This window comes from Streptomyces sp. NBRC 109706, assembly GCF_000974485.1.
Classification (GTDB): Bacteria; Actinomycetota; Actinomycetes; order Streptomycetales; family Streptomycetaceae; genus Streptomyces.
Genome location: NZ_BBOM01000005.1, coordinates 657,632 through 713,695, shown reverse-complemented (window position 1 = coordinate 713,695; position 56,064 = coordinate 657,632). Strand labels below are relative to the sequence as shown.

Genomic DNA, 56,064 nt, shown 5'->3' with positions numbered 1-56,064 from the left:
CACCCGATCCTGGTGGAGCCGCCGGAAGGCATCGTCTTCAAGGTCGAGAACGCGACGCGGTTCAGCGTCGAGGGCATCGACAAGCAGAAGGTCGGCGAGGTCGCGGCGAAGATCCGCAAGCTGCGGAAGCCCGACCCGTACAAGGCCAAGGGCGTCAAGTACGAGGGCGAAGTCATCCGCCGCAAGGTCGGAAAGGCTGGTAAGTAGCCATGGCATACGGTGTCAAGATCGCCAAGGGCGACGCCCGGAAGCGGGCCGCTCACAAGCGGCGTCACATCCGTATCCGGAAGAAGATCTCGGGTACGGCCGAGCGGCCGCGTCTGGTGGTCACCCGCTCCAACCGCCACATGGTGGCGCAGGTGGTGGACGACTCCAAGGGGCACACGGTGGCCTCGGCCTCCTCGCTCGACGTCTCCATCCGTGGGGTGGACGGCGCGAAGAGCGACAAGGCCAAGCAGGTCGGCGCCCTGGTCGCCGAGCGTGCCAAGGCCGCCGGCGTGGAGAGCGTCGTGTTCGACCGCGGTGGCAACAAGTACGCCGGCCGGGTCGCCGCGTTGGCGGACGCCGCCCGCGAGGCCGGGCTCAAGTTCTGAGCCGGTCCCGTCTGAAGATTCGAGAAAGGTAGTTCCAATGGCTGGACCCCAGCGTCGCGGTGGCGGCGCCGGTGGCGAGCGGCGGGATCGTAAGGGTCGGGACGGTGGCTCAGCCGCCGAGAAGACCGCGTACGTCGAGCGCGTCGTCGCGATCAACCGTGTCGCCAAGGTAGTTCAAGGTGGTCGTCGCTTCAGCTTCACCGCGCTGGTCGTGGTGGGCGACGGTGACGGCACCGTCGGTGTCGGCTACGGCAAGGCCAAGGAGGTGCCGGCCGCCATCGCCAAGGGCGTGGAGGCCGCGAAGAAGCACTTCTTCAAGGTCCCCCGCATCCAGGGCACGATTCCGCACCCGATCAAGGGTGAGGAAGCGGCCGGGATGGTGCTGCTCAAGCCCGCCTCGCCCGGTACCGGTGTGATCGCCGGTGGTCCGGTGCGCGCCGTGCTGGAGTGCGCCGGCATCCACGACGTGCTGAGCAAGTCGCTCGGTTCGTCGAACCCGATCAACATCGTGCACGCCACGGTTGCCGCCCTGAAGGGGCTGCAGCGCCCCGAGGAGATCGCGGCCCGCCGTGGTCTGCCGCTTGAGGACGTGGCCCCCGCCGCTCTGCTGCGGGCCCGTGCCGGGGTGGGTGCGTGATGGCGCAGCTGAAGATCACCCAGGTCAAGTCCCGGATCGGGACCAAGCAGAACCACCGGCAGACGCTGCGCTCGCTCGGGCTGCGGCGGATCAACGACGTGGTGCTCAAGGAAGACCGGCCGGAGATCCGTGGCATGGCCAAGACCGTGCGGCATCTGGTGACGGTCGAGGAGGTGGACTGAAGTGGCTGACCTCGCCAAGGGGAACGCCGGCGCGGACGAGTCGTCCGGCCCGCTGAAGTTGCACGACCTGCGTCCCGCTCCCGGTGCCAAGAAGGCCAAGATCCGGGTGGGTCGTGGTGAGGCGTCCAAGGGCAAGACCGCCGGTCGCGGTACCAAGGGCACCAAGGCCAGGTACCAGGTCCGGGTCGGCTTCGAGGGCGGGCAACTGCCGCTGATCCAGCGGCTGCCCAAGCTCAAGGGCTTCAAGAACCCGGCGCACAAGAACTACCAGGTGGTGAACGTCGAGCGGCTGGCCGCCCTCTACCCGGAGGGTGGCGAGGTGACCGTCGCCGATCTGGTGGCCAAGGGCGCCGTGCGCAAGAACGAACTCGTCAAGGTGCTCGGCACCGGCGAGATCTCGGTGGCGCTGACCGTGACGGTCGACGCGGTTTCCGGTTCTGCCAAGGAGAAGATCACGGCGGCCGGTGGCTCCGTGACCGAGTTGTCCTGAAACCCGGTGGATCTTCGGCCGGTGAACTGAGTGACCGGGGGTGCCTGAGAGCAGGCATCCCCGGTCAGTCGTTCCGGCCGAGCCCATCCGCCGGTAAGGTGGCGGTCGTTGTGCCGCCGCCAGACCTGATCTGTCATATCCGTTGGAGTTCAAGACCCTAACCCCTCGCCTGACGCGCGGGGTGCAGGAGGAGCCGTGCTCACCGCGTTCGCCCGGGCGTTTCAAACGCCTGATCTGCGTAAAAAGCTGCTCTTCACTCTGGGCATCGTCGTGTTGTTCCGGTTGGGCCAGCACGTACCCGTGCCTGGCGTCAGCTTTCAGAACGTCGATCAATGTGTGAAAGAGGCCGAAGCGGGAGCGGGGTCCGGGCTCTTCGGTTTGGTCAACATGTTCAGCGGTGGTGCGCTGCTGCAACTCACCATCTTCGCGCTGGGGATCATGCCGTACATCACGGCGAGCATCATCCTCCAGCTGCTGGTCGTGGTCATCCCGCGCCTTGAGGCCCTGAAGAAGGAAGGCCAGTCGGGGCAGGCCAAGATCACCCAGTACACCCGCTATCTCACCATCGCGCTCGCGGTGTTGCAGGCCACCGGCCTGGTGGCGACCGCCCGCAGTGGCACCCTCTTCCCGCAGTGCACCGTGGCCAACGAGATCATCCCCGACGACTCGATCTTCACCACGCTGGTGATGGTGATCGCCTTCACCTCGGCCACCGCGCTGATCATGTGGATGGGCGAGCTGATCACCGACCGCGGCATCGGCAACGGCATGTCCATGCTGATGTTCGTCTCCATCGCGGCCGGCTTCCCCGCCTCGCTCTGGCAGATCAAGCAGCAGGGCAGCCTGGCCGACGGCTGGATCGAGTTCGGCACCGTGGTCGCCTGTGGGCTCGCCATGGTCGGCCTGGTGGTCTTCGTCGAGCTGGCCCAGCGCCGGATCCCGGTGCAGTACGCCAAGCGGATGATCGGTCGCCGCTCCTACGGCGGTACCTCCACCTACATCCCGCTCAAGGTCAACCAGGCCGGTGTGATCCCGGTGATCTTCGCCTCCTCGCTGCTGTACATCCCGCAGCTCCTGGTGCAGTTCGCCGGCAGCGACTCGGGCGGCTGGACGGACTGGGTCGAGCGGTACTTCGCCGAGGGCGACCATCCGTACTACATCACCACGTACTTCCTGCTGATCGTCTTCTTCGCCTTCTTCTATGTGGCCATCACGTTCAACCCTGAGGACGTGGCCGAGAACATGAAGAAGTATGGTGGTTTCATCCCGGGTATCCGGGCAGGTAGGCCCACGGTCGAATACCTGAGCTACGTGCTGAACCGGATCACCTGGCCCGGCTCGCTGTACCTCGGTCTGATCGCCCTGGTGCCCACGCTGGCTCTGGTGATGTTCAACGCGCAACAGGACTTCCCGTTCGGTGGCACGTCGATCCTGATCATCGTGGGCGTCGGCCTGGAAACGGTGCGGCAGATCGAGAGCCAGCTCCACCAGCGAAATTACGAAGGGTTCCTCCGCTGATGCGCATCGTCCTCGTCGGACCGCCGGGTGCGGGCAAGGGCACACAGGCGGCGCTGCTCGCCGAGCAGCTCGGTGTCCCGCACATCTCCACCGGCAATCTGTTTCGGGCCAACATCAGCGAGGGCACGGAGCTGGGGCGCCAGGTCGAGTCGATCATGCGCGAGGGTGGGCTCGTACCGGACGATCTCACCGTCGCGATGGCGGCCGACCGGATGGCCCAGCCGGACGCCGCGGACGGCTTCCTGCTCGACGGGTTCCCGAGGAACATCGGGCAGGCCAAGTCGCTCGACGCCTCGCTCGCCGAGGCGGGGCTCAGGCTCGACGCGGTGCTGGACCTGGAGGTCCCCGAGGACGAGGTGGTCAAGCGCATCGCCGGCCGCCGGATGTGCCGCAAGGACAGCGCGCATGTCTTCCATGTGGTGAACAACCCGCCGCGCCAGGAGGGCGTCTGCGACGTCTGCGGCGGCGAGCTGTACCAGCGGGACGACGACCAGGCGGACACGGTGCGCAAGCGGCTGGCCCTCTACCACGAGGAGACCGAGCCGATCATCGACTACTACCGCGAGCAGGGGCTGGTCTCCACCATCTCGGCGCTGGCCCCGGTGCCCGAGGTGACGCGGCGGGCCCTTGAGGTCCTGCCGACGAACGGCTGACCGGCCGCAGCCCGCTGGTGCCCCGCCGGCCCGAGGCCGGCTGACGGCCGGCCGACCGCCGGCGCCGAAAGGAAACATCCGATGGTGGAGATCAAGACCCCGGAACAGATTGCCCGCATGCGCGCGGCCGGTCTGGTGGTGGCCGAGATACACCGCAGGTGTGCCGAGGCCGCCGTGCCGGGGGCGACCACCGCGGATCTCGACCGGATCGCCGCCCAGGTGCTCGTCGAGCGCGGCGCCAAGCCCAACTTCCTGGGCTACGGCGGCTTCCCGGGCAACATCTGCACCTCGGTGAACGATGTGGTGGTGCACGGCATCCCGGACGAGGCCACCGTCCTCAAGGACGGGGACCTGCTCTCCATCGACGCCGGCGCGATCGTCGACGGCTGGCACGCGGACGCCGCGCTGACGGTCTTTGTCGGCGGCGAGCCCGAGGGCGGCCGGCCGGCCCAGCTGGCCGAGCTGAACCGGGTCACCGAGGAGTCGCTCTGGGCCGGCATCGCGGCCGTGCGCAAGGGCAACCGCCTGGTGGACGTGTCCCGGGCGATCGAGACCTATGTGCGCCGCCAGCCGCTGCCCCCGTCCGGCAAGTACGGCATCGTCGAGGGGTACGGCGGGCACGGCATCGGCAGCGAGATGCACATGGACCCGCATGTGCTGAACTACGTCGACCGGCGGCGCGGCAAGGGCCTCAAGCTGGTGCCCGGCGTCTGCCTGGCGATCGAGCCGATGCTCACGCTCGGCACCCCCAAGACCCATGTGCTGTCCGACGACTGGACGGTCAAGAGCAACGACGGCACCTGGGCCTCGCACTGGGAGCACTCGGTGGCGGTCACCGAGGAAGGGCCGCTGGTGCTGACCGCCGTGGACGGTGGCAGGGCCCGGCTGGCCGCGCTCGGCGTGACGACCGCTCCCGATCCCCTGGCATGATGATCTCCAACCTGGGGAATGGATCACTGATTCGTCTTTTCGGGTGCGCTGTCGTAGACTGATTCGTCGGTCCTGGTGCACCCGTCTGCCCAGGGCCATCCAGGTAGCCGATCCCGGAAGGTGAAGCGCTCAAGTATGGCCAAAAAACAAGGGGCCATCGAGATCGAGGGCACGGTCGTCGAGTCTCTCCCGAACGCCATGTTCAAGGTGGAGTTGCAGAACGGGCACCAGGTCCTCGCGCACATCAGCGGCAAGATGCGGATGCACTACATCCGTATCCTTCCCGACGACCGGGTCGTGGTGGAGCTGTCTCCCTACGACCTGACGCGCGGGCGGATCGTCTACCGCTACAAGTAGAACCCACAGATCGAGACCCGGAGAGCCTCACGCCATGAAGGTCAGGCCGAGCGTCAAGAAGATCTGCGACAAGTGCAAGGTGATCCGCCGCCACGGGCGCGTCATGGTCATCTGCGAGAACCTGCGCCACAAGCAGCGCCAGGGCTGACGCACCGCACGACCCGCAGCACTCTTCGCCGCGACGACAGCGACAACAAGTAGATACGCAGACACCCGACCCCTCGCTCGGCGCGGGGACGACACCCCCGGTCGGAGGCCGGGGACCCGGCTCGTAATGCTCAAGAGTCTTACGGGAACGGTGCTGCGGCAGACCTCCGAATATCCACAGGAGCCAATACATGGCACGCCTCGCCGGCGTTGACCTCCCGCGCGAAAAGCGCATCGAGGTCGCCCTCACCTATGTCTTCGGCATTGGGCGCACCCTCTCCAAGGAGACCCTGGCCAGCACCGGGGTCAACCCGGACACCCGCGTTCGCGATCTGGCCGAGGAGGACCTCGTCAAGATCCGCGACTACGTGGACAACAACATCAGGACCGAGGGTGACCTCCGTCGGGAGATCCAGGCCGACATCCGTCGCAAGGTCGAGATCCAGTGCTACGAGGGTCTGCGGCACCGTCGCGGTCTGCCGGTGCACGGTCAGCGGACCAAGACCAACGCGCGTACCCGCAAGGGTCCGCGTCGCGCGATCGCCGGCAAGAAGAAGCCGGGCAAGAAGTAGTCCGCTAGGACGTTGACCACCGGTCCGTTCCAGCAGGACCGACCACCTCCACGGGAGTGAGAGAGCTACATGCCTCCAAAGGGCCGTACGGCCGGCGCCAAGAAGGTGCGCCGGAAGGAAAAGAAGAACGTCGCTCACGGGCACGCCCACATCAAGAGCACGTTCAACAACACCATCGTCTCGATCACCGACCCCACCGGCAACGTGATCTCCTGGGCCTCCGCCGGCCATGTCGGCTTCAAGGGCTCGCGCAAGTCCACGCCGTTCGCCGCCCAGATGGCCGCGGAGAACGCCGCTCGGCGCGCGCAGGAGCACGGCATGCGCAAGGTGGACGTGTTCGTGAAGGGCCCCGGTTCCGGCCGGGAGACCGCGATCCGTTCCCTCCAGGCCACCGGCCTTGAGGTCGGCTCGATCCAGGACGTGACGCCCACGCCGCACAACGGTTGCCGCCCGCCGAAGCGCCGCCGCGTCTGATCCGTTCGGATCGCGAGTCGAAGTAGGAGAAACAAGAGAACAATGGCGCGATACACCGGGGCCGACTGCAAGCGTTGCCGTCGGGAGAAGCAGAAGCTCTTCCTCAAGGGAGCCAAGTGCGATAGCGCGAAGTGCCCGATCGAGATCCGTCCTTACCCCCCGGGTGAGCACGGACGCGGGCGCACCAAGGACAGCGAGTACCTCCTGCAGATGCGCGAGAAGCAGAAGTGCGCGCGCATCTACGGGATCCTGGAGAAGCAGTTCCGGGGCTATTACGGCGAGGCCAACCGGCAGTCGGGCAAGACGGGTGAGAACCTGCTCCGCATTCTGGAGTCCCGGCTCGACAACGTGGTGTACCGGGCGGGCTTCGCCAAGTCCCGTGACCACGCTCGCCAGTTGGTCCGGCACGGGCACATCCTGCTCAACGGCAGGAAGACCGACATCCCGTCCGCCCGGGTCTCGCCGTCCGACATCGTCGAGGTGCGGGAGTCGTCCCGTCCGCTGACGCCGTTCCAGGTGGCGCAGGCGGAGGCGGGCGAGCGGACCGTGCCGGCGTGGCTGGAGATCGTGCCCTCCGGGCTGCGGATCCTGGTCCACGCGCTGCCCGAGCGCCAGGTGATCGACACCCAGGTGCAGGAGCAGTTGATCGTCGAGCTGTACTCGAAGTAGCGGTTCCGCGCGGTGCGCCCGCCGGGTGACTCGGCTCACCCGGCGGCGCCCGTACCCTGGAACCACCGCACAGCACGTATCCATCTGGTTCGGCATCAAATAGCGGGTGCCGAAGACTGGAGTTCATCTCATGCTGATCGCTCAGCGTCCTTCCCTGACCGAAGAGGTCGTGGACGAGTTCCGTTCCCGGTTCGTCATCGAGCCGCTGGAGCCGGGCTTCGGCTACACCCTCGGCAACTCCCTGCGGCGCACGCTGCTCTCCTCGATCCCCGGTGCCGCCGTCACCAGCATCCGGATCGACGGGGTGCTGCACGAGTTCACCACCGTGCCGGGCGTCAAGGAGGACGTCACGGACATGATCCTCAACATCAAGCAGCTGGTCGTCTCCTCGGAGCACGACGAGCCCGTGGTGATGTACCTGCGCAAGCAGGGCCCCGGCCTGGTGACCGCCGCCGACATCGCGCCGCCCGCCGGTGTCGAGGTGCACAACCCCGACCTGGTGCTGGCCACCCTGAACAACAAGGGCAAGCTGGAGATGGAGCTGACCGTCGAGCGCGGTCGTGGCTATGTCTCCGCGGTGCAGAACAAGGCGGCCGGCCAGGAGATCGGCCGGGTGCCGGTGGACTCCATCTACAGCCCGGTGCTGAAGGTCACGTACAAGGTCGAGGCGACCCGTGTCGAGCAGCGCACCGACTTCGACAAGCTGATCGTCGACGTCGAGACCAAGGAGGCCATGCGCCCCAGGGACGCCATGGCCTCGGCCGGCAAGACCCTGGTCGAGCTGTTCGGCCTGGCGCGTGAGCTGAACGTCGACGCCGAGGGCATCGACATGGGCCCGTCCCCGACGGATGCCGCGCTGGCGGCCGATCTGGCGCTGCCGATCGAGGAGTTGGAGCTGACCGTCCGCTCCTACAACTGCCTCAAGCGCGAGGGCATCCACTCGGTGGGCGAGCTGGTGGCCAGGTCCGAGGCGGATCTGCTGGACATCCGCAACTTCGGCGCCAAGTCGATCGACGAGGTCAAGGCCAAGCTGGCCGGCATGGGTCTGGCCCTCAAGGACAGCCCGCCCGGATTCGACCCGACCACCGCCGCCGACGCGTTCGGCGCGGAGGACGAGGGCGACACCGGCTTCGCCGAGACCGAGCAGTACTGAGTCGCTGGCGCGAACACTTCCGGGACGTCCGTCCCGGACGGCTGACACCGGTACCTGATACGGCCGGTGCAGAATGACAGGAGAGAAAGATGCCGACGCCCACGAAGGGCCGCAGGCTCGGCGGTAGCCCCGCCCACGAGCGCCTGATGGTCGCGAACCTCGCCACCGCGCTGTTCGAGCACGGCCGGATCACCACCACGGTGGCCAAGGCCCGCCGGCTGCGTCCGGTCGCGGAGCGGCTGATCACCAAGGCCAAGAAGGGCGATCTGCACAACCGTCGCCAGGTGATGCAGACCATCCGGGACAAGAGCGTGGTGCACACCCTCTTCACCGAGATCGGCCCCCGGTACGAGAACCGCCCCGGCGGTTACACCCGGATCACCAAGATCGGTCCCCGTCGTGGCGACAACGCCCCGATGGCCGTGATCGAGCTGGTCGAGGCGCTGACCGTGCAGCAGACCGCGGTGAACGAGGCCGAGGGCGCCACCAAGCGCGCCGTCAAGGAGCAGCAGGCCGCCGAGAAGCCGGCCGAGAGCACCGAGGCCAAGGACGAGCAGGCCGAGGAGAAGAAGGAGGACTGACGTCCCCCTTCCCCCGGTGTGTGTGACGGGCCCGCCCCCGCGAGGGGGCGGGCCCTTGTCCGTGGGCGCGACGCGTGAAAGGAACGGCGTGGACGAGGAAGCGCGGCCCGAGTCGGTGCGGGTGCGGCTCGATCTGGCGTATGACGGGCGGGAGTTCTCCGGTTGGGCGCGGCAGCGGGGCCGCCGCACCGTGCAACAGGAGCTGGAGGACGCGCTGCGGGTGGTCACCCGGGCGGAGACCGCGCCCGAGCTGACGGTGGCCGGCCGGACGGACGCCGGGGTGCACGCGCGGGGGCAGGTGGCCCATGTGGATCTGCCGGTCGAGGTGTGGGCCGAGCAACGGGAGCGGTTGCTCCGCAGGTTGGCCGGGCGGCTGCCGCACGATGTGCGGGTGTGGCGGGTCACGGAGGCGCCGGCGCACTTCGACGCGCGGTTCTCCGCGCTGTGGCGGCGCTACGCCTACCGGGTGAGCGACCATCCGGGCGGCGTCGACCCGTTGCGGCGCGGCCATGTGCTCTGGCACAACTGGCCGTTGGACGTCGACGCGATGAACGAGGCGTCCCGGCTGCTGCTGGGCGAGCACGATTTCGCGGCGTACTGCAAGCGCCGGGAGGGCGCCACCACCATCCGTCGGCTGCTGACGCTTGAGTGGCGGCGGGATCCTGACGGGGTGGTCGAGGGCACCGTGCGGGCCGACGCGTTCTGCCACAACATGGTGCGGGCGCTGGTGGGCGCGCTGCTCTTCGTCGGCGACGGACACCGGCCGCCCGACTGGCCGGCGCGGGTGCTGACCGGCGGGGTGCGCGATTCGGCGGTGCATGTGGTGCGCCCGCACGGGCTGACGCTGGAGGAGGTGGCCTACCCGGCGGACGATCTGCTGGCCGACCGGAACCGGGAGGCCCGGACGCTGCGCACCCTGGGGGAGCGGGGCTGACGGCCGCTGCCCGGCGTCAGCCGTCCGCCCCTGCGTCTGCGGCTGCGTCCTCGTTCTGGTCCTCGCCGCCGTTCTCCCGGTTGCGCTGCCGCTCCTCCACCAGGGCGCTGGCCGAGGCGGACGCCTGGACCTCGCCGCGCTTGATGATCCGCGCGAAGGCGTGGTCGTTGCCGTCCCGCGCGGCCTGCTGGGCGGGGGTGCCGTCGCCGCTGTCGGGGGAGCCGTCGGCGTTGCCGGCGATGGCGAAGTAGACATAGCGGCCGACCTGGTTGCGGGTGGTGCGGCAGCCGCCCCGGTCGCAGAGGGCGCCGGCGTCGCCGCCGGGCAGCACCTGCAACGTGCCGGAGACATCGGCGCCGTGCACCGCCAACGCCGCTTCCTCGGACGGCAGTTGCGCCACCCCGACGGTGACGCCCACGCCGCCGCCGACAAAGGTGGCGCGGAGCAGGGCGACACAGCCCTGCTCGGTGAGCTGGCCGCCCAGATCGCCGGTGACCAGGGCGGCGCAGTCCTCGCCGGCGTCGCTGGCGACCAGGGCGTAGGAACGGTCGCCGGCCTCCAGCGGCTCCTCGCCGTAGAAGCCGGCGACGTCGAACGGCGCGATGTCCTTGTCGGCGTCGCTGATGAACTCCCTGGCCGAGGGGATGGGCGGCAGGGTGGTCTCGCCGAACGTCGGCTCGGCGTCGTCCGAACCGGTGGCCTCCGGCAGGGTGGCGGTCGGCCCGGCGCTGTCGCCGCCCTTGTCGTCGCCCTGGCTGACGATGGCGAGGGCCACCGCGATGCCGATCGCGGCCGCCGCGCCCACGCAGGTGCCGATGATGGTCCAGCGCTTACGGGACTTCTTGCGGTCCGCGTCGGCGGCCAGCGCGTTCCAGTCCGGCCGCGCGTCTCCCCCGGGGACCCACTGGGGTCCCCCCTGCCCTTGGCTCATGGGCGGCATCTTAATGCGGTCGTGGCGGTGTGCACCGCCCGGTCCCGGCGGAACCGGCCGGGGCGGGAGAAGCCGTGCCAAATCCGGTTGGCGCCCGTCGACCGCGCCCGGCAGACTTCGCCGGATGGGGCATATCGAGGCGGCACACGTCGAGTACCACCTACCGGACGGCAGGACGCTGCTGGCGGACGTGTCGTTCCGGGTCGGCGAGGGCGAGATCGCCGCGCTGGTCGGGGCCAACGGCGCGGGCAAGACGACGCTGCTGCGGCTGGCCGCCGGCGAGTTGACGCCGCACGGGGGCACGTTGACGGTCAGCGGCGGCCTCGGCGTGATGCCGCAGTTCGTGGGCAGCGTCCGGGACGAGCGCACCGTGCGGGACCTGCTGGTCTCGGTCGCGGAACGCCGGCTGCGGGAGGCGGCCGAGGCGCTGGACGCCGCCGAGCTGGCGATGATGGAGAACGACGACGAGCCGGCCCAACTCGCCTATGCCCAGGCGCTGTCCGACTGGGGCGAGGCGCGCGGCTACGAGGCGGAGACGCTCTGGGACATCTGCACCACGGCGGCCATCGGCGTCCCGTTCGAGCAGGCCAGATGGCGCGAGGTGCGCACGCTGTCGGGCGGTGAGCAGAAGCGGCTGGTGCTGGAGGCGCTGTTGCGCGGCACCGATCAGGTGCTGCTGCTCGACGAGCCCGACAACTATCTGGACGTGCCGGGCAAGCGGTGGCTGGAGGAGCGGCTGGCGGAGACGGCGAAGACGGTGCTCTTCGTCAGCCACGACCGGGAGTTGCTGGCCCGGGCCGCCAACCGGATCGTCAGCGTGGAGCCGGGACCGGCCGGCTCCGACGTATGGGTGCACGGCGGCGGGTTCGACACCTACCCCGAGGCGCGGGAGCGGCGCTTCGAGCGGTTCGAGGAGCTGCGGCGGCGCTGGGACGAACAGCACGCGCGGCTGAAGAAGCTGGTCGTCGACATGCGGCAGTACGCCTCGCGCAGCGACGACATGGCCTCGCGGTACAAGGCGGCACAGACCAGGCTGCGGAAGTTCGAGGAGGCCGGGCCGCCGCAGGAGCCGCCGCGCAAGCAGGAGATCACGATGCGGCTGCGCGGCGGCCGCACCGGGGTGCGCGCGGTCACCTGCGAGGGGCTGGAGCTGACCGGGCTCATGCGGCCGTTCGACCTGGAGGTCTTCTACGGCGAGCGGGTCGCGGTGCTGGGCTCCAACGGCTCGGGCAAATCGCACTTCCTGCGGCTGCTGGCCGGCGAGTCGGTGGCGCACACCGGCGCCTGGAAGCTGGGCGCCCGGGTGGTGCCGGGGCATTTCGCGCAGACCCACGCGCATCCCGAGCTGATGGGCCGGACGCTGCTCGACATCCTCTGGAAGGAACACGCCAGGGACCGGGGCGCGGCCACCTCGGCGCTGCGCCGCTACGAGCTGGACCGGCAGGCCGAGCAGCGCTTCGACCGGCTCTCCGGCGGCCAGCAGGCGCGCTTCCAGATCCTGCTGCTGGAGCTGTGCGGGGTCACCGCGCTGCTGTTGGACGAGCCGACGGACAACCTGGACCTGGAGAGCGCGCAGGCACTCCAGGACGGTCTGGAGGCGTTCGACGGGACGGTGCTCGCGGTGACCCACGACCGCTGGTTCGCCCGTTCCTTCGACCGGTTCCTGGTCTTCGGGTCGGACGGCCGGGTGCGGGAGACGGCCGAGCCGGTCTGGGACGAACGCCGGGTGCGGCGGGCGCGCTGAGCCCGGTTCCCCCGGGGCCCCCGGGGCTCGTTTTGACCCGTCCGGCGGGAGCGCGGTATTCTGCCTGGTCGATAATGCGTTTGGCTTGCTCTATCTCACGTGAGGGGCCCAGCGCCGGTCCACCAGGATGGTTGCCAGGGGTTCAGTACCCGGTTGCGTCACCGGAGAACGACCAATCCTGTCCGCTCGCCGGGTGGCCTTGTCAGGAACCACTCACTGAAAAGCGAAGGCTACGACCCGTGCGTACGTACAGCCCCAAGCCAGGCGACGTCCAGCGTCAGTGGCACGTCATTGACGCTGCCGATGTCGTCCTGGGCCGACTGGCCTCCCAGGCCGCCACCCTTCTGCGGGGCAAGCACAAGCCGGTGTACGCGCCGCACGTTGACACCGGTGACTTCGTCATCATCGTCAACGCCGACAAGGTGCACCTGTCCGGCAACAAGCGGACCCAGAAGCTCGCCTACCGCCACTCCGGCTACCCGGGCGGTCTCCGCTCGGTGCGCTACGGGGACCTGCTGGAGCAGAACCCGGAGCGCGCGGTGGAGAAGGCCGTCAAGGGGATGCTCCCCAAGAACACCCTGGGCCGTCAGATGCTCTCGAAGCTGAAGGTCTACGCAGGGCCCGACCACCCGCACGCGGCCCAGCGCCCCGTGCCGTTCGAGATCACCCAGGTCGCGCAGTAGTCCGGCCACAGCCCCAAGCGAAGAGAATCTGAGGAGAATCGTGGCCGAGACCACCCCCGAGAACCTGGACGCCGAGGTCCCCGAGGTCGAGGAGTACACCACCGAGAGCACGGGTGAGGAGTTCGCCGCCTCCGGCGAGCAGCTGAACGCCCGCTTCGGTGACCCGCTCCCCGGCGCCGGGACCGGCCGCCGCAAGAACGCCATCGCCCGGGTCCGGATCATCCCCGGCTCCGGCAAGTGGCGCATCAACGGCCGCACGCTGGAGGGGTACTTCCCCAACAAGGTGCACCAGCAGTCCGTGAACGAGCCGTTCAAGGTGCTGGAGCTCGACGAGCGCTATGACGTGGTCGCCCGCATCGCCGGCGGCGGCATCTCCGGACAGGCCGGCGCGCTGCGTCTCGGCGTGGCCCGTGCGCTGAACGAGGCGGACGTGGAGAACAACCGCGGTGCGCTGAAGAAGGCCGGATTCCTGACCCGTGACGCCCGTGCGGTGGAGCGGAAGAAGGCCGGTCTGAAGAAGGCCCGTAAGGGGACCCAGTACAGCAAGCGGTAATCGCTGGCAGGATTTTGCAGACGCCCCGGCAGCACTTCCGTGCTGCCGGGGCGCCCCCTTTTATAGGGTCGACAGGAATAACGGTCACGGGCCGCGTGGGTGAACTCGGAGGAAAGAACAGTGGGACGACTCTTCGGTACGGACGGTGTACGCGGTGTCGCCAACGAGGATCTGACGGCTGAGCTGGCGCTCGGCCTGTCGGTCGCGGCGGCCCAGGTGCTGACCGGATCGAAGAGTCCCGACGGCCGTCGACCGACCGCGGTGGTGGGCCGCGACCCACGCGCCTCGGGCGAGTTCCTGGAGGCGGCCGTGGTCGCCGGTCTCGCCTCCGCCGGCGTCGACGTGCTGCGGGTCGGCGTGCTGCCCACGCCGGCGGTGGCCTATCTGACGGGCGCGCTGGGCGCCAACTTCGGTGTGATGCTCTCCGCGAGCCACAACCCGATGCCGGACAACGGCATCAAGTTCTTCGCCAGGGGCGGCCACAAGCTGGCCGACGATCTTGAGGACCGGATCGAGACCTGCTACCGGGAGCACGCGGCCGGCCAGTCCTGGGACCGCCCGGTGGGCGCCGGCGTCGGCCGCGTCACCGAGTACACCGAGGGCTTCGACGGCTATGTGTCGCATCTGGTGGGCGTGCTGCCCAACCGGATCGACGGCCTCAAGGTGGTCATCGACACCGCCCACGGCGCCGCCTCCCGGGTGGCGCCCGAGGCGTTCGCCCGCGCCGGCGCCGATGTGATCAGCATCGGCGCCAAGCCCGACGGGCTCAACATCAACGACGGCTGCGGCTCCACCCATCTCGAGCATCTGCGGGACGCCGTGCTGAGCCACAGCGCCGATCTGGGCATCGCGGTGGACGGCGACGCGGACCGTTGCCTGGCCGTCGACGGCGCCGGCGCCGAGGTCGACGGGGACCAGATCCTGGCCGTGCTTGGCCTGGCGATGCGGGAGGCCGGCACGCTGCGGCACAACACCGTCGTCGCCACCGTGATGTCCAACCTGGGCTTCACCCTGGCCATGGACCGCGAGGGCATCGACCTCAAGCAGACGGCCGTCGGCGACCGTTATGTGCTGGAGGAGATGAAGCGCGGCGGCTACTCGCTGGGCGGCGAACAGTCCGGCCATGTGATCGTGCTGGACCACGCGACCACGGGCGACGGCACCCTCACCGGGCTGCTGCTGGCCGCCAGGGCCGCCGCCACCCGCCGCCCGCTGGCGGAGCTGGCCGGCGTGATGGAACGGCTGCCGCAGGTGCTGATCAACGTGCGGGACGTGGACCGCGGCCGGGTCGCGGAGAGCCGCGAGCTGGCCGAGGCGGTCGCCGAGGCCGAGCGGCAGCTCGGCGAGACGGGCCGGGTGCTGCTGCGGCCCTCGGGCACCGAGCCGCTGGTCCGGGTCATGGTGGAGGCGGCGGACGCGGCGCAGGCGCGGGCGGTCGCCGCCGGGCTGGCCGACGTCGTCAAGTCGGCGCTGGGCTGACCGGCGCGGCTCTTCTCCGGTCCTGGCCTCAGAGCTTGCGCAGCCGCAGGCCCTGCACCGAGTGGTCGGGCCCCTTGCGGAGCACCAGCGAGGCGCGGCCCCTGGTGGGCGCGATATTGTCCACCAGATTCGGCCCGTTGACCTCCCGCCAGGTGTCCTTCGCGAAGTCCAACGCCTTTTCCTCGGAGATTTCCGCGTACTTTCGGAAATAGGAACGCGGATCGCGGAAAGCGGTGGCGCGCAGCGCGAGAAAACGCTGGAGATACCAGCTCTCGATGTCCGTGGTGCCGGCGTCCACATACACCGAGAAATCGAAGTAGTCGGCGACGCCGATCCGTCCGGGCGGCGCCGGCTGGAGCACGTTGAGCCCCTCCAGGATCAGGATGTCGGGCGCCCGCACGATCTCCCGTTCACCCGGCACGATGTCGTACACCAGATGCGAGTACACCGGGGCGCGCACCTCGGCGCGCCCCGACTTCACCTCGGCCACGAACCGGGTCAGCGCCCGCCGGTCGTAGGACTCGGGGAACCCCTTGCGGCGCAGCAGTCCACGCCGCTCCAACTCGGCGTTGGGCAGCAGGAACCCGTCGGTCGGCACCAGCGCGACCCGGTACTCCTCCGGGCCCTGCGCCAGCAGCGCGCGCAGCAGCCTGGCCACCGTGGACTTGCCGACCGCCACGCTGCCGGCGATGCCCACCACGAACGGGGTGGCCGGCTGCGGGCCGCCGAGAAAGGCGCCCACCCGGCCGCGCAGCTGCCGGGCCGCGTCGATATGCAGCCGCAGCAGCTCGGCCAGCGGCAGATAGACCTCCCTGACCTCCGCCAGGCCGATCACATCGCCGAGCCCGCGCAGCCGCTCCACCTGCTCGGCGCTGAGCGGCGACGCCTCGCCGTCCGGTGGACGGCTCCACGCGGCGCGGGACAGGTCGACATAGGGGGTCGGGCGCGCGGGGCGCCTGGACGACGGTGAGATGGCCACCCGCCCATTGTTCCGTCCGCCGCCACGGGGCTCACGGCGCCCCCGATACGCTGCCGACATGTGCGGGATCGTCGGATACACGGGTGTGCGGTCGGCCCTCGATGTGGTGCTCTCCCAACTGGCCGATCTCGGCCGGCCGGACGGGCCGGAACGCGACGCCTGGGGCGTCGCCGTGCTGGCCGACGGCGGTGGCCTGGCGACCTGCGCGGCCGACGGGCCGCTGGCCGCCCTGAGCGAGGCGCTGCGGCTGCGCCCGCCGCCGAGCGGCGGCTGCGGCCTCGGCCTCGCCGGCCGCCCCCGGCTGGACGACGCGGGCCGGGTCGCCGTGGCGCTGGCCGGCGAGCCGACGGCCGACGGCCGCGCCCCCGGCGAGGCGGTGGCGCGGCTCTTCGCCGAGGCGTTCTCCTCGGCGGCCGAACCGGCCGAGGCGATGCGCCAGGTCTGCCGCGCGCTGCGCGGCGACTTCGCGCTGCTGGCCCTGCACGCGGACGCCCCCGACACCCTGGTCGCGGCCCGCCGCGGGCTGCCGCTGACGGTCGGCCTCGGCGTCGGCGAGGCGCTGGTCGCCACGGACGAGGCGGCGCTCGGCGCCCGACCGCCGGGGGAGGTGCTGTCGCTCGCCGGCACGCCGGGCGAGCAGATCGTGCTGCTGCGCCGGGAGTGGGACGAGGTCAGATGCGAGATCACCGACGCCGAGGGGGGCGTGCTGCACGCATGATCGTGGGCGTGGGCATCGACGTGGCCGAGATCGAACGGTTCGGCCGATCCCTGGAACGGACACCCGAGTTGGCGCGCCGGCTCTTCGTCGAGGCGGAGCTGTGGCTGCCCAGCGGCGAACGGCGCGGCGTCGCCTCGCTGGCGGCCAGGTTCGCCGCGAAGGAAGCCCTGGCCAAGGCGCTGGGCGCGCCGGGCGGAATGCGCTGGACGGACGCCGAGGTGATCCAGACGGAGTCCGGCCGCCCCCGACTCGAAGTACGCGGCACGGTCGCGGCCCGCGCGGCGGCCCTCGGTGTCACCGGCTGGCACATCTCCCTGAGCCACGACGCGGGCGTCGCCTCCGCGGTGGTCATCGCGGAGGGCCAAGCGGCCTAGCCGCGCGGCCCCGCCCACCCGCCCACCCTCGCGAGCGGCTGGCGGGTCCGCGCGGCGCGGCGCGCGGCGGCTTTGCCGCTGGACCGGGCGGCGGCGGATGTGGCCGGGCCCGGACGTCGTGTGCTTCGTGCGGTGGCTCCCGTGGCGAGTGCGTCGCGTGTTGCCGCTGTCCGGTGGGGGTGGCAGGTCCGCTGCCGGCCTGGGGCGTTCGGCGGTCGGTGTTGCGCCCGCCCGGAGCGGCTGCGCCGCCGCCGGGCATGTGCAGCGAGTGCGCGGCGCGGCCACGGTGCCGGCCCGCGCGGCGGGTTGTGGCTGTGGTCCCCGGCCCGGTGGCCGGCCCCCCGCCGCCGGCCCGCCACGGCGTGGCCTCACCGCGCCGGCCCGCGCGGAGAGCGCGCCCCTGCCCCCTGCCTGGCCCGCGTGGCGAGCGCGGCGCGTGGCTAGCGCTCCGCGTGGTGGTGCGTTGTCAGGGGGTCGGGGGGAGGAGTTCTTGCCAGACGGTGGGGAGGGATTGGGTGAGGGTGGAGGCGGTGGGGGGGAGGGGGGTGAGGTGGGCGGCGTGGCCGTGGAGGTGGGCGGCTACGGCTGCCGCGTGGTGGGCCGGGAGGCCGGCCGCGAGGAGGGCGCCGGCCAGGCCGGAGAGGACGTCGCCGCTGCCGGCGGTCGCCAGCCACGGGGTGCCGGTGTCGTTGACCAGCACCGGGCCGCCCGCCGGGTCGGCGATCACCGTGGTGGAGCCCTTCAGCAGCGCGGTCGCCCCGAAACGTTCCGCCAACTCCCGTACGGACGCCAACCGTTGCGCCTCCACCCGGGCCCGGTCGTGGCCCAGCAGGGCCGCCGCCTCGCCCGCGTGCGGGGTGAGCAGGGTCGGCGCCGAGCGGGCGCGGACCCTGGCCGGGTCAAGTCCGCGTAGCCCGTCCGCGTCGAGCAGCAGCGGCACATCGGCGGCCAGCGCCTCGTCCAGCACCCGTGCCGCTTCGGGGTGGTCGCCGAGACCGGGGCCCACCGTCCACGCCTGCACCCGGCCCGCCTCGGCCGGGGTGCCGGAGCTGACCAGTGCCTCCGGATAGCGGGCGATCACCGCGTCGCGGGCCGGGCCCGTGTACCGCACCGCGCCGACGCCGCCGTGCAGCGCGCCGCCCACGGTGAGCACCGCGGCGCCCGGGTAGCGGGCGGAGCCGGCGGCCACGCCGAGCACGCCGCGCCGGTACTTGTCGCTCTCCGCCGTCGGGCGCGGCAGCAGCGCGCCGACCTCCGCCGGGGTCAGCGCCGCCACCTCGGGCTCGGCCGGCAGCAGCGGCCCGAGGCCGATGTCGACCAGCCGCACCTCGCCGGCGTGGCTCCGCGCCGGGTCGATCAGCAGGCCCGGCTTGTGGGTGCCGAAGGTGACGGTGACGGTGGCGCGCACGGCGGGGCCCGTCACCTCGCCGGTGTCGGCGTCGACGCCGCTGGGCAGGTCGACGGCGATTACCGGCGTCCCGCTCCGCTCGACCAGCGCCACCAACTCGGCGGCGGCCGGCCGCAGTCCGCCCCGGCCGCCGATGCCGACGATCCCGTCGACCACCAGCGAGGCCCGCCCCAGCAGCGCGGTCAGCTCCCGTTCCGCCGTGTCCGCGACCGCGAGGCTCCGCCCGCCGGCGGCGCGCAGCGCGGCCAACCCGCGCCGGTGCGCCCGGTCGGGGGTCAGCAGCAGCGCCGTCACGCCGATGCCCCGGCGGGCCAGCCGGGCGCCGGCGAACAGCGCGTCGCCCCCGTTGTCGCCGCTGCCGACCAGCAGCACCACCCGGGCCCCGCCGCGCCGTCCACCGGACGTGCCGGACGTGAGCGCCCCGGCGCAGACGGCCGCCAGGCCGGCCGCGGCGCGGTTCATCAACGTGCCGTCGGGGAGCCGTGCCAGCAGGGCTTGTTCGGCGTCGCGCACGGTCTGCGCTCGGTAAGCAGTCCTCATGGGATCCAGTCTGGCCCGCGCGCCCGGCGCCGGCACGGCCCCCGCACCCGTCGGACCTGTCCTTCCGTCCGGCGGGCTCCTGCGACACTGGTGGGCGATGAACGTCCATTCACCCCCAGAACACCCCCCGGAACCACCGGCGGCGGGATTGTCGGAGAGCCAGGCGCTGCGCGCCGATATCGACCTGGCCGCCCTGCGCGCCAACGTGCGCGCGCTGCGCGGCCGGCTGACCGGCGGCGCCGAGCTGATGGCCGTGGTCAAGGCCGACGGCTACGGCCACGGCATGCTGCCGTGCGCCCGCGCGGCCCGCGCCGCCGGCGCCGGCTGGCTGGGCACGGCCACGCCGGCCGAGGCGCTGGCGCTGCGCGCGGCCGGCGACCGGGGCCGGGTGCTGTGCTGGCTGTGGACGCCCGGCGGGCCCTGGCGGCAGGCGGTCGAGGCCGATATCGATGTCTCGGTGAGCGCCCGGTGGGCGTTGGACGCGGCCGCCGAGGCCGCCCGCGCGGCCGGCCGGACGGCCAGGGTGCAGCTCAAGGCCGACACCGGCCTGGGCCGCAACGGCTCGGCGCCGGCCGACTGGCCGGCGCTGGTCGCCGCCGCCCGCGCCGCCGAGGCGTCGGGCGAGGTGCGGGTCACCGGGCTCTGGTCGCACCTGGCCTGCGCCGACGAGCCGGGGCATCCGTCGATCAAGGCCCAACAGGTCGTGTTCGCCGAGGCGTTGGCCACCGCCGAGCGGGCCGGGCTCCGTCCCGAGGTGCGCCATCTGGCGAACTCGCCCGGCACGTTGACGCTGCCCGACGCGCACTACGACCTGGTGCGCACCGGCGTCTCGATCTACGGGCTCTCGCCGTCCGCCGAGGTCGGCGTGCCGGAGGACTTCGGCCTGCGCCCGGTGATGACGCTGCGCGCCGCGCTGGCCTCGGTGAAGCGGGTGCCGGCCGGGCACGGCGTCAGCTACGGCCACCACTACACCACCCCGGGCCCGACCACGTTGGCGCTGGTGCCGGCCGGCTACGCGGACGGCGTTCCCCGGCACGCCTCGGGCAGCGGCCCGGTGCTGGTCGCCGGGAAGTGGCGGACGGTGGCGGGGCGGGTCGCGATGGACCAGTTCGTGGTGGACCTCGGCGGGGACACCGCGGACGTCGGCGACGAGGCGGTGCTCTTCGGCCCCGGCGACCGGGGCGAGCCGACGGTGGAGGACTGGGCGCGCGCGGTGGGCACCATCGGCTACGAGATCGTCACCCGGATCGGGCCGCGCGTCCCCCGCGTCTACCACGGGGCCGAGCCCGCGCCGGGGGAGCCGACGGGGTGAGCGCCGGATGAACGGTTGGGCGAGGCGGGTCGGGATCGCCGGCGTCGCACTGGGCGCCGTGGCCACCACGGTCGCGGTGGAACGGCTCACCGTCAGCCGCACGGTGCGCCGCCAGGCCCGGCAGGCGCTGGACGCGGCCGGTCCGTTCGGCAGCCTGCGCGGCACCCCGGGCACGGCGATAGCCGACGACGGCACCGCGCTCCACTACGAGATAGACGATCCCGTAGACGAGATGGACGAGATAGACGAGATAGGCGACCCCGGCGCGGCGGCGGTCGGCCCGACCGTGGTGTTCTGCCACGGCTACTGCCTCTCCCAGGACGTGTGGCACTTCCAACGTGCCGCGCTGCGCGGCCGGGTGCGCGCCGTCTACTGGGACCAGCGCGGGCACGGCCGTTCCGCGCCGGGGCGCGCGCAACGGGAGCGCGGGGAGCCGTTGCCCATCGACCAGTTGGGCCGCGATCTGCGCGCGGTGCTGGAGGCCGCCGCGCCCGAGGGGCCGATCGTGCTCGTCGGGCACTCGATGGGCGGCATGACGGTGATGGCGCTGGTGCAGCGCTTCCCCGACCTGGTCGCCCGCCGGGTCGCCGGCGTCGCCCTGCTGAGCACATCGGCCGGCGATCTGACGCAGGTCACCTACGGTTTCCCGCCGCTCGCCGTGCGCGCCGCGCGCCGGGTGCTGCCGGGGGTGCTGCGCGCCCTGGGCTCCCAGGCCGAGCTGGTGGAACGTGGCCGCCGCACGGTCGGCGACCTCTACGCGGGGCTGATCCGCCGCTACTCCTTCGGCGATCCCGACGCGGTCGACCCGGGCGTCGCCAGGTTCGCCGAGCGGCTGATCGAGTCGGTGCCGATCGATGTGGTCGCCGAGTTCTACCCGGCGTTCGCCGAACACGCCACCTGGGACGCGCTGACCACGCTGCGCGCGCTCGCCGAGGAGCTGCCGACGCTGGTGCTGGTCGGCGCGGGGGACGAGATCACGCCACCGGGGCACAGCGAGCGGATCGCCGCCGAGCTGCCCGACGCCACCTCGGTGACGCTGCCGGGCGCCGGCCATCTGGTGCCGCTGGAGGCCCCCGAGCTGGTGAACGCGCATCTCGCCGAGCTGCTGACGCGTAGCATCGGCTCCCATGGGCCACCAGCTGACTGAGACCTCGACGCACCGCACGGTGCCGACGCCCGAGGAGATGACCGATCTCGGCCGGCGGCTGGCCGGACTGCTGCGGGCCGGCGATCTGGTGCTGCTGAGCGGCGAGTTGGGCGCCGGCAAGACCACGTTCACCCGGGGTCTCGGCGCCGGGCTCGGGGTGCGGGGCGCCGTCACCTCGCCCACCTTTGTCATCGCCCGGGTGCACCCCCCGCTCGCCGACGGGCCGCCGCTGGTCCATGTGGACGCCTACCGGCTCGGCGGCGGCCTGGACGAGATGGAGGACCTGGATCTGGACGTGGCGCTGCCGGAGTCGGTGGTGGTCGTGGAGTGGGGCGAGGACCGCGTCGAGGAGCTGGCCGACGACCGGCTGCACGTGGTGATCCACCGCGCCCCGACGGCGGCCGACGCCGGGGACGATCCCCGCGAGGTCACCTTCCGTGGCGTGGGCCCCCGTTGGCAGGGCGTGGACCTGGCGGCGGGCCTGGCCGGCTGACGCCGGCTGTGGTCCGGGGCCGGGTCAGGGCACCACGACGACGCGGGAGCCCTCGGTGGCGAACTCCCACATCACCTCGCCGTCGGCGCGGGTCTGACGGACGGCGCCGGTGCGCTGGTCGGCGTCCGGGTTGGGCGTGGAGCCGTCGATCGCCGCCGAGAAGCCGAACACCGTGCCGTCGTCGCCGGTGTGGAAGATCACCGAGTGTTCTATCGCGACGCCGTCCGAGCCGGTGCCCTGCTCCCAGCGCGAGGTGATCGCGTAGGTGCCGGGGGCGGGGTTCTGGGAGCTGGGGAAGACCTCGTAGGTCCGGGTGACGGCCTCGCCGGCGCCGTCCTCGCTCTCGTCGACCAGCCAGATCCGCCGCTGCTCCAGCGAGTACACCACCCGGCGGCCCGTGCCCGACTCGGTCGGCAACGCCGGCTGTTCGTCAGCGACTTCGCCCTCGGCGCCGCCGTCCGCGTTGTCGCCGGTCTCCTCGGCGGGCGGCGCGGCCGGGGTGCTGGGCGGCCAGTTGTCGGCGGCGGACGCCTGGTACGCGAAGAAGCCGACGACGGCGAGGGCCGCTGCGGTCAGTGCGGTGACGAAGACCCCGGAGCCGGAGCCTGAGCTGTGGCGCGCCACGGTTCGTTGCCGCCTTTCGCGATTCGAATGCCGCCCGCGCGTGCCGCCATTCGCGACGGAACGCTCGCGGGACTGCGCTTCCGCGCCCGTCGACGCTACCAGGCGTCGGTGACACCCCGCCGGAGCCGTACGCTTGCTGCGTGCTGCTGCTCGCCATGGACACCGCCACCCCGGCCGTCACCGTCGCCCTGTACGACGCGGACGAGGACCGGGTGCTCGCCGCCGTCGAGCGGGTGGACGCCCGCAGACACGGGGAGTTGCTGATGCCGGCCGTCGACCGGGTGTTGACCTCGGCCGGGCGCGGGCTCGCCCAGGTCGACGGCCTGGTCGCCGGCACCGGTCCCGGGCCGTACACGGGGCTGCGGGTCGGCCTGGTGACGGCCGCGGCGCTGGGCGCGGCCCGTTCGCTGCCGGTGTACGGCGTCTGCACGCTGGACGGCATCGCGTTCGCCGCCGGCCTGGACGAGCCGTTCGTGGTGGCGACGGACGCGCGCCGCAAGGAGGTCTACTGGGCCGGCTACACGGACGCCGTGACCCGGGTCGAGGGCCCGGCCGTCGACAAGCCGGCCGAGATCGCCGGACGGATCGCGGGGCGTCCGGTGGTGGGCGCGGGCGGGGCGCTCTACCCGGACGCGTTCCCCGGCGCGCGCCCCGATCTGCCGGCGTACGCCTCGGCGGGCGCGCTGGCCGCCGTCGCCGCGCGCCGGCTCGCGGCAGGCGCCGAGCCGGAGCCGCCCCAGCCGCTCTATCTGCGCCGCCCGGACGCCAGGGAGCCGGCCGGCTACAAGGCGGTCACCCCGCCGCCGGCGGAGGCGGTCGCCCGCCGATGACGGACGTCGTACTGCGCGCGATGCGCTGGTGGGACATCGATCCTGTGCTGGCCCTCGAAGCCGAGCTGTTCGCTCAGGACGCCTGGTCGGCCGGGATGTTCTGGTCCGAACTGGCCGGCGCCGGCGGCCCAGGGCCGACCCGCGACTATGTGGTCGCCGAGGCGCCGGACGAGGTGGGCCTCGCCGGCTACGCGGGCCTGGCCGTGGCGGGCGACACCGCCGAGGTGATGAGCATCGCCGTCACCGGCGCCCACCAGGGCACCGGGCTCGGCGCCCGACTGCTGACCCGGCTGATCGAGGGCGCCGAGGCGTTCGGCTGCCGGGAGGTCATGCTGGAGGTCCGGGTGGACAACGAACCGGCCAAGCGGCTCTACGCCCGCTTCGGCTTCCAGCGGATCGGCGTCCGGCGCGGCTACTACCAGCCGGGCAACCGGGACGCGCTGGTGATGCGCAAGGAACTCGCCGTTCGAGGCGACACGACGGAAGTCCTGAGGAATGGCTGACGAACCACTGGTCCTGGGCATCGAGACCTCCTGCGACGAGACGGGCGTCGGCGTGGTCAGAGGGACCACGCTGCTGGCCGACGTCGTCGCGTCCAGCGTGGACGAGCACGCCCGCTACGGCGGGGTGGTGCCGGAGATCGCCAGCCGGGCGCATCTGGAGGCGATGGTCCCCACCATCGAACGGGCCCTGGCCCGGGCCGGGGTCGCGGCGACCGATCTGGACGGGATCGCGGTCACCGCCGGCCCTGGGCTGGCCGGCGCGCTGCTGGTCGGCGTCTCGGCGGCCAAGGCGTACGCCTACGCCCTGGACAAGCCGCTCTACGGCGTCAACCATCTGGCCTCGCATATCTGCGTCGACCAGCTGGAACACGGCCCGCTGCCCGAGCCGACGATGGCGCTGCTGGTCTCCGGCGGCCACTCCTCGCTGCTGCTGGCGCCCGATATCACCACGGACGTCCGCCCGTTGGGCGCCACCATCGACGACGCGGCGGGTGAGGCGTTCGACAAGGTGGCGCGGGTGCTCGGCCTCGGCTTCCCCGGCGGCCCGGCGATCGACCGCGAGGCGCGCCGGGGGGACCCGGCGGCCATCGCGTTCCCGCGCGGGCTGACCGGGCCGAGGGACGCGCCGTTCGACTTCTCGTTCTCCGGGCTGAAGACGGCGGTGGCGCGCTGGGTGGAGACCCAACGCCGGGCCGGCGTCGACGTGCCGGTCGCCGATGTGGCGGCCTCCTTCCAGGAGGCGGTCACCGATGTGCTGACCCGCAAGGCGATCCGCGCCTGCCGCGCCGAGGGCGTGGACCATCTGATGATCGGCGGCGGCGTCGCCGCCAACACCCGGCTGCGCGCGATGGCCGAGGAACGGTGCGCCGCCGCCGGCATCACCCTGCGGGTGCCGCGCCCGGGGCTGTGCACGGACAACGGGGCGATGGTCGCCGCGCTGGGCGCCGAGATGGTGGCCAGAAACCGCCCCCCGTCCCCGCTCGATCTGCCGGCCGACTCCTCGCTCCCGGTGACCGAACCGCTGGCCCCGGCGGGGGCGGCGCGCTGATGCCGGTCACGCTGATGTGGGAGGCGAAGGCCGCCCCGGGGCGCGGCGCCGAACTGCTGGCCTGGGCCCGCGCCCGGTCCCTCGACCCGGCGCCGGACCGTCGCGAGACGTTCACCGCTCCCGGCGACCGCGTGCTGGTCCTCACCTGGTGGCCGACCGACACCCCCGACCTTCCCCAACTCCCCTCCCCGCCGGCCGCGTTGCTCGCCCGCCCACCCCACCACTGGCGCTTCACCCCGGTGCCCAACTGAGCCGGTGCCCTGCCCTGCCCGGGCGGAGGCCGAGCGCCGACGCCCGCCCGTCGATCTGCCACCCCACATCCCCGGGCTCGGCGTGAGCCCCGCCTGTCGGCCCGGCCCGTCGCTCCGCTCCGTCTCCCCCGGGGCTCACCGCTCTGCCTTCCCCGGTTCGCTGCCTGGTCTCCTGCCCGGGCCTGCCCTGGCGTGGGCCCCCGCCCGTCGGCCCGCTTTCCCCGCCTACCTTCCTCGCGCCCACCCCGGCCCCGCAGGGGCCGCGGCTCAGCGCCGCAGGCTCACAGGGGGTGGCCGATCAGCATGCTGGGGGCGTCGGCGACGCGGGTGAGGAAGACGGTGGCGGTGGCGCGGCCGCGGGGTTTGACGCGGCGCAGCAGCTCCTCGGGGGTGAGGGGCGAGCCGCGCTTCTTGACGGTGAGGGTGCCGATGTCCCGTTCCCGCACCAGCGCCCGCAGGCGTTTGAGGTGGAACGGGAGCACGTCGGTGATCTCGTAGCCGGTCGCGTACGGGGTGGGGGTCGGGCGGTCGCAGGTCAGATAGGCGATGCTCGGGTCGAGCAGCCGGGCCTCAAGGGTTTCGGCCACCGTGCCGACCAGTCCCGCCCTGATCACCGCGCCGTCCGGTTCGTAGAGGTAGCGCCCGGGGGCGCCCGTCGGGGCCGGGTCGGGGGAGCCGGTGAGGCTGTGGCCGCCGGGCAGCACGGTGGCCCGGCGGGTGCCGGGCGCGGTGTCCGCGCCGAACCACAGCACCGCCTCCTTGACCTCGCCCCGGTGGGAGACCCACTCGGCCTCGGCCGTCGGCGGGATCGCCTCGTGCGGGACGCCCGGCGCGATCTTCAGCGCGGCGCGGGGGAGTCGGGCGGCCAGCGCGGTCGCCCAGGACAGCGGCGGGGAGTAGCCCTCCGGGTCGAAGACCCGGCCCCGGCCGCCGCGTCTGGCGGGATCGACAAAGGCCGCGTCGAAGCCCCGGACGTCGATGTCCTCGACGGCGGCCTCCCGTACCTCGATCCGGTCGGCCAGGCCCAGCGCGGCCGCGTTGGCGCGGGCGACGGCGCAGGTCAGCGGGGAGCGGTCGACGGCGAGGACCCGCGCCCCGGCGCGCGCCAGCGCGATGGCGTCGCCGCCGACGCCACAGCAGAGATCGGCCACCCGAGCCGAACCGGATCCGGCGCCGGCGAGTCTGGCGGCGCGCCGGTCGGCGACCTCGGTTCTGGTGGCCTGTTCCACCCCGTCGGGGGTGAAGTACATCAGCGCGGCGTCGGCGCCGAACTTGGCGGCGGCCCGCTGCCGTAGCCGGGCCTGGCCCAGCGCGGCGGCGACCAGTTCGGGCGGGTGGTCCCGGCGCAGCCGGGTGGCGGCGGAAAGCTCCTCGGCCGGGGTGATCGAGCGGAGCTGGTCGAGCAGCCGTTGCCCGGGGTCGGTGAGCAGGGCGGCGAAGGTCTCGACCGCGTTCGGCGAGGCGTCGGGGGTGTCGGGGGGTGGGGCCACCCGGGTCATTCTGCCCCCGCCGTCGGGGCGGGCTGCCGGGGAGTCGCCGGGAGCGGTGGCACCATCCCGAACCATGAAACTAATCAGACAAGTAGGACAAAATGAATGGCTGGTTCGTTTCCTTCCCCAAGGCCGAGCGCCCCGCCATGCCAAGGCCCGCCACGCCAGGCCCCGCCCGACCAAGCCCCGAGACGAGATCCCGCCACGCGGCCGGCTGACCCCCGTCCGCGCCCGCGCCGTGCTGCGTCGCTACGGGGCACTCGGCGGCGCGACGATGCTCGCCGTGGTCTGCTCGGGCGTCGGACTGCCGCCCCCGTTCTGGACCGACCCGCCGGACGAGGAGCCGCGCTGGCGCACCCTGACCGCCGAGATGATCGCCCCGACCGTGCTCGGCGAGCTGGCCTTCGGCACCCCGCAACGCGTCCAGGCGCCCGGTATCGCCGAATCGTTGGGGGCGTACGCCGAGGGCCTGGAGCGCGCCGAGGCGCGCCGGGAGGCGGCCGTCAAGGCGTGGAAACTGCGCCACGCGCCGCTGCGCGCTCCCGCGCCCCCCGAGGAGAAGCCCCGACTCACCACCGAGCCCGGGCATCTTACCGGCGAGGGCCTGCCGCCGGTGATCGTCCAGGTGCCGACGGACCAGAAGGTCATCTTCCTCACCATCGACGACGGCGCCGACAAGGACCCGAGACTGCTCGACATGCTGCGCGAACTGGAGGTTCCGGTCAGCGGCTTCCTCGCTGACCAGGTGGCCCGCGAGAACTACGACTACTTCCGCCAGGCCCAGCGCGAGGGCTACGGAATGCACAACCACTCCATCAACCACCGGGAGATGAACCGGCTCACGCCGGCCGAGCAGCGGGCCGAGATCTGCGGTCAACAGACCATTCTGGAACGGGAGTTGGGCCACCGCCCGGTGCTCTTCCGGCCGCCCTACGGGGCCTATGACGAGAACACCCTGCGGGCCGCCGCCGAATGCGGCATCGAGGTGGTGCCGCTCTGGGCGGCCGAGGCGTTCCCCGACCGGATCGAGTTCGGGCGCCCGGACCAGAGGTTCCACCCGGGGGACATCGTGCTCACCCACTTCAGGGGCAAGCGGGAGTGGGGGGCCGATATGACCGACATGGTCCGCCGGTTGCTGGACACGGCCACCGAACAGGGCTTCGCCGTCGCCCGCCTCGAGGACTACCTCTGACCCCGGCCGGGGCTCGGAAACGGGCCCCCGGCGGGACCCGGCCGGCCGCCGCGCTGGCACTCTAGTTGACTGAGTGCTAACTCCCGCCTAATGTCGTGGCTGGCACTCTCACTCAAGGAGTGCCAGAACGTGCGACGGGCGGACTCGGCACCCGCGACGACGGGTCCTCCAGGTCGCCATCCAGCCATAGATAACCCCGTGAGATCTCCGAAGGGGGAGGTCGGATCGTGACGACCGCCAGTTCCAAGGTTGCCATCAAGCCGCTTGAGGACCGCATCGTGGTCCAGCCGCTCGACGCCGAGCAGACCACGGCCTCCGGCCTGGTCATTCCGGACACCGCCAAGGAGAAGCCCCAGGAGGGCACCGTCCTGGCCGTGGGCCCGGGGCGCTTCGAGGACGGCAACCGCCTGCCGCTCGACGTCAAGGTCGGCGACATCGTGCTGTACAGCAAGTACGGCGGCACCGAGGTCAAGTACAACAACGAGGACTACCTCGTCCTCTCGGCCCGCGACGTGCTCGCGATCGTCGAGAAGTAAGCGCCCGACGCTTGCCGCGCCGCGCCCCGTACCCGTGCTGAACTCTCACGCCGGGGCCGGGGCGCGGCGTAATCCCAGCGGCCGGTGCGCGGCCTGATCCACGCGGCCTGATCCAAGAGGAAACAAAGGGACACCCAAACCCATGGCGAAGATCCTGAAATTCGACGAGGACGCCCGTCGGGCCCTTGAGCGCGGCGTCAACCAGCTGGCGGACGCGGTCAAGGTGACCATCGGCCCCCGCGGCCGCAACGTCGTGATCGACAAGAAGTTCGGCGCCCCCACCATCACCAACGACGGCGTCACCATCGCCCGAGAGGTCGAGGCGGAGGACCCGTACGAGAACCTCGGCGCGCAGCTGGTGAAGGAGGTGGCCACCAAGACCAACGACATCGCTGGTGACGGCACCACCACCGCGACCGTGCTGGCCCAGGCGCTGGTCCGCGAGGGCCTGCGCAACGTGGCCGCCGGCGCGTCCCCCTCCGGCCTCAAGCGCGGCATCGACGCGGCCGTCGAGGCCGTCGCCGAGGATCTGCGCGCCAGCGCCCGGCCGATCGACTCCAAGGAGGACATCGCCGCCGTCGCCGCGCTGTCCGCCCAGGACAAGCAGGTCGGCGAGCTGATCGCCGAGGCCATGGACAAGGTCGGCAAGGACGGCGTGATCACCGTCGAGGAGTCGCAGACCTTCGGCCTCGACCTGGACTTCACCGAGGGCATGGCCTTCGACAAGGGCTACCTCTCGCACTACATGGTCACCGACCAGGAGCGCATGGAGGCCGTCCTCGACGATCCCTACATCCTGATCCACCAGGGCAAGATCTCCTCGATCCAGGATCTGCTGCCGCTGCTGGAGAAGATCATGCAGTCCGGCGGCTCCCGCCCGCTGCTGATCATCGCCGAGGACGTGGAGGGCGAGGCGCTGTCCACCCTCGTCGTCAACAAGATCCGCGGCACCTTCAACTCCGTCGCGGTCAAGGCCCCCGGGTTCGGCGACCGCCGCAAGGCGATGCTCGGCGACATGGCCACCCTCACCGGTGGCACCGTGATCTCCGAGGAGGTCGGCCTCAAGCTCGACCAGGTCGGCCTTGAGGTGCTGGGCACGGCCCGCCGGGTCACCGTCACCAAGGACGACACCACCATCGTGGACGGCGCCGGTGACGCCGCGCAGATCCAGGACCGGGTCGCGCAGATCAAGGCCGAGATCGACGCCACCGACTCCGACTGGGACCGCGAGAAGCTGCAGGAGCGCCTGGCCAAGCTGGCCGGCGGCGTGTGTGTGATCCGCGTCGGCGCCGCCACCGAGGTGGAGCTGAAGGAGAAGAAGCACCGTCTGGAGGACGCCATCTCCGCGACCCGCGCCGCGGTCGAGGAGGGCATCGTCCCCGGTGGCGGCGCCTCCCTGGTGCACTCCGCCAAGGTGCTGGAGGACGGCCTGGGCAAGGAGGGCGACGAGGCCACCGGCGTGGCGATCGTCCGCCGCGCCGTCGTCGAGCCGCTGCGCTGGATCGCCGAGAACGCGGGCCTTGAGGGCTATGTGATCACCTCCAAGGTCTCCGAGCTGGACAAGGGCCAGGGCTACAACGCGGCCACCGGCACCTATGGCGACCTGGTCAAGGACGGCGTCATCGACCCGGTCAAGGTCACCCGCTCCGCGCTGCAGAACGCCGCCTCCATCGCGGCCCTGCTGCTCACCACCGAGACCCTGGTGGTGGAGAAGAAGGAAGAGGAGCCCGAGCCCGCCGGTCACGGCGGCCACGGCCACTCGCACTGACCGCGCACCCGCGCCACGACGGCCGGGTCGGGACCACCGCTGACGGGTGGTCCCGGCCCGGCCGTTCCGCTGGGCCCTGAGGGATCATGGGCCGAGCGGCGTCAGAGGGCAACCACGCCCAGCTGGGAGAGCAGCCCCGACTGGTCCCAGTTCCACCACGCCTCGGCCAGCATCCCGTGCTCGAAACGGTGGGTCACCTGCCCCGTCACCCGCACCGGCCGGCCGGTCGGGCCGAGCCCCATGAACTCCCCGCTGTGGGTGCCGGTGACGGTGAACCTGGTGCTCACCAGATCGCCGTCGGCCAGCTGGTCCTCGATCACGAAGGACGGCCGCAGTGTCGCCAGCCAGCGGGCCACCGCGGCCTTGGAGTCCGCCAGATCCTGCGGTTCGTTGGCGCTGGCCGGATCGTGCTCGCGGAAGTCGGGCGCGCACAGCTCGTCGGCCACGCCCAGCGCGCCCGCGTTGATCACCTCGTCCAGATAGCGGCGCACCGTCGTCTTGTTGTCGCGGACATCCCGCAGCACTTCGAGATCGGTGAACCGCGGCACGTCCTCGCACAGCGCCACCAGCCGGCGGAAGACCCGTTCGGTGTCCGGCAGATCCGAGTTGCGCTGCGCGGCCTCGCGGGACGGGAACTCGACGACCAGCAGCAGACGCGAGCGGTTGCCCAGGTCCCTGGCCAGCACCAGCCGGTTCGCGGTGCGCTCGCCCTGGGAGGCCGTGAGCCAGGCGTCCAGCAGCCGGTTGAGCTCGTCGACCCGACCGGTGGAGAGTTCGATTACCTGTACGAAAGTCATGGCCCGTCCATGGGGTGCGACATATCCCTGGCGGAGTCCAGTTTAGGTGCTACAGGCAGTTTGACCGATTTATCGCTTTGGGTGGGGGTGCGCGCCGCCGCGCCTCAGCGGCGTGGATCGTCCCTGCGACGCGGCCCGAAGTCCCGCCCGGCACGCGCCGAGACCCGCCCCAGAGCCGCCACCGGCAGCACCCGCGCCGCACCCAGCAGCGCCTTGTACCGCAGATCGGGCACGGAGACCACCCGCCGCCTGGCCAGATCCCGCATCGCCGTCGCCACCACCCGGTCGGCGTCCAACCACATCCAACGCGGCAGTGACGACATGTCCATCTCGGCCCGCTGATGGAACTCGGTGCGGACGAACCCCGGGCAGAGCGCCATCATCCGCACCCCGCTGCCGGTCAGCTCAAGCGCCGCGCCCTCGGTGAACCGCACCACCCACGCCTTGGACGCGCCATAGGTGCCGCGCGGCACGAAGGCCGCGACCGAGGCCACGTTCACCACCCCGCCCCGGCCCAGCCGGCGCATCCCGGGGACGGCCGCCGAGGTCAGCCGCAGCACCACCTCGCAGTGCACCCGCAGCATCCGCAGCTCGTCGGCCAACGGCGCGCGCAGAAAGCCGCCGCCGAGGCCGAAGCCCGCGTTGTTGACCAGCAGGTCCACCGGGCGCGCCGGATCCGCCAGCCGCTCCTCCACCGCGCCGATGCCCTCGTCGGTGGCCAGATCCGCCGGCAGCGCCACCGCCTTCACGCCGTGCCGTTCGCTCAACTCGGCCGCCTGCGCCGCCAGTCGCTCGCCGTTCCTGGCCACCAGCACCAGATCGAGGCCGTCCCGCGCCAGCCGTCGGGCGAAGGCGGCGCCGATGCCCGCGGTGGCTCCCGTCACCAATGCCGTTGTCATGTGCCGACCGTATCGGCTCGCCCCCGGGCTCAGGGACGGGGACGCTGACCCCCGGAGTCGGCGAGGCCGCGCCGGGCCCGGCCCAGCAGCTCCTCGCGCTCGTCCTCGGTCAGTCCGCCCCACACGCCGTAGGGCTCACGCACGGAAAGCGCGTGTGCCGCGCACTCGGTGCGGACCGGGCAGCGTGCGCACACCTCCTTCGCCGCCTCCTCCCGTGCGCTGCGCGCGGCGCCGCGTTCCCCCTCCGGGTGAAAGAAGAGCGAGCTGTCCACGCCTCGGCAGGCGGCCATCAACTGCCAGTCCCACAGGTCGGCGTTGGGGCCCGGAAGGCGGGAGAAATCTGCCATGACAGTGTCCCATCGTCATCGAGTCGTCATCGAGACCAGACCAGGAAAAGTAGATGTAAATATGACTACCAGCTGAATATAGCTTGAGACACCTCAAAGCGGAAAAGAAGGTCTAAATAGGGCAAATATCAACGCCCGGCGTGTTTCCCGGACCCCGGTCGATGGGTGATGGGACGGTCACGTACAGTGCTGATGCTGTGAGGTTGGAAGCCGTAACTCTTTCGGGTGACCATCGTTGAGAGGGCGGAGGCGGTTGGCGCGGTTGTCGATCGCCACGGATGACGACTCAAACTCCCTGGAGGCTCAAGGTGACGCGCATCAGCTGCGGAGGGCGGCCATGACTTCTGTCCTTGTCTGCGACGACTCCCCCCTCGCCCGGGAGGCGCTCCGCCGCGCGGTGGCGACCGTGCCCGGCGTCGAGCGGGTCACGACGGCGGCCAACGGCGAGGAAGTCCTCCGCCGTTGGGGCGCCGACCGGTCGGATCTCATCCTGATGGACGTCCGGATGCCCGGCCTCGGCGGCGTCGAGACGGTGCGCCGGCTGCTCTCGGCCGACCCCGGCGCCCGCATCATCATGTTGACGGTCGCCGAGGATCTCGACGGCGTGGCACTGGCCGTCGCCGCCGGCGCCCGCGGCTATCTCCACAAGGACGCCTCCCGCGCCGAACTCCGGGCCACGGTCACCCAGGCCCTGGCCGATCCGACCTGGCGGCTCGCCCCCCGGCGGCTCCGCTCCTCGGACATGGGCGCCGCTCCCACCCTCACCGCCCGGGAGATCCAGGTGCTGGAGGGCATGAGCCACGGCCGGTCCAACGCCGAGATCGGCAGGGAGTTGTTTCTCTCCGAGGACACGGTCAAGACACATGCCCGCCGGCTGTTCAAGAAGCTGGGCGCCTCGGACCGCGCACACGCTGTGGCCTTGGGTTTTCGTTGGGGTCTGGTCCGCTGACCGCACCCGGTTCACGGGTTTGGACGGGGTGTTCGCCAGGCGGCTGCCACCCCGTCCGGTGGGGAGCGGGGCGCAAACGGTCCACCGGTGCCGCATCCTTGAGGCATGAAGCTCCTTGGGGACGAGCCAGCCGGGTGTGAAGGGGAGGGCCAGGAAAGTGACCTTCAGCGCTCCCGCGCATAACGCTTCGGTGCACAACTCCACCGCTGAGGCCACGGACCGGCCGGCGGGGGTGCACCATGGACCGATGCGCGATGACGACACCTCGGCGATTGCCGCCCTGGCCCATCGCGCCGCCACGGGCGATGCCCAGGCCACGCACGATCTGTTGGCCCACGTTCATCCGCTGGCGCTGCGCTACTGCCGGGTCAGACTCTCGCGGCTTCCGGGAGAGGCTCGTCACTTCGTGGACGACCTCGCCCAGGAGGTATGCCTCGCGGTGCTCTGCGCCCTGCCCCGCTATCGGGACACCGGGCGTCCCTTCGACGCCTTTGTGGTGGCCATCGCCCAGCACAAGGTCGCCGACCTGCAACGAGCCGCGCTGCGCCACCCGGGCAGCATGGCGATCCCCTCCGACGAGATGCCCGAGCGGCCCGACGACTCGCTCGGCCCGGAGGAGCGGGCGCTGCTCAGCAGCGACGCCGAATGGGCCAGAAAGCTGCTGGCCAACCTGCCGGCGCACCTGCGCGAGCTGGTGCTGCTGCGGGTCGCGGTCGGCCTCACGGCCGAGGAGACGGGGCACCGCCTCGGGATGTCCCCCGGCGCGGTGCGGGTGGCCCAACACCGCGCTCTCAGCCGCCTCCGCGCACTGGCCGGCCGCTGAGTCGTTGGCCACTGGGTCGTTGGCCACTCGGGCTATGCCACCGGCGGGCTGCGGTAGGCGGCTCGGCTGGCGGTCGGGGCGACGACTGACGTTTCTGGCCGCTGGTGGGTTGGGCGAGGCCGGGTAGCCGCGTGCTGCGGTTCACCGACCGGCTCCGCCGGCCGGCGAGGCCCCTTGGCCGACGTGCGGGTACAACTTGTTGCCGAGTAGTCGCGTGCTTTGGTCGCTCGCCGTCCCGGCTGGCTGCCCGGCGGGGGGCGTTCGTCGGGCGTGCGGCGGCCGGGCCGCTGGTGTGCGGGTACGGCTTGTCGCCGAGTAGTTGTCGGTGGCCGATCAGACCGGGCACCGGCCCGTCGGCCGGTTTGGGCTTGTGCCGTTGGTCCGGGCCGTGGGCACTGGCCGGCCTGTCCGTCCCGCTTGGTTGGCTCCGGCCCGCTCGGCGGTTTGGGTTTGTGTCCTTGGTCCGGGGGGGGACTGGCCGGACCCTCGGCCCCTCGGCTGGTGCCGGCCGGTTGCCGGTTTGTGTTCGGCCGCCCGGTCGGGGGGTACTGGCCGATCCGTCCGCCCCGCCGGCCGGCTCCGGCCCGTCCGCCGGCTCGGGCCCGGGGGGTACTGGCCGGCCCTACGGCCCGTTGGTCGGTTTGGGTTTGTGTCTCCGGTCCGGGAGGTCACTTGCTGGTCGGTCCGCCGTGCCGGTCTTGGCCTGGCAGGCAGGCCGGCCGTACCCCCGTCGGCCCAACCGCCCCCCCCGGGGGCGGTTGGGCCGACGGGGTGGTTCAGGGGTCGTAAGCTGGACACCCCGGCCATTTGAGTCAGTGGGGAGTATCCGGTCCGCCCCGGGGCGGACGCGGCTGGAACGTCGGGAAAGGGCGTCATGACTGATCACGTGGGCGAGGTGCCGCCGAAGTTCGCGGCGCTCGGGTTGACCTTCGACGATGTGCTGTTGCTGCCGGGCGCGGCCGATCTGGCGCCGAGCGACATCGACACATCGTCGCGGATCTCCCGCAACGTCCGGGTCAGGGTGCCGCTGCTCTCCGCCGCGATGGACAAGGTCACCGAGGCCAGGATGGCCATCGCGATGGCGCGCCAGGGCGGCGCCGGCGTGCTGCACCGCAATCTGTCGATCGAGGAGCAGGCCGCCCAGGTGGACCGGGTGAAGCGCTCCGAGTCCGGGATGGTCACCGACCCGATCACGATCCGGCCCGACGCCACGCTGCGCGAGGCGGACGAGCTGTGTGGCCGCTATCGCATCAGCGGCGTTCCGGTCACCGACGCGGCCGGCAAGCTGCTGGGCATCGTCACCAACCGCGATATGGCCTTCGAGACGGACCGCAGCCGCGAGGTGCGCGCCGTGATGACGCCGATGCCGCTGGTCACCGGCGAGGTCGGGATCTCCGCCGAGGACGCCGTCGAGCTGCTGCGCCGGCACAAGATCGAGAAGCTGCCGCTGGTGGACGGCGACGGTCGGCTCAAGGGTCTGATCACCGTCAAGGACTTCGTCAAGGCCGAGCAGTACCCCAACGCGGCCAAGGACGCCGAGGGTCGGCTGATCGTCGGCGCCGCCGTGGGGGTCACCGGCGATTCGTACGAGCGGGCCGAGGCGCTGATCGAGGCCGGCGTCGACTTCGTCGTGGTGGACATCGCGCACGGCCATTCGCGGCTGGTTCCGGAGATGGCCGCCAAGATCAAGTCCAACTACGGTTCGGTCGACGTGGTGGCCGGCAATGTCGCCACCGGGGACGGCGCCAGGGCGTTGGTCGACGCGGGCGTCGACGGCATCAAGGTCGGGGTCGGGCCCGGTTCGATCTGTACCACGCGGGTGGTGGCCGGCGTCGGGGTGCCGCAGGTCACGGCCATCTACGAGGCGGCCCAGGTGGCCGGCGCCGCCGGCGTTCCGGTGATCGGCGACGGTGGCCTCCAGTACAGCGGGGACATCGCCAAGGCCCTGGTCGCCGGCGCCGACACGGTGATGCTGGGCAGCCTCCTCGCCGGCTGCGAGGAGTCCCCGGGCGAGCTGCAGTTCATCAACGGCAAGCAGTTCAAGTCCTATCGGGGCATGGGCTCGCTGGGCGCCATGCAGTCGCGCGGGGAGCGCCGTTCCTACTCCAAGGACCGTTACTTCCAGCAGGGCGTCGGCGACGACGACAAGCTGATCCCCGAGGGCATCGAGGGTCAGGTGCCCTACCGCGGCCCGCTGGCCTCCGTGGTGCACCAGCTGATCGGCGGGCTGCACCAGTCGATGTACTACCTCGGTGGGCGCACCATCGGGGAGGTCAAGGAGCGCGGCCAGTTCGTCAGGATCACCTCGGCGGGGCTCAAGGAGAGCCACCCGCACGACATCCAGATGACGACGGAGGCCCCCAACTACTCCCGGCGCTGAGCGAGCCGGCCGGTCTCGCGACCGTCGGCGATACTGGGGACGCACATCGCATGGAAGGGCTCTACCTGTGACTGAGATCGAGATCGGGCGCGGCAAGCGCGGCCGGCGCGCTTATGCCTTCGACGACATCGCCGTGGTGCCGAGTCGCCGCACCCGCGACCCGAAGGAGGTCTCGATCGCGTGGCAGATCGATGCCTACCGCTTTGAACTGCCTTTCCTCGCCGCGCCGATGGACTCGGTGGTCTCGCCCAGGACGGCGATCCACATCGGCGAGCTGGGCGGCCTCGGGGTGCTCAACCTCGAAGGGCTGTGGACCCGCTACGCCGATCCGGAGCCGCTGCTGGCCGAGATCGCCGAGCTGGACGAGGAGCGCGCCAACCGGCGGCTCCAGGAGATCTACGCGGAGCCCATCAGGGAAGAGCTGATCTTCCAGCGGATCCGCGAGGTCAGGGACGCCGGCGTGGTCACGGCGGCCGCGCTCTCGCCGCAGCGGACAGCGCAGTTCTCCAAGGCGGTGCTGGACGCCGGCGTGGACATCTTCGTGATCCGGGGCACCACCGTCTCGGCCGAGCACGTGTCGGGCGCCGCCGAGCCGTTGAACCTCAAGCAGTTCATCTACGAGCTGGACGTGCCGGTGATCGTCGGCGGCTGTGCCACCTACACGGCGGCGCTGCATCTGATGCGCACCGGAGCGGCCGGCGTGCTGGTCGGCTTCGGCGGCGGCGCCGCCCACACCACCCGCAACGTGCTGGGCATCCAGGTGCCGATGGCCACGGCGGTGGCCGATGTGGCGGCGGCCAGGCGGGACTATCTGGACGAGTCCGGCGGCCGCTATGTGCATGTGATCGCGGACGGTGGCGTCGGCTGGTCGGGGGATCTGCCCAAGGCGATCGCCTGTGGCGCGGACTCCGTGATGATGGGCTCGCCGCTCGCCCGGGCCACCGACGCGCCGGGCCGGGGACACCACTGGGGCATGGAGGCCGTGCACGAGGACGTTCCGCGCGGCAAGAAGGTGCATCTGGGCACGGTGGGCACCACCCGCGAGGTGCTGACCGGCCCCTCGCACACGCCCGACGGTTCGATGAACTTCTTCGGCGCGCTGCGCCGCGCGATGGCGACCACCGGCTATTCGGAGCTGAAGGAGTTCCAGCGCGTCGAGGTCATGGTCGCCCGTTCCCGTTGACGGTTCCCGGCGGGCCCGCCGTCCCGGCCGTCGTTCGGAGGCGGTTTCAGAAGCGCCTTCGTAGGCGGCTTCAGAGGCGGTGGGCCGCGCCGGCCGGGGTGGCGCCCCTGGTGTCGAAGAGCAGCTGCGCCTTTGCCGCCAGGCCCTGGAGGTCGTAGGTGCCGTGGTGCTGCAGCAGCAGCGTCAGATCGGCGGTGGCGGCCGACTCGTAGAGCGCGTCGGCGCGGGGCACCTGGCGGCCGGCGAGCCGCCATTCGGTGACAAACGGGTCGTGGAAGCTCAGCTGGGCGCCCAGGCCCAGCAGCCGGGAGGCGATCTCCCGGGCGGGGCCGCGTTCCAGATCCGGCAGATCGGGCCGGTAGGTCACGCCCAGCAGCAGGATCCGGGCGCCGCGCGCGGACTTTCCGTGTTCGTTGAGCAGCGCGGTGGCCCGCTGGGTCACATAGCTGGGCATCCGGTCGTTGAGTTCGCGGGCCAGCTCCACCAGCCGTAGCCGGTTCCCCGGGTTGACGGGCGCGCCGAGGCCGGTGACCCCGGGGCCTGGGCGGAAGCCGTGCGGGGCGACCGGCCTGGTCTCGGCGCAGCGCACCACGTCCCACAGATCGATGCCCAACTCGTGGCAGAACACCGTCATCTCGTTGATCAGCGCCATGTTGACGTGCTGGACGTTGGTCTCCAGCACCTTCACCGTCTCCGCCTCCAGCACGCCGCGCGCCCGTACCACCTTGTCGGTGAGCCGGCCGTAGAAGGCCGCCGCTGCCTCCGTGCAGGCGGGGGTGAGGCCGCCGATCACCCGGGGGGTGCCGGCGTAGCCGCCCGGGCCGCCGGGGGCGAGCCGACCGGGGGCGTGCGCCAGCTGGAAGTCGCGCCCGGCGCGCAACCCCGAGCCCGCTTCCAGCAGGGGGCGCACCACCTGCTGGGTGGCGCCGGGGGGCACGGTGGATTCGAGCACCACCAGCGTGCGCGGGCGCAGCCGGGACGCGAGGGTGCTGGCCGCCTCCCTGACGGCGCTCAGATCGAGGGTCCGCCGCTCGCCCGGCGGCGTCGCCGCGCAGATCAGCGCGGTGCGCACCCGGCCGAGAACGACGGGGTCGCTGGACGCGTGGAAGCCCCCGGCCACCATCCGGCGTAGCGCGGGCGCGGTGAGCGAACCGTCGGCGGGTGGCCGACCGGCGTTCAAGCCGGCGGCGATCCGGGCATCCGGTACGAAGGCAACGGTTCCGATGCCGGCGGCGGTGGCGGCCTGGGCGGCGGGCAGGCCCAGCGGCCCAAGACCGAGAACGGCGAGATCAGCGGGCATACGCGGGCGGCTCCCTTTCCTTCTGCCGCTCCCCAGGGAGGGCATATGCACTACCTGTCAGGTTACGGGCATATATGACAGATACGGGGGATTGAGGGGGCCGACCGGGCCGACGAGACGCGCCAAACCGGGCGAAATGGGAGACGATCGACAACGAGTGTCGGCCGCTGGCGGACCGGCGACGAAGCGGTGGAGCACCGGAACAGCGGAGAGCGACAGCCAGGCAGCGGACGTGACCGAACGCCAGGGAGGCAGCGGTGAAGACAGCGGTGCTAGGGCCGGAACAGCGAGCCGAGGCGCTCGCTCGAATGGCCGAACGGGAGCTGGACATCCTGGTGGTGGGCGCCGGAGTGGTCGGCGCGGGAACGGCGCTCGACGCCACCACCCGCGGCCTGTCCACCGGTCTGGTCGAGGCCAGGGACTGGGCCTCCGGCACGTCGAGCCGGTCGAGCAAGCTCATCCACGGCGGCCTGCGATACCTGGAGATGCTGGACTTCGCGCTGGTCAGGGAGGCGCTGCGGGAACGCGGACTGCTGCTGAACCGGATCGCGCCGCATCTGGTCCGCCCCGTCCCCTTTCTCTACCCCCTGCAACACCGGGGCTGGGAGCGTCTCTATGCCGGCTCAGGCGTCGCGCTCTATGACGCGATGTCGCTCTCCTCGGGCCACGGCCGCGGCCTGCCGAGACACCGTCACCTCACGCGCACCCGCGCGCTGCGGGTCGCGCCCTGCCTCAAGAAGGACGCGCTGGTCGGGGCGTTGCAGTACTACGACGCGCAGGTCGACGACGCCAGGTTCGTCGCCGCCCTGGTGCGCACCGCCGCCAGCTACGGCGCCCGGGTGGCCAACCGCGCCCGGGTCACGGAGTTCCTGCGGGAGGGCGAACGCGTGGTCGGGGTCCGGGTCCTCGACCTGGAGAGCGGGGACGGCGGGAGCGCCGGGGACTTCCGGAGCTATGAGATCCGGGCCAAACAGGTCGTCAACGCCACCGGCGTCTGGACCGACGACACCCAGGGCATGATCGCCGAACGCGGACAGTTCCACGTCCGCGCGTCCAAGGGCATCCACCTGGTCGTCCCCAAGGACCGCATCCACTCGTCGACCGGGCTGATCCTGCGCACCGAGACCAGCGTCCTCTTCGTCATCCCCTGGGGCAGGCACTGGATCGTGGGCACCACGGACACCGCCTGGGACCTGGACAAGGCGCATCCGGCCGCGTCCAGCGCGGACATCGACTATCTGCTGGAACACGTCAACTCGGTGCTGGCCGTGCCCCTCACCAGGGACGATGTGGAGGGCGTCTACGCCGGGCTGCGCCCGCTGCTGGCCGGCGAGTCCGATGCCACCAGCAAGCTCTCCCGGGAGCACACCGTCGCCCATCCGGTGCCGGGCCTGGTGGTGGTGGCCGGCGGCAAATACACCACCTATCGGGTGATGGCCAAGGACGCGGTTGACGCGGCGGTGCACGGGCTGGACCAACGCGTAGCCGACTGCTGCACGGAGGAGATCCGGCTGGCGGGCGCGGAGGGCTTCGCCGCGCTGTGGAACGCCAGGGCGCGGATCGCGTCCCGGGCCGGACTGCACGAGGCCAGGGTCGAACACCTGCTCCGCCGCTATGGCGCGCTGACCCAGGAACTGCTCGACCTGGTCGTCGCCCACCCCCGACTCGGCGAACCACTGCCGGCCGCCGACGACTATCTCAAGGCCGAAATCGTGTACGCCTGTTCGCACGAGGGCGCCCGACATCTGGAGGACGTCCTCACCCGGCGGACTCGTATCTCAATCGAGACCTTCGACCGAGGCACGCGAAGCGCGCGGGAGTGCGCCGAGTTGATGGGTGGTGTGCTCGGCTGGTCGGACGAACAGGTGGAACGCGAGGTCCAGCACTACCTGAAGCGGGTGGAGGCCGAACGGGAGTCGCAGCTGCAGCCCGACGACCAGACGGCGGACGCCGCCAGGTTGGGCGCCCCCGACACGGTTCCCCTCTGATCCACTTCGGTCCGCCCGGCGGTGTCGGCGCCGGGCGGGTCGCCCTGCGGCCCGGATGTCAGCCGCATGGGTGACAATGGGGCGGGGAAGCCGGAGGGGACGCACGCATGGGCCAGCACAACGGGGAAGACGAGTCGAGGCTGCGCCGTCAGCCGGACGCCGGCGCCGACGCCGGCGAGGCGTCAGCCGCGCCGGGTGGTGAGGCGGTTGTTCCGGCGACGGACGACGCGGGTGGCGCGGGTGGCGCCGACGGCGCGAGCGGGCCGGGGGGTGCGGCTGCTGACGGCGCCTCCGGGCCGGAGTCCGCAACCAGCGCGGAGGACCGGGGCACGACGCGGGTGGCGCCGCTGGCAAAGGCAAAGGCAAAGCCGGAGCCGGTGGTTGAGGATCGGGGTACGACGCGGGTGGGGCGGCCGGGGAAGGCCGAGGCGGAGCCGGTGGTTGAGGATCGGGGCACGACGCGGGTGGCGCCGCTGGGGAAGGCGAAGTCCGAGCCGGTGGTTGAGGATCGGGGCACGACGCGGGTGGCGCCGCTGGGGAAGGCGAAGTCCGAGCCGGTGGTTGAGGATCGGGGTACGACGCGGGTGGGGCGGCCGGGGAAGGCCGAGGCGGAGCCGGTGGTTGAGGATCGGGGCACGACGCGGGTGGCGCCGCTGGGGAAGGCCAAGGCCGAGCCGGTGCAGGAGGACCGGGGCACGACGCGGATCGGGCGTGCGGAGAAGGCCGAGCCCGAGCCCGTGGCGGAAGACCTGGGGACGACGCGGGTGGGGCGGTCAGGAAAGTCCGAGCCGGAGCCCGAGCCGGAGGACCGGGGGACGACGCGGGTTGGGCGGCCGCGGGGGGCCGGCGCGGGAGGCGCGGAGAGTGCCGACGCGGCGCGGGGTGGGCGGTTGCTCAAGGGGCGTTATCGGTTGGGCGCGGTCGTCGGGCGTGGCGGGATGGGCACGGTGTGGCGGGCGCAGGACGAGGTGTTGGGGCGGTCGGTCGCCGTCAAGGAGCTGCGGCTCTCGCCCGGGGTGGAGGAGGCCGAGCGCAAGCGCATGATCACCCGCACGTTGCGGGAGGCGAAGGCCATCGCCACGATACGCAGCCGAGGCGTGGTCACCATCTATGACGTGGTCGACGAGGGCTCCCGGCCATGGATCGTGATGGAGCTGATCGAGGGCCGCTCGTTGGCCGATCTGATTCGGCAGGAAGGGCCGATGACGCCCCGTCGGGCCGCCGAGATCGGGCTGGCCGTGCTGGACGTGCTGCGCGACGCGCACGGTGCCGGCATTCTGCACCGGGACGTCAAGCCGTCCAATGTGATCGTGGCCGACGCCGAAGGGCGGGTGGTGCTCACGGACTTCGGCATCGCCAAGGTCGAGGGGGATCCGTCGATCACGTCGACCGGCATGCTGGTCGGCGCGCCCTCCTATATCTCGCCCGAGCGGGCCAGGGGCGCTTCCCCGGGGCCGCCGGCGGACATGTGGTCGCTGGGCGCACTGCTCTACTGCTGTGTGGAGGGGCGTCCGCCCTATGACGAGGGGTCCGCCATCGCGACGTTGGCGGCCGTGATGCACGATCCGGTGCCGCCGCCGAGCCAGGCCGGCGAGCTGAGCGGGCTGATCATGGAGCTGCTGCGCAAGAAGCCGGAGGAGCGGCCCGCCGAGCCTCGGGTGCGGGCGGCGTTGCAGGCGGCGTTGGACGGCGGCGCTGGCGGGAACGGTTCCACCACCGATCATCTGACGGTGGTGGTCGGCGGCCGCCCGGGGGCCGGCGGAGCCGGAAAGTTCGAGAAGGCCGAGAAGGCCGGGGCGGCGAACGTCCCGGCGGAGGAGGCGGGTTCGTCGGCCGCGGCGCGGTCGGAGGCCGACGCCTCCCTGGGCGGGGACGGCCCGCGCGGGTCGGTGCAGCCGCAGGCATCGCCCCCGGGCGGAAGCGACCGCAGTCGGCTGGCGCTGGCGATCGGCGCCGTGCTGGTGGCCCTCGTGGTGCTGGCCACGGCGGTGGTGCTCTGGCTGAACAGCGGTGACGACAGCGAGGGCGGCGGCGGTTCCGAGGGGCAGGAGCAGACCGCCGAGGGGCAGCAGGGCGAGGAGAACGACCCCGGGCCTGACGCCGAGTCCGAGGGCGGCGCCGCCGACGGCGGGGGCGCCGAGGGTTCGGAGGGCGGCGAGGGCTCGGAGAGCGAGGGGGCGGACGACGGGGGCGCCGGCGCACCGGGCGAGGACGAGGGGCAGGGCGATGCCGAGGGCGCGGACGACGGTCCGCCGGGGACGGCCCCCGAGAACGATCCCGACGCGCGGCCCGACAGCCCGACGGGCTATGCCGAGGTGGTCGACTCCGAGTTCCGCTTCCGCATGTCCCTGCCGGGGGACTGGGAGCGGGTGGGCACGGCCGGGCGGAACTCCGGCGCGATATACAGCTCAGCGCCGGGGGAGCCGTTCAAGGTTCAGGTGGACTTCAACAGCAGTCCGGGCGATGACGCGGAGCGTGCCTGGCGGGAGTTGGAGCCGGCGGTGCGCGGAAACAGCACCAACTATGAGCAGATCAGCATCGAAACGATCGAATGGCGGGACTATCCGACCGTTGCTGACTGGCAGTTCGAAAGGGATGAGAACGGGGAAAGAGTCCGGGTGCTCAACCGTGGTTTCCGGGTCGACGAGAACCGGGGCTACGCGATCATGATCACGTGCCCGGCGGACGCCTGGGACGACAACACCTGTCGCACGCTGCGGGAGACGGCGTTCCAGACGTTCCAACCGATGGACTGACCCCGTCCGAGGGGGCGGGGACGGAGAAGAAGCGCCAGTTGACGGACCGTAGCCGCGAGGGCGCCGATCCCCGTATCGTGGGGAAGCGTTCGGCGGGCGGGCACGTGGTGGGGAGGCATTGTGGAGAAGTACGCGGGGCGGCTGCTGGCCGATCGCTATCGGCTGCCGCAAACCCCATCGGACGAGTTCGAGTTCGTCGAGTCACGGGCGTTCGACACCGCCAGCGGTCAGGAAGTCCTGGTGCGGCAGGTGCCGTTGCCCGAGGTGGTGGACGCCGAGCTGGTCGACGGTGACGGGCGGCGCGGTGGTTCGTTCGGCGCCGGCCGTGGCGCGAGCGAGCGGGCCACCAGAACGCCGGACGATCCGGTGGTGCGGCGGGCCGTCGAGGCGGCGACGGCCGCGGCGGGGCTGCCCGACCATCCGAGGCTCGATCAGGTCTTCGACGTCTTTGTGCAGGGCGACGGGCTCTGGATCGTCAGCGAGTTAGTGCCGGCCCGGCCGCTGGCCGCGCTGCTGGCGGAGGAGAGCCTGGGCCCCTATCGCGCGGCCGAGGTGGCCGCCGATCTGCTGGCCGCGCTGCGCATCGTGCACGCGCACGGCTGGACGCATCGCAATGTCACCGCCCGCACGGTCATGATCTGCGACGACGGGCGGGCCGTGCTGACCGGCCTGGCGGCCGGCGCCGCCGAGGAAGTCCTCTGCGGCTACGACCCGTTGCCCGCGTCCGATATCCCGGACACCTTCGCCGCCCATCCGACGCCGCGCGCCCCCGAGCCGCCGCCGACGCCTGAGCCGGCTCCGGCTCCGGCGGAGATCGGCGGGCCGTCGTGGGAGGCCCAGCCGTCCACCGGCTGGGAGCGGGAGGCCGAGCCGGCCGATGCCGAGGCGTCGGCCGGGCCCGTCGTGGCCCGGCCGTGGGACGTTCCGGACGAGGGCCCGGTGGAGCCGCGGCCCGGCGACGAGGGGCACGGCCCCGCCATCTCCACCGGCTATGGCGCCGCCTATCCGCCGCCGGGGGTCCAGCAGGGCACGCCGCCCGGCACGCCCGCCGGCGCCGGGTACTGGGGCGATGCCCAGCGGCAGCCCCAGTGGCCGGCCGGCTTCACCAGGGACGACGCGCCGCCCGGCAGGGACGACGCGCCGGCAGCGCGGGGCCGCGAGCAGGCCGGTCTGCCGCCCGGCTTCGAGCCCGAACACCCGCCGACGGGCGGTGAGTTGCCCGAGGGTTACCAACGGTGGGACGACGGTCCCGCCGGCGTTCCGCCCGCCGCGCCCGCCGGCCGGTCCGGCGTTCCGGCGCCCCGGCCCGAGCAGGGCCGGGATCAGCTGCCGTCCAGTTGGGATTTCGAGGGCGGCGCCGGCGGTCGGCCGCAGGGCGGCCGTCCTCCCGAGCCGCCGACGGCGGGCCCGCCGGCCGATCGGGCGGAGCGCGTCGAGCGGGCCGAGCGCGCCGCGCGCAGCGGCGCCATCGCGGCCTACCGCGCCGGCGCCCGCGCGGGAGCGGCACGGCGCGCCAACATGTCCGCGCGCCCCCCGGGCGTCAGCCCCACCGATCTGCCCGGCGCCCGCCGCCCCAGCCCGCCCGTGCGCACCGGTTGGGAGCTGACGGAGCCGGCCAGGCCCACGCCGCCCGTCGACGACCGGGACGAGCCCCTGGCCATCGAGGCCGCCCCCACCCGGAGCGCCGTACCCGCCGAGAGCCCCGTACCCGCCGAGAGCCCCGTACCCACCGAGAACGCCGTGCCCGCCCCGGAGGGCGCCCTCCTCCCCACGGACGACCGCCCCGGCCCCCCGTCGCCGGCGCCCGAGCCGCAGTGGCAGGAGGCCGCCCAACCGGCCTGGTCGGCCGCCGCCGAGGTGTCCCGTTACCGGGGCCCGGACAGCGCGTTGGGTGCCGAGCGCGCGCGGCAGGCGCGCATTCAGACGGTGGGCGCCGTCACGGAGCGCTGGGCGCCGGAGCAGGCGGGCCCCGTCTACGAGCACTGGCGGCTGGCCCCACCGGTCGGCCCGGCGGCCGACTTCTGGGCGTTGGGCGCCCTGTTGTTCCGCGCCGTGCAGGGGCATCCGGCCTATCCGGAGGACAGCGCCGCCGAGTTGGTGCAGGCGGTCTGCGCCGAGCAGCCCGCGTTCGCCGAGGACTGCGGCGCGCTCCGCCCCATCGTCGAGTCCCTGCTGCGGCAGGACCCCACGGAGCGGCCCAGCGCCGAGGCGTTGCGCGGCTGGCTGCGGTCGTTGCTGCGCGGGGCGCCCGAGCCCGATGTCGGCCGCCGCACGGCCACGGTGCCGCCGCCGGCGCTGGAGCCGGGCCGCCCGGCCGACCCCAGGCGGCTGCCGATCCTGCGCCGCCGTGGTGAGGTGGTCGGCCCGCGCCGGCGCCCGCGCGGGGAGCGCCCGCCCCGCCGGCTGGGCCGGCTGCTGCTGGGGTTGGTGCTGCTCGGGCTGGTCGGCGCGATCGCCTATGTGCTGGCGACCGCGCCGGGGGACGAGGAAGGCGACAGCGCGACAAGCGAGGGCACCGGTTCGGACGCCGCCGCCCCGCACGGCGGCACGGACGCCTCGCCGGCTCCTGAGGACGGGGATCCGGCCGGCGGCGCGGAGGGCGAGGACGAGGCGGCGGAGCCCGGCGAGGACGCCACCCAGCCGTCCCCCACCGAGCAGGACCGGGATCCGGGGGCGCTGCCCGACGGCTACGAACTGCTCACGGACGAGGCCGGTTTCGCGCTGGTCGTGCCGGCGGGCTGGCAGCGCCAGGCCCCCAACGAGCTGGGGCAGATCGTCTATTCGGACGGCGACAGCCAGCTCCTGGTGGTGCCGGGCCGGGAGAGCGTCGAGGACACCGGTTTCACCCCACGGGAGTACCAGCTCGTCCACCAGCCCGAGTTGGCGGAGTTCCGGGACTACGGATTCGGTGGACAGCGGGGGTTGGTCGACACCAGGCTGGGCGATGTGCAGATGGCCGAGGGGATCTTCACCTGGTTCCGGGGGGACCAGGAGCTGATCGCGTTCAACCGGGTGCTGTTGATCGGCACGGACTACCATGTGTTCCAGGTGCTGGGCCCGGCCGATCTGGAGGAGCGGCTTGCCGACATCTACGACGTCACGGCGGACCGCTATCGCCCGGCCGGCTAGGGCTTGTCTCTTCGACCGTCGTGGATCAGCGAGCGGGGGCGCGTGAACGAAGGCGCGGGTGCCATCCCGCACTATGCGCTGGCGGACGCCAGGGGCAGACGCCTCGGCGGCCGTTATCTGCTGGTCGAGCGCCTGGGCCAGGGCGGCATGGGCACCGTCTGGCGGGCCAGGGACGAGGTCATGGGCCGCGAGGTCGCCGTCAAGGAGCCCCGGCTGCCCGAGTCCATCGAGCCGGCGCGCCGGGAGCGCGCGCTCGCCCGGATGCGCCGGGAGGCGACCGCCGCCGGCCGGATCGGGCACCCGGCCGTGATCACCCTGCACGATCTGGTGATCGAGGACGGGCGCCCCTGGCTGGTGATGGAGTTGGTGCGCGGCGATTCGCTCGCCGGCCGGCTCGCCTCGGGCCCGCTCGAACGGGGTGAGGCCGCCCGCGTCGGCCTCGCCGTGCTGGACGCGCTCACCGCCGCACACGCGGCCGGCGTGCTGCACCGCGATGTCAAGCCGGCCAACGTGCTGTTGGGGGAGTACGGGCGGGTGGTGCTGACCGACTTCGGTATCGCCCAGGTCGAGGGCGAGCAGCCGCTCACCGACACGGGGGCCTTCGTCGGCTCCCCGGAGTTTGTCGCGCCCGAGCTGGCGTTGGGCGAACGCCCGGGCCCGGCCGCCGATCTGTGGTCGCTCGGCGTGCTGCTCTATATGGCGATCGAGGGCGCCTCGCCGTTCCGCAGGGACCATTTCGCCGCCACCCTCCAGGCCGTGATCGCGGCCACGCCCCGCCCACCGGCGCACGCCGACGACGCGTTGGGCGATCTGGTGATGCGGCTGCTCAGCAAGCGCCCCGGCGCGCGCCCCGGGCCCGACGAGATCCGCCGGGTGCTGCTGCGCGAGGCCGGCGTCGAGGCCGGTATCGCGACGGGCGACTCGCCCCGGCAGCGCCGGTCGGCATGGCGGCTGCGCCGCTGGCTGCTCGGCGCCGGCGCGGCCGTGGCGCTCGGGACGCTGACGCTGCTGGCGTCGACCGCCGGGGGCCCCGGCGCCGGGGGCAGCATCGCCCAGGCCATCGCCGGCAGCCAGACGGAGGAGGACGCCGGTACCGCCGAGGGCGCCGAGGCCGCGGAGGGCCCCGAGGCATCGGGGGACGGGGAGCAGACGGAGGAACGGGGCGCGGAGTCGACGCCGGGCGAGGACGGGACCACCCCGGACACCTCCGAGGAAGCCGACGAGGACACCTCCGCCGACCCGTCCGACGACGCCTCGGGGGAGAACGGCGGAAACGGCGGGAGCACGGACGACGGCGACGGCGGGCAGGGTGACAACCCGGAGGAGTGGACCCGGCGGACGGAGCCCGCGCTGGGCATGGAGCTGGCGCTGCCCGCCGGCTACACCCGAGACGCCCGCGAGGACACCGACCTCATCGTCAGCTACCGCTCCCCCGACGCCTACCACTCCGTCGACCTCTGGTACCTCCCCTATATCGGCCGGAGCGCCGACGATCTCGCCCGGGCCCAGATCGTCGGCTACGAGGGCGACGACAACTATGTGAGCGTCGAGCACGACCTGGTCCCGACCGACTTCCAAGCCGGCGGCGAGGCCGTGGAGTTGCGGGTCCTCACCCACGGCACGGACGGCCAGCCGGTGCGGCGCGCCTCGCTGCTCTTCGGTGTGCCGGACACGGGTGCGGTCTGGCAGCTCCAACTCACCACGCTGGAGGCCGAGGGCGCGGTGCTGGACGGGGCGGAACGTCTCTTCCAGCGGATCGTCGACGAGCTGGTGATCGACCCGGACGCGGTCTGACCCGCCCCCGGCACACTGCCAGCGTTCACTGGCGGAAAAATCATTACCCCTGGGTAGGCGCGGCGGGCGACACGCCGTACTCTCCGCCTATGACGACCGCACAGTCAGCCATGGGAGGGGTGGCCGCCCGTAAGGTCACCAAGGAGCTGGTCGAGTCCCTGACCCGGGGCGTCGTGGGAAGCGAACGGACCGCCTGCCACACCCCGTTCACCGGCGAGCAGCTCGCCGAGCTGCCCCGGGCCACCCCCGACGAGGTCGGCGAAGCGTTCGCCAGGGCCCGCGCCGCCCAACCCGCCTGGGCCGCCACGCCCGTCGAGCGGCGGGCCCGGATCGCCTTGCGCTTCCACGACCTGCTGCTGCGCCGCCAGTCGCAGATCCTCGACATCATCCAGCTGGAGACAGGGAAGAACCGGTTCTCCGCGCACGAGGAGCTGCAGGCCGTCGCCATGGCGGCCCGCCACTACGGCCGCGCCGCGCCCGGCTATCTGCGGCCCCGCCGGCATCTGGGCGCCATGCCGATCCTGACCCAGGTCAGGCAACACCGCCGCCCGCACGGCGTGGTGGGCCATATCGCGCCCTGGAACTACCCCCTGGAGCTGGCCGCCGGCGATGTGCTGCCGGCGCTGATCGCCGGCAACGCCGTGGTGATGAAGCCCGACACCGAGACCGCGCTGACCGCGCTCTGGGCGCGTCGCCTGATGATCGAGGTCGGGCTCCCCGAGGACGTGTGGACGGTGGTGCTCGGCGAGGGGCCGGTGGTCGGCCCGCTGCTCGTGGAACACGCGGACTATGTGACGTTCACCGGCTCCACCCGCACCGGGCGCGAGGTGGCGCGCCGCGCCGCCGGCCGACTCGTCGGCAGCAGCCTGGAGTTGGGCGGCAAGAACGCCCTGCTGGTGCTGCGCGACGCCAACCTGGACCGCGCCGCCGAGGGCGCGATGCGCGCCTGCTTCTCCTCCACCGGCCAACTCTGCATATCCGCCGAGCGGTTGCTGGTCCACGAGTCCGTCGCCGACGCCTTCGTCAGCCGTCTGGTGGCGCGCACCGAGGCGCTGCGGATCGGCGCCGATCTCGACTACGGCATCGACCTGGGCTCGCTCATCTCCGCCGCCCAACTGGCCACCGTCACCCAGCACATCGAGGACGCCAGGGAGCAGGGAGCCACCGTGCTCACCGGCGGCCGGCCGCGCCCGGAGCTGGGCCCCTACTTCCACGAGCCGACCGTGCTGGACGGGGTCCGCCCGTCGATGCGGGTGTACCACGAGGAGACGTTCGGCCCGGTGGTCAGCGTCTTCCGGTTCGGGACCGAGGAGGAGGCGGTGGCGCTGGCCAACGACACCCGGTACGGCCTCAACGCCAGCGTCTGGTCCCGCGACGGACGCCGGGCCCGTCAACTGGCCGCCCGACTCCGGTGCGGCACGGTCAACATCAACGAGGCCTATGCCGCCACCTACGGCAGCGCGGGCGCCCCGATGGGCGGCATGCGGGATTCGGGCCTCGGCCGCCGACACGGCTCCGAGGGGCTGCTCAAGTACACCGAGGCCCAGACGGTGGCCCAGCAGCGGCTGCTGCCGCTCGGCCCCACGGGCCCGCTGGACGACCGCCGCTATGCGAGCCTGCTGAACGTCTCCCTCAAGGCCATGAAGACCCTGAGGCTCCGATGACCGCGCCCGACGGGCCGGAACACGAGCGGGACGACTACGACGTGGCGGTCGTCGGCTCGGGGTTCGGCGGGGCCGTTGCCGCGCTGCGGCTGAGCGAGAAGGGCTACCGCGTTGTGGTCCTGGAGGCGGGCCGCCAGTTCGAACGGGCCCAACTCCCGCGCGACTCCTGGCGGTTGCGGGACTACCTCTGGGCCCCCAGGATCGGTCTCTACGGCATCCAACGGATCCATCTGCTGCGGAACGTGATGATCCTGGCCGGAGCTGGCGTCGGCGGCGGTTCGCTGAACTACGCCAACACCCTCTATGTGCCGCCCGACGCGTTCTTCCAGGACCGCCAGTGGGGCCATATCACCGACTGGCGGCGCGAGTTGACGCCCTACTACGAGCAGGCCAGCCGGATGCTCGGGGTCCGCGTCAACCCCACCGTCACCGCCGCCGACCGCCATCTGCGGGCCGCGGCCGAACGCATGGGCGTCGCCGACACCTTCCACCTGGCCCCCGTCGGGGTCTTCTTCGGCGACGCCGAGGACGCCGACGGGCGGACCCGCGCGCGCCCTGGCGAGGAGGTGGCCGACCCCTACTTCGGCGGCGCCGGGCCACGCAGGACCGCCTGCCACGAATGCGGCGAGTGCATGACCGGCTGCCGACACGGCGCCAAGAACACCCTCAACGAGAACTACCTGCACCTCGCGCGCCGCGCCGGCGCCGAGATCCGCCCGCTGACCACCGTCGTCCGGATCGCCGAACACCCCGGGGGACGTGGCCATCTGGTGACCACCGTCCCCACCGACGCCTCGGCCCGCCGCCGGCGGGCCCGCCGCACCACGCTGCGGGTGGGGCAGGTGGTGGTCGCCGCCGGCACCTACGGCACCCAGACGCTGCTGCACCGGATGCGCGACAGCGGCGCGCTGCCCCGCCTCTCCGACCGGCTCGGCACCCTGACCCGCACCAACTCCGAGGCGCTGGTGGGCGCCAGCACCCTGCCGCGCCGCTACCGGGCCCGGCAGGGCGAGGACGCCACCCTGGACTTCACCAGGGGAGTGGCCATCACCTCGTCGATCCACCCCGACCCGCACACCCATGTCGAACCGGTGCGTTACGGCAGGGGCTCCAACGCCATGGGGTTCCTCTCCATCAAGCAGTTCCCGCGCGGCGGCCGGCTGCCCAGGGCGCTGTCCTACGCGCTCGACTCGGCCCGCCACCCCTGGGTGTTCCTGCGCTCGCTCTCCAAGCGCCGCTGGTCGGAACGGACCGTCATCGGGCTGGTGATGCAGAGCCACGACAACTCGCTGACCACCTACCGCAGGACCCGCCGCCCCGGCCGGGGGCTGCTCACCGCGCGGCAGGGCCATGGCGCGCCCAACCCGGACTTCATCCCGGCCGGCGCCGAGGCGGCCCGCCAACTCGCCGAAGAGATCGGCGGGTTCGCCGGCACCAACGTCGGGGAGCTGATCGGCACCCCGCTGACCGCGCACTTCCTCGGCGGTTGCCCGATCGGCGAAACCCCGGAACGCGGCGTGGTCGACCCCTACCACCGGCTGCACGGCCACCCGGGAATCTCGGTGGTGGACGGCTCGGCGGTCTCCGCCAACCTCGGCGTCAACCCCGCGCTGACCATCACGGCCCAGGCGGAGCGGGCCTTCGCGCTCTGGCCCAACAAGGGGGAACCCGACCGACGTCCGGCCCCCGACGCCCCCTACCGGTCCCTGCCCCCGATCCCGCCGGCACGCCCCGCCGTCCCCGAGTCGGCGTTCGGCGCCTGGCGCCCGCAGGTGGTGCTTCCCGTCCCGCCCCTGCCGCCCCGAGGCGGGGCAGCCGCCGACGCCAAGCGCGACGAGACGGAAGGGCCGGCGCGGCAGGGGAGTTGACCGGTGGGCGCCGGCGGTGCTGCCCGGGCGGCGCCGCAGTGGCGAAGAGGCCCGCTCCTCGGGGGAATGGGAACGAGCCTCTCCGGTCATGGTGGCACGGCATCCAAAAGGTTCGTGCGCCCCCTTAGACCGCCAACATGCGTAAAAGGTTGTTCGCTTACCGGTTACGAAACGGACACGGGGCGAAGGAGCGGCCGAGGGCCCCGGCCGTCGGCCGGGGCCCTCGGGTCAGCACGGCGACAGGGCGGCGCCGGTGCTGCGCGCGGCACCCGGGGGGTAGGCGCCGCTGCCGTTGGCCGGGCCCATGGAGGGGGGTGTGCCATGGTCGGCCAACATCTGTGAGGCTGGGGCGGCCGGTCCTCGGCGTCCCGAGAACCGGCCGTGGGGCGTGACCGGCCTGCTGTCCCCTGCTGCCCGGTCACCGCACCGGAGCGAGGTCCCACGGCGCGCGGACCTCGCCACACCGCGAGGTCCGCCACGCCTCATCGCCCCGGGGACAACACTTTCAACGAAGCCCCATCCGGCCGGTCACGCTCCGTACGGGTGACGGCTCGTCCCCGGGTTCGGCCGGCGCCGGGCGGGCCCGCGACGGCCGGGAACTCAGACCCGGCCGCGGCCCAGTTCGAGCAGTGTCATCGCCAGGGCGGTGCCCGGCTGGCCCAACTCCTCGCGCCAGCGGCGCAGCACCTCGTTCTCCCTGGCCAGGCTGATCCGCCGGCCGCCGTTGGCCAGCCGGGTGGCCTGCACCCGTTCCGAGACCGTCACCCGCTGTCGCACCAGCCGGACGATCTCCGCGTCCAACGCGTCGATCTCCGCCCTGGCCCGGGCGATCACGGTCTCCGGTTCGCCACCGGCCGGCCCGGTGACCTCGGTCACCTCGGCGGGCCGGGCATCCGTCCTCGTCGGCTCAGTCGTCGGCTCGGTGGTCGGCTTCGTCGTCAGCTCGGTGGTCATGGTTTCTCCTTCGGGGCTTCGGCGCTTCGGCGCTTCCGTGCGTCGGGTCTGCGGGTTCTCGGCTCTTCGGGGTGCTCTGATCCTCGGAGACGGTCCCTGGGGACCCGGGCGAACGGCCATCCGCCCCGGACACGACGACGCCCCGGGCCGGATGATCCGGGCCCGGGGCGTCGGGGAGTCGTGTTCAGTGCCGCGCGCGACACTCCCCATGGCCACCGGCCGGACCGGTGCCATAGGTAAAGAAACAGCGCTGCCGCAACATGCCGCCGAGTCTACCGGGGCGACCGGGCGGACGGCGAGACCCCCCGGCGGCCCCCGGTAGACTCGACGGCACACACCCCCCGCACGTTCGGCGCCGCCGGCAGGCACGCGTTTCACCAGGCACGAAAGGCAGCTCGTGGCAGACGTGGCACCCCAGGACACCGTTCTGGTCGTCGATTTCGGCGCGCAGTACGCCCAGCTCATCGCCCGCCGGGTCCGCGAGGCCCGGGTCTACAGCGAGATCGTGCCGTCCACCACCCCGGTGGACGAGATGCTGGCCAGGCGGCCGAGCGCCATCATCCTCTCCGGCGGCCCCGCCTCCGTCTACGCGGACGAGGCGCCCGGCATCGACCCGGCGCTCTTCGACGCCGGGGTGCCGGTCTTCGGCATGTGCTACGGCTTCCAGCTGATGGCCCAGGCGCTCGGCGGCACCGTCGACAACACCGGCGCCCGCGAGTACGGGCGCACCGATCTGACGGTCACCCGCTCCGGATCCACCCTCTTCGAGGGCACCCCCGACCAGCAGCAGGTGTGGATGTCGCACGGCGACGCCTGCTCGGCCGCGCCCGCCGGCTTCCAGGTGACGGCCGCCACGGACACCGTCCCGGTCGCCGCCTTCGAGAACGACGAACGCCGCCTCTACGGAGTGCAGCACCACCCCGAGGTGATGCACTCCACCCACGGCCAGCAGGTCCTCGAACACTTCCTCTACCGGGGCGCCGGCATCAGCCCGTCCTGGACCACCGGCAGCATCGTCGACGAGCAGGTCGCCGCGATCCGCGCCCGCGTCGGCAGCAAGCGCGCCATCTGCGGGCTCTCCGGCGGCGTCGACTCCGCGGTGGCCGCCGCCCTCGTCAACCGGGCCATCGGCTCCCAGCTGACCTGCGTCTACGTCGACCACGGGCTGATGCGCAAGGGCGAGACCGAACAGGTCGAGAAGGACTTCGTGGCCGCGACCGGCGTCCAACTCAAGGTGGTCGACGCCGCCGACCGCTTCCTCGACGCGCTGGCCGGCGTCTCCGATCCCGAGGAGAAGCGGAAGATCATCGGCCGCGAGTTCATCCGGGTCTTCGAGCAGGCCCAGGCCGAGCTGGTCGCCGAGGCCGGCGCGGCGGGCGAGGACGTCGCGTTCCTCGTCCAGGGCACGCTCTACCCGGACGTCGTCGAGTCCGGCGGCGGCACCGGCACCGCCAACATCAAGTCGCACCACAACGTGGGCGGCCTGCCGGACGATATCGAATTCGAACTGATCGAGCCGCTGCGGCAGTTGTTCAAGGACGAGGTCCGCATGGTCGGCCAGGAGCTGGGCCTGCCGGAGGAGATCGTCCAACGGCAGCCGTTCCCCGGCCCCGGGCTGGGCATCCGCATCGTCGGCGAGATCACCGGGGACCGGCTCGACCTGCTGCGGGAGGCCGACGCCATCGCCCGCGAGGAGCTGACCGCCGCCGGTGTCGACCGCGAGATCTGGCAGTGCCCCGTGGTCCTCCTCGCCGACGTCCGCAGCGTCGGCGTCCAGGGCGACGGCCGCACCTACGGGCACCCGATCGTGCTGCGCCCGGTCAGCTCCGAGGACGCCATGACCGCCGACTGGTCCCGCCTCCCCTACGAACTGCTGGCCCGGATCTCCACCCGCATCACCAACGAGGTTCCGGACGTCAACCGCGTCACCCTCGACATCACCAGCAAGCCGCCGGGCACCATCGAATGGGAGTGACCCGGTAGCGAGGGGGTCATGAGGGCGGTGGGTGGTGGCGGCGGTAGTGGGCGAGACCGATCTTGGTCAGCAGGCCGCCGAACATCGCGAAGAGGCTGATCGCGCTGACCGCGTACAGCATCGTGAACACCCGGGAGAGCGTGGTGCTCGGCGCCAGGTCGCCATAGCCGATCGTGAGGCCCGTGGTCACCGAGAAGTACAGCGCCTCCAGCACCGACCAGCGCTCGTGCAGGGTGTAGAAGGCCGTGCCGGTGGCCAGCACGAACACCAGGGACAGGGTGGCACCGCGGAAGGAGGGGTGCCGCCACGCCTCACGTCCCGCGGTCGTCAGCGCGGCGGCGAGCACCAGAAAGCCGAACACCGACCCAGTCTTGGCCACCGGACCCGAAACGACCGGCAGCGACGCGTCACACCAGCCGGCGGGCCGTGGCCCAGCGGGTCAGCTCGTGCCGGTTGGAGAGCTGCAGCTTACGGAGCACGGCCGAGACATGGCTCTCCACCGTCTTCACCGAGATGAACAGCTCCTTGCCGACCTCCTTGTACGCGTAGCCACGCGCGATCAGCCGCAGCACCTCGCGTTCGCGCTGGGTGAGCCGGTCCATGTCCTCGTCGACCGGCGGCGCCTCGGACGAGGCGAACGCGTCCAGCACGAAACCGGCCAGCCGGGGGGAGAAGACCGCGTCGCCGTCCGCCACCCGGAAGATCGCGTCCACCAGATCGGTGCCCGTGATCGTCTTGGTGACATAGCCCCGCGCGCCGCCCCGG

The 56,064-nt window shown here is 72.4% G+C and carries 55 protein-coding genes (2 of these 55 only partly in view); 43 read left to right on the top strand and 12 right to left on the bottom strand.

The genetic code is table 11. The annotated features are described in order from the left end of the window. From rplF to truA, 16 genes are all read left to right on the top strand, one after another. Positions 1–207, top strand: the final stretch of a protein-coding gene (gene rplF, locus AOM46_RS08125) for a 50S ribosomal protein L6 (protein WP_062207461.1). Its footprint begins 333 nt before the window's first position; the window shows 207 of its 540 coding nt (coding positions 334–540); the start codon falls outside the window, past its left edge; its stop codon occupies positions 205–207. A 2-nt stretch (positions 208–209) separates the two neighbouring features. Beyond that, entirely contained in the window at positions 210–593 is a 384-nt protein-coding gene (gene rplR, locus AOM46_RS08120) for a 50S ribosomal protein L18 (RefSeq protein WP_062207459.1), read from the top strand. Positions 594–630: 37 nt separating this feature from the next. Further along, positions 631–1,230 (top strand): 30S ribosomal protein S5, encoded by a 600-nt coding sequence (rpsE, locus tag AOM46_RS08115; protein WP_062207457.1) that lies wholly within the window; start codon positions 631–633, stop codon positions 1,228–1,230. After that, complete coding sequence (gene rpmD / locus AOM46_RS08110) at positions 1,230–1,412, top strand: 50S ribosomal protein L30 (protein ID WP_062207455.1); 183 nt, start codon at positions 1,230–1,232, stop codon at positions 1,410–1,412. Before rpsE ends, rpmD begins: the two co-directional genes overlap by 1 nt. A 1-nt stretch (position 1,413) precedes the next feature. Then, positions 1,414–1,902: a 50S ribosomal protein L15 gene (gene rplO / locus AOM46_RS08105; RefSeq protein ID WP_062207453.1), complete on the top strand. Its 489-nt coding sequence runs from the start codon at positions 1,414–1,416 to the stop codon at positions 1,900–1,902. A 195-nt stretch (positions 1,903–2,097) separates the two neighbouring features. Beyond that, positions 2,098–3,420, top strand: coding sequence for a preprotein translocase subunit SecY (secY, locus tag AOM46_RS08100; protein WP_062207451.1), 1,323 nt, complete (start codon positions 2,098–2,100; stop codon positions 3,418–3,420). Beyond that, on the top strand, positions 3,420–4,073 hold the full coding sequence (locus tag AOM46_RS08095; protein WP_062207449.1) for an adenylate kinase: 654 nt from the start codon (positions 3,420–3,422) through the stop codon (positions 4,071–4,073). The genes secY and AOM46_RS08095 overlap by 1 nt, the downstream gene beginning before the upstream one ends. Before the next feature lie 81 nt (positions 4,074–4,154). Beyond that, a complete protein-coding gene (gene map, locus AOM46_RS08090) occupies positions 4,155–5,003 on the top strand; it encodes a type I methionyl aminopeptidase (RefSeq protein WP_062207447.1) in 849 nt (282 codons plus the stop codon). Between the two features lie 135 nt (positions 5,004–5,138). Next, positions 5,139–5,360 (top strand): translation initiation factor IF-1, encoded by a 222-nt coding sequence (gene infA, locus AOM46_RS08085; RefSeq protein WP_003948620.1) that lies wholly within the window; start codon positions 5,139–5,141, stop codon positions 5,358–5,360. 34 nt (positions 5,361–5,394) lie between these two features. Then, positions 5,395–5,508 carry a 50S ribosomal protein L36 gene (rpmJ, locus tag AOM46_RS31705; protein ID WP_049567412.1) on the top strand — a complete coding sequence of 38 codons (114 nt, stop codon included), beginning with the start codon at positions 5,395–5,397 and terminating at the stop codon, positions 5,506–5,508. Between the two features lie 190 nt (positions 5,509–5,698). Then, entirely contained in the window at positions 5,699–6,079 is a 381-nt protein-coding gene (gene rpsM, locus AOM46_RS08080; protein WP_062207446.1) for a 30S ribosomal protein S13, read from the top strand. Positions 6,080–6,148: 69 nt separating this feature from the next. Further along, complete coding sequence (rpsK, locus tag AOM46_RS08075; RefSeq protein WP_016473404.1) at positions 6,149–6,553, top strand: 30S ribosomal protein S11; 405 nt, start codon at positions 6,149–6,151, stop codon at positions 6,551–6,553. Between the two features lie 42 nt (positions 6,554–6,595). Beyond that, positions 6,596–7,222 carry a 30S ribosomal protein S4 gene (gene rpsD, locus AOM46_RS08070; RefSeq protein ID WP_062207444.1) on the top strand — a complete coding sequence of 209 codons (627 nt, stop codon included), beginning with the start codon at positions 6,596–6,598 and terminating at the stop codon, positions 7,220–7,222. Positions 7,223–7,352: 130 nt separating this feature from the next. Further along, entirely contained in the window at positions 7,353–8,375 is a 1,023-nt protein-coding gene (locus tag AOM46_RS08065) for a DNA-directed RNA polymerase subunit alpha (RefSeq protein ID WP_062207442.1), read from the top strand. Between the two features lie 89 nt (positions 8,376–8,464). Beyond that, on the top strand, positions 8,465–8,956 hold the full coding sequence (gene rplQ, locus AOM46_RS08060) for a 50S ribosomal protein L17 (protein WP_062207439.1): 492 nt from the start codon (positions 8,465–8,467) through the stop codon (positions 8,954–8,956). A gap of 88 nt (positions 8,957–9,044) precedes the next feature. After that, a complete protein-coding gene (truA, locus tag AOM46_RS08055) occupies positions 9,045–9,890 on the top strand; it encodes a tRNA pseudouridine(38-40) synthase TruA (protein ID WP_062207437.1) in 846 nt (281 codons plus the stop codon). A gap of 16 nt (positions 9,891–9,906) precedes the next feature. On the opposite strand, the gene AOM46_RS08050 is transcribed toward truA, so the two are convergent. After that, positions 9,907–10,821 carry a hypothetical protein gene (locus tag AOM46_RS08050; protein WP_062207435.1) on the bottom strand — a complete coding sequence of 305 codons (915 nt, stop codon included), beginning with the start codon at positions 10,819–10,821 and terminating at the stop codon, positions 9,907–9,909. 124 nt (positions 10,822–10,945) lie between these two features. On the opposite strand from AOM46_RS08050, the gene AOM46_RS08045 reads away from it, so the two are divergent. The 4 genes from AOM46_RS08045 to glmM all read left to right on the top strand — a co-directional run bounded on the left by AOM46_RS08045 (position 10,946) and on the right by glmM (position 15,280). Further along, positions 10,946–12,565: an ABC-F family ATP-binding cassette domain-containing protein gene (locus AOM46_RS08045; protein ID WP_062207433.1), complete on the top strand. Its 1,620-nt coding sequence runs from the start codon at positions 10,946–10,948 to the stop codon at positions 12,563–12,565. Positions 12,566–12,804: 239 nt separating this feature from the next. After that, a complete protein-coding gene (rplM, locus tag AOM46_RS08040; RefSeq protein ID WP_062207431.1) occupies positions 12,805–13,248 on the top strand; it encodes a 50S ribosomal protein L13 in 444 nt (147 codons plus the stop codon). Positions 13,249–13,288: 40 nt separating this feature from the next. Further along, a complete protein-coding gene (gene rpsI / locus AOM46_RS08035) occupies positions 13,289–13,801 on the top strand; it encodes a 30S ribosomal protein S9 (RefSeq protein WP_062207429.1) in 513 nt (170 codons plus the stop codon). A gap of 120 nt (positions 13,802–13,921) precedes the next feature. Then, the gene (gene glmM / locus AOM46_RS08030; protein WP_062207427.1) at positions 13,922–15,280 is read left to right on the top strand and encodes a phosphoglucosamine mutase; all 1,359 of its coding nucleotides are present in this window, start codon (positions 13,922–13,924) and stop codon (positions 15,278–15,280) included. Between the two features lie 28 nt (positions 15,281–15,308). On the opposite strand, the gene coaA is transcribed toward glmM, so the two are convergent. Further along, complete coding sequence (gene coaA / locus AOM46_RS08025; protein WP_234313675.1) at positions 15,309–16,259, bottom strand: type I pantothenate kinase; 951 nt, start codon at positions 16,257–16,259, stop codon at positions 15,309–15,311. Positions 16,260–16,317: 58 nt separating this feature from the next. Here coaA and AOM46_RS08020 point away from each other — a divergent pair, with 58 nt between their 5' ends. Together AOM46_RS08020 and AOM46_RS08015 are read left to right on the top strand one after the other, a co-directional pair. Beyond that, the gene (locus tag AOM46_RS08020; protein WP_062207425.1) at positions 16,318–16,977 is read left to right on the top strand and encodes a hypothetical protein; all 660 of its coding nucleotides are present in this window, start codon (positions 16,318–16,320) and stop codon (positions 16,975–16,977) included. Next, positions 16,974–17,351: a holo-ACP synthase gene (locus AOM46_RS08015; protein WP_062207422.1), complete on the top strand. Its 378-nt coding sequence runs from the start codon at positions 16,974–16,976 to the stop codon at positions 17,349–17,351. The genes AOM46_RS08020 and AOM46_RS08015 overlap by 4 nt, the downstream gene beginning before the upstream one ends. A 466-nt stretch (positions 17,352–17,817) precedes the next feature. On the opposite strand, the gene AOM46_RS08010 is transcribed toward AOM46_RS08015, so the two are convergent. Next, a complete protein-coding gene (locus AOM46_RS08010) occupies positions 17,818–19,299 on the bottom strand; it encodes an NAD(P)H-hydrate dehydratase (protein ID WP_078856684.1) in 1,482 nt (493 codons plus the stop codon). A gap of 97 nt (positions 19,300–19,396) precedes the next feature. On the opposite strand from AOM46_RS08010, the gene alr reads away from it, so the two are divergent. From alr to tsaE, 3 genes are read left to right on the top strand one after another with little or no spacing between them, the layout of a single operon-like run. After that, positions 19,397–20,611: an alanine racemase gene (gene alr / locus AOM46_RS08005; protein ID WP_370592660.1), complete on the top strand. Its 1,215-nt coding sequence runs from the start codon at positions 19,397–19,399 to the stop codon at positions 20,609–20,611. A 7-nt stretch (positions 20,612–20,618) separates the two neighbouring features. Beyond that, entirely contained in the window at positions 20,619–21,758 is a 1,140-nt protein-coding gene (locus tag AOM46_RS08000) for an alpha/beta fold hydrolase (RefSeq protein ID WP_062207418.1), read from the top strand. After that, the gene (gene tsaE, locus AOM46_RS07995; RefSeq protein WP_062207416.1) at positions 21,739–22,251 is read left to right on the top strand and encodes a tRNA (adenosine(37)-N6)-threonylcarbamoyltransferase complex ATPase subunit type 1 TsaE; all 513 of its coding nucleotides are present in this window, start codon (positions 21,739–21,741) and stop codon (positions 22,249–22,251) included. Before AOM46_RS08000 ends, tsaE begins: the two co-directional genes overlap by 20 nt. 24 nt (positions 22,252–22,275) lie before the next feature. Here the strand turns inward: tsaE and AOM46_RS07990 are convergent, their stop codons facing one another. Continuing rightward, positions 22,276–22,875: a hypothetical protein gene (locus tag AOM46_RS07990; RefSeq protein ID WP_062207414.1), complete on the bottom strand. Its 600-nt coding sequence runs from the start codon at positions 22,873–22,875 to the stop codon at positions 22,276–22,278. A 140-nt stretch (positions 22,876–23,015) separates the two neighbouring features. On the opposite strand from AOM46_RS07990, the gene tsaB reads away from it, so the two are divergent. The 4 genes from tsaB to AOM46_RS07970 are packed head-to-tail and all read left to right on the top strand — an operon-like array spanning position 23,016 to position 25,507. Next, positions 23,016–23,705: a tRNA (adenosine(37)-N6)-threonylcarbamoyltransferase complex dimerization subunit type 1 TsaB gene (gene tsaB, locus AOM46_RS07985; RefSeq protein ID WP_062207413.1), complete on the top strand. Its 690-nt coding sequence runs from the start codon at positions 23,016–23,018 to the stop codon at positions 23,703–23,705. Further along, positions 23,702–24,208 (top strand): ribosomal protein S18-alanine N-acetyltransferase, encoded by a 507-nt coding sequence (gene rimI, locus AOM46_RS07980; RefSeq protein WP_062207410.1) that lies wholly within the window; start codon positions 23,702–23,704, stop codon positions 24,206–24,208. The genes tsaB and rimI overlap by 4 nt, the downstream gene beginning before the upstream one ends. Continuing rightward, positions 24,201–25,256, top strand: a complete 1,056-nt coding sequence (tsaD, locus tag AOM46_RS07975; RefSeq protein WP_062207408.1) for a tRNA (adenosine(37)-N6)-threonylcarbamoyltransferase complex transferase subunit TsaD — start codon at positions 24,201–24,203, stop codon at positions 25,254–25,256. The genes rimI and tsaD overlap by 8 nt, the downstream gene beginning before the upstream one ends. Beyond that, positions 25,256–25,507, top strand: a complete 252-nt coding sequence (locus AOM46_RS07970; RefSeq protein WP_062207406.1) for a hypothetical protein — start codon at positions 25,256–25,258, stop codon at positions 25,505–25,507. The genes tsaD and AOM46_RS07970 overlap by 1 nt, the downstream gene beginning before the upstream one ends. A 281-nt stretch (positions 25,508–25,788) precedes the next feature. Here AOM46_RS07970 and AOM46_RS07965 read toward each other — a convergent pair whose 3' ends face one another. Next, the gene (locus tag AOM46_RS07965; protein ID WP_062207404.1) at positions 25,789–27,006 is read right to left on the bottom strand and encodes a class I SAM-dependent methyltransferase; all 1,218 of its coding nucleotides are present in this window, start codon (positions 27,004–27,006) and stop codon (positions 25,789–25,791) included. Positions 27,007–27,235: 229 nt separating this feature from the next. On the opposite strand from AOM46_RS07965, the gene AOM46_RS07960 reads away from it, so the two are divergent. The 3 genes from AOM46_RS07960 (at position 27,236) to groL (ending at position 30,493) form a co-directional block, all read left to right on the top strand. Continuing rightward, positions 27,236–28,189, top strand: coding sequence for a polysaccharide deacetylase family protein (locus tag AOM46_RS07960; protein ID WP_062207402.1), 954 nt, complete (start codon positions 27,236–27,238; stop codon positions 28,187–28,189). A gap of 227 nt (positions 28,190–28,416) precedes the next feature. Beyond that, entirely contained in the window at positions 28,417–28,725 is a 309-nt protein-coding gene (gene groES / locus AOM46_RS07955; RefSeq protein WP_062207400.1) for a co-chaperone GroES, read from the top strand. Between the two features lie 142 nt (positions 28,726–28,867). Further along, positions 28,868–30,493, top strand: coding sequence for a chaperonin GroEL (gene groL / locus AOM46_RS07950; RefSeq protein WP_062207398.1), 1,626 nt, complete (start codon positions 28,868–28,870; stop codon positions 30,491–30,493). Between the two features lie 101 nt (positions 30,494–30,594). Here groL and AOM46_RS07945 read toward each other — a convergent pair whose 3' ends face one another. From AOM46_RS07945 to AOM46_RS07935, 3 genes are all read right to left on the bottom strand, one after another. Beyond that, complete coding sequence (locus AOM46_RS07945; RefSeq protein ID WP_067225992.1) at positions 30,595–31,290, bottom strand: ester cyclase; 696 nt, start codon at positions 31,288–31,290, stop codon at positions 30,595–30,597. 104 nt (positions 31,291–31,394) lie between these two features. After that, on the bottom strand, positions 31,395–32,189 hold the full coding sequence (locus AOM46_RS07940) for an SDR family oxidoreductase (RefSeq protein WP_062207396.1): 795 nt from the start codon (positions 32,187–32,189) through the stop codon (positions 31,395–31,397). Between the two features lie 29 nt (positions 32,190–32,218). Then, a complete protein-coding gene (locus tag AOM46_RS07935) occupies positions 32,219–32,536 on the bottom strand; it encodes a WhiB family transcriptional regulator (protein ID WP_062207394.1) in 318 nt (105 codons plus the stop codon). A 337-nt stretch (positions 32,537–32,873) separates the two neighbouring features. Here AOM46_RS07935 and AOM46_RS07930 point away from each other — a divergent pair, with 337 nt between their 5' ends. The 4 genes from AOM46_RS07930 (at position 32,874) to AOM46_RS07915 (ending at position 37,871) form a co-directional block, all read left to right on the top strand. Continuing rightward, the gene (locus tag AOM46_RS07930) at positions 32,874–33,485 is read left to right on the top strand and encodes a response regulator transcription factor (protein ID WP_019431595.1); all 612 of its coding nucleotides are present in this window, start codon (positions 32,874–32,876) and stop codon (positions 33,483–33,485) included. Positions 33,486–33,732: 247 nt separating this feature from the next. Then, a complete protein-coding gene (shbA, locus tag AOM46_RS07925; protein ID WP_062208684.1) occupies positions 33,733–34,308 on the top strand; it encodes an RNA polymerase sigma factor ShbA in 576 nt (191 codons plus the stop codon). Between the two features lie 874 nt (positions 34,309–35,182). Further along, a complete protein-coding gene (gene guaB, locus AOM46_RS07920) occupies positions 35,183–36,688 on the top strand; it encodes an IMP dehydrogenase (RefSeq protein WP_062207392.1) in 1,506 nt (501 codons plus the stop codon). A 67-nt stretch (positions 36,689–36,755) separates the two neighbouring features. Continuing rightward, the gene (locus tag AOM46_RS07915) at positions 36,756–37,871 is read left to right on the top strand and encodes a GuaB3 family IMP dehydrogenase-related protein (RefSeq protein ID WP_062207390.1); all 1,116 of its coding nucleotides are present in this window, start codon (positions 36,756–36,758) and stop codon (positions 37,869–37,871) included. 70 nt (positions 37,872–37,941) lie between these two features. Here AOM46_RS07915 and AOM46_RS07910 read toward each other — a convergent pair whose 3' ends face one another. Further along, a complete protein-coding gene (locus tag AOM46_RS07910) occupies positions 37,942–39,171 on the bottom strand; it encodes a nucleotide sugar dehydrogenase (RefSeq protein ID WP_062207388.1) in 1,230 nt (409 codons plus the stop codon). Between the two features lie 257 nt (positions 39,172–39,428). Here AOM46_RS07910 and AOM46_RS07905 point away from each other — a divergent pair, with 257 nt between their 5' ends. The 6 genes from AOM46_RS07905 to AOM46_RS07880 all read left to right on the top strand — a co-directional run bounded on the left by AOM46_RS07905 (position 39,429) and on the right by AOM46_RS07880 (position 52,370). Next, complete coding sequence (locus AOM46_RS07905; protein ID WP_062207386.1) at positions 39,429–41,159, top strand: glycerol-3-phosphate dehydrogenase/oxidase; 1,731 nt, start codon at positions 39,429–39,431, stop codon at positions 41,157–41,159. A 107-nt stretch (positions 41,160–41,266) separates the two neighbouring features. Then, complete coding sequence (locus AOM46_RS07900; protein WP_107080012.1) at positions 41,267–43,915, top strand: serine/threonine-protein kinase; 2,649 nt, start codon at positions 41,267–41,269, stop codon at positions 43,913–43,915. Positions 43,916–44,035: 120 nt separating this feature from the next. Then, the gene (locus AOM46_RS07895) at positions 44,036–47,044 is read left to right on the top strand and encodes a hypothetical protein (RefSeq protein WP_062207382.1); all 3,009 of its coding nucleotides are present in this window, start codon (positions 44,036–44,038) and stop codon (positions 47,042–47,044) included. 42 nt (positions 47,045–47,086) lie between these two features. Beyond that, the gene (locus AOM46_RS35190; protein ID WP_062207379.1) at positions 47,087–48,838 is read left to right on the top strand and encodes a serine/threonine-protein kinase; all 1,752 of its coding nucleotides are present in this window, start codon (positions 47,087–47,089) and stop codon (positions 48,836–48,838) included. Positions 48,839–48,927: 89 nt separating this feature from the next. Next, positions 48,928–50,502, top strand: coding sequence for a succinic semialdehyde dehydrogenase (locus AOM46_RS07885; protein ID WP_062207377.1), 1,575 nt, complete (start codon positions 48,928–48,930; stop codon positions 50,500–50,502). Further along, on the top strand, positions 50,499–52,370 hold the full coding sequence (locus AOM46_RS07880; RefSeq protein WP_062207375.1) for an FAD-dependent oxidoreductase: 1,872 nt from the start codon (positions 50,499–50,501) through the stop codon (positions 52,368–52,370). The genes AOM46_RS07885 and AOM46_RS07880 overlap by 4 nt, the downstream gene beginning before the upstream one ends. 600 nt (positions 52,371–52,970) lie before the next feature. Here the strand turns inward: AOM46_RS07880 and AOM46_RS07875 are convergent. Beyond that, a complete protein-coding gene (locus tag AOM46_RS07875; protein ID WP_078856598.1) occupies positions 52,971–53,324 on the bottom strand; it encodes a chorismate mutase in 354 nt (117 codons plus the stop codon). A 397-nt stretch (positions 53,325–53,721) separates the two neighbouring features. On the opposite strand from AOM46_RS07875, the gene guaA reads away from it, so the two are divergent. After that, complete coding sequence (gene guaA / locus AOM46_RS07870) at positions 53,722–55,299, top strand: glutamine-hydrolyzing GMP synthase (protein ID WP_062207373.1); 1,578 nt, start codon at positions 53,722–53,724, stop codon at positions 55,297–55,299. 16 nt (positions 55,300–55,315) lie between these two features. Here the strand turns inward: guaA and AOM46_RS07865 are convergent, their stop codons facing one another. After that, on the bottom strand, positions 55,316–55,678 hold the full coding sequence (locus tag AOM46_RS07865; protein WP_158920299.1) for a potassium channel family protein: 363 nt from the start codon (positions 55,676–55,678) through the stop codon (positions 55,316–55,318). Between the two features lie 28 nt (positions 55,679–55,706). Continuing rightward, on the bottom strand, positions 55,707–56,064 hold the 3' portion of the coding sequence (locus tag AOM46_RS07860) for a response regulator transcription factor (protein WP_062207369.1). The gene runs 347 nt beyond the window's last position; 358 of the gene's 705 nt are visible here — the last part of the coding sequence; its start codon lies off the right edge, out of view; its stop codon occupies positions 55,707–55,709.

Coding starts and splice junctions, on each gene's coding strand:
- rplR (WP_062207459.1), top strand. CDS start 210: ATGGCATACGGTGTCAAGATCGCCAAGGGCGACGCCCGGAAGCGGGCC.
- rpsE (WP_062207457.1), top strand. CDS start 631: ATGGCTGGACCCCAGCGTCGCGGTGGCGGCGCCGGTGGCGAGCGGCGG.
- rpmD (WP_062207455.1), top strand. CDS start 1,230: ATGGCGCAGCTGAAGATCACCCAGGTCAAGTCCCGGATCGGGACCAAG.
- AOM46_RS08095 (WP_062207449.1), top strand. CDS start 3,420: ATGCGCATCGTCCTCGTCGGACCGCCGGGTGCGGGCAAGGGCACACAG.
- map (WP_062207447.1), top strand. CDS start 4,155: ATGGTGGAGATCAAGACCCCGGAACAGATTGCCCGCATGCGCGCGGCC.
- infA (WP_003948620.1), top strand. CDS start 5,139: ATGGCCAAAAAACAAGGGGCCATCGAGATCGAGGGCACGGTCGTCGAG.
- rpmJ (WP_049567412.1), top strand. CDS start 5,395: ATGAAGGTCAGGCCGAGCGTCAAGAAGATCTGCGACAAGTGCAAGGTG.
- rpsM (WP_062207446.1), top strand. CDS start 5,699: ATGGCACGCCTCGCCGGCGTTGACCTCCCGCGCGAAAAGCGCATCGAG.
- rpsK (WP_016473404.1), top strand. CDS start 6,149: ATGCCTCCAAAGGGCCGTACGGCCGGCGCCAAGAAGGTGCGCCGGAAG.
- rpsD (WP_062207444.1), top strand. CDS start 6,596: ATGGCGCGATACACCGGGGCCGACTGCAAGCGTTGCCGTCGGGAGAAG.
- AOM46_RS08065 (WP_062207442.1), top strand. CDS start 7,353: ATGCTGATCGCTCAGCGTCCTTCCCTGACCGAAGAGGTCGTGGACGAG.
- rplQ (WP_062207439.1), top strand. CDS start 8,465: ATGCCGACGCCCACGAAGGGCCGCAGGCTCGGCGGTAGCCCCGCCCAC.
- AOM46_RS08050 (WP_062207435.1), bottom strand. CDS start 10,821: ATGAGCCAAGGGCAGGGGGGACCCCAGTGGGTCCCCGGGGGAGACGCG.
- AOM46_RS08045 (WP_062207433.1), top strand. CDS start 10,946: ATGGGGCATATCGAGGCGGCACACGTCGAGTACCACCTACCGGACGGC.
- AOM46_RS08020 (WP_062207425.1), top strand. CDS start 16,318: ATGTGCGGGATCGTCGGATACACGGGTGTGCGGTCGGCCCTCGATGTG.
- AOM46_RS08015 (WP_062207422.1), top strand. CDS start 16,974: ATGATCGTGGGCGTGGGCATCGACGTGGCCGAGATCGAACGGTTCGGC.
- AOM46_RS08010 (WP_078856684.1), bottom strand. CDS start 19,299: ATGAGGACTGCTTACCGAGCGCAGACCGTGCGCGACGCCGAACAAGCC.
- alr (WP_370592660.1), top strand. CDS start 19,397: ATGAACGTCCATTCACCCCCAGAACACCCCCCGGAACCACCGGCGGCG.
- AOM46_RS08000 (WP_062207418.1), top strand. CDS start 20,619: ATGAACGGTTGGGCGAGGCGGGTCGGGATCGCCGGCGTCGCACTGGGC.
- tsaE (WP_062207416.1), top strand. CDS start 21,739: ATGGGCCACCAGCTGACTGAGACCTCGACGCACCGCACGGTGCCGACG.
- rimI (WP_062207410.1), top strand. CDS start 23,702: ATGACGGACGTCGTACTGCGCGCGATGCGCTGGTGGGACATCGATCCT.
- tsaD (WP_062207408.1), top strand. CDS start 24,201: ATGGCTGACGAACCACTGGTCCTGGGCATCGAGACCTCCTGCGACGAG.
- AOM46_RS07970 (WP_062207406.1), top strand. CDS start 25,256: ATGCCGGTCACGCTGATGTGGGAGGCGAAGGCCGCCCCGGGGCGCGGC.
- AOM46_RS07965 (WP_062207404.1), bottom strand. CDS start 27,006: ATGACCCGGGTGGCCCCACCCCCCGACACCCCCGACGCCTCGCCGAAC.
- groL (WP_062207398.1), top strand. CDS start 28,868: ATGGCGAAGATCCTGAAATTCGACGAGGACGCCCGTCGGGCCCTTGAG.
- AOM46_RS07945 (WP_067225992.1), bottom strand. CDS start 31,290: ATGACTTTCGTACAGGTAATCGAACTCTCCACCGGTCGGGTCGACGAG.
- AOM46_RS07940 (WP_062207396.1), bottom strand. CDS start 32,189: ATGACAACGGCATTGGTGACGGGAGCCACCGCGGGCATCGGCGCCGCC.
- AOM46_RS07935 (WP_062207394.1), bottom strand. CDS start 32,536: ATGGCAGATTTCTCCCGCCTTCCGGGCCCCAACGCCGACCTGTGGGAC.
- AOM46_RS07930 (WP_019431595.1), top strand. CDS start 32,874: ATGACTTCTGTCCTTGTCTGCGACGACTCCCCCCTCGCCCGGGAGGCG.
- shbA (WP_062208684.1), top strand. CDS start 33,733: ATGCGCGATGACGACACCTCGGCGATTGCCGCCCTGGCCCATCGCGCC.
- guaB (WP_062207392.1), top strand. CDS start 35,183: ATGACTGATCACGTGGGCGAGGTGCCGCCGAAGTTCGCGGCGCTCGGG.
- AOM46_RS07910 (WP_062207388.1), bottom strand. CDS start 39,171: ATGCCCGCTGATCTCGCCGTTCTCGGTCTTGGGCCGCTGGGCCTGCCC.
- AOM46_RS07900 (WP_107080012.1), top strand. CDS start 41,267: ATGGGCCAGCACAACGGGGAAGACGAGTCGAGGCTGCGCCGTCAGCCG.
- AOM46_RS07885 (WP_062207377.1), top strand. CDS start 48,928: ATGACGACCGCACAGTCAGCCATGGGAGGGGTGGCCGCCCGTAAGGTC.
- AOM46_RS07880 (WP_062207375.1), top strand. CDS start 50,499: ATGACCGCGCCCGACGGGCCGGAACACGAGCGGGACGACTACGACGTG.
- AOM46_RS07875 (WP_078856598.1), bottom strand. CDS start 53,324: ATGACCACCGAGCTGACGACGAAGCCGACCACCGAGCCGACGACTGAG.